The 56136-nt window shown below is 69.1% G+C and carries 55 protein-coding genes and 1 pseudogene (1 of these 56 only partly in view); 31 read left to right on the top strand and 25 right to left on the bottom strand.

What is annotated here, in order from left to right:
* The 8 genes from Q0741_RS02225 to Q0741_RS02190 form a co-directional block, all read left to right on the top strand.
* Window positions 1–543, top strand: partial view of a glycosyltransferase family 2 protein gene (locus Q0741_RS02225; protein WP_298231565.1) — the 3' portion only. The gene continues 486 nt to the left of window position 1, outside the view; the window shows 543 of its 1029 coding nt (coding positions 487–1029); its start codon lies beyond the left edge, outside the window; its stop codon occupies window positions 541–543.
* Between the two features lie 13 nt (window positions 544–556).
* Window positions 557–1273, top strand: coding sequence for a class I SAM-dependent methyltransferase (locus tag Q0741_RS02220; RefSeq protein ID WP_298231564.1), 717 nt, complete (start codon window positions 557–559; stop codon window positions 1271–1273).
* 13 nt (window positions 1274–1286) lie between these two features.
* Window positions 1287–2444: a DegT/DnrJ/EryC1/StrS aminotransferase family protein gene (locus Q0741_RS02215; RefSeq protein WP_298231563.1), complete on the top strand. Its 1158-nt coding sequence runs from the start codon at window positions 1287–1289 to the stop codon at window positions 2442–2444.
* Window positions 2445–2495: 51 nt separating this feature from the next.
* The gene (locus Q0741_RS02210; RefSeq protein ID WP_298231562.1) at window positions 2496–2705 is read left to right on the top strand and encodes a hypothetical protein; all 210 of its coding nucleotides are present in this window, start codon (window positions 2496–2498) and stop codon (window positions 2703–2705) included.
* On the top strand, window positions 2702–2947 hold the full coding sequence (locus Q0741_RS02205) for a type II toxin-antitoxin system HicA family toxin (RefSeq protein WP_298231561.1): 246 nt from the start codon (window positions 2702–2704) through the stop codon (window positions 2945–2947). Before Q0741_RS02210 ends, Q0741_RS02205 begins: the two co-directional genes overlap by 4 nt.
* A gap of 50 nt (window positions 2948–2997) precedes the next feature.
* Entirely contained in the window at window positions 2998–3588 is a 591-nt protein-coding gene (locus Q0741_RS02200; RefSeq protein ID WP_298231560.1) for a sugar transferase, read from the top strand.
* Entirely contained in the window at window positions 3585–5456 is a 1872-nt protein-coding gene (locus tag Q0741_RS02195) for a nucleoside-diphosphate sugar epimerase/dehydratase (RefSeq protein ID WP_298231559.1), read from the top strand. The genes Q0741_RS02200 and Q0741_RS02195 overlap by 4 nt, the downstream gene beginning before the upstream one ends.
* Before the next feature lie 315 nt (window positions 5457–5771).
* Window positions 5772–7139, top strand: a complete 1368-nt coding sequence (locus Q0741_RS02190) for a lipopolysaccharide biosynthesis protein (RefSeq protein WP_298231558.1) — start codon at window positions 5772–5774, stop codon at window positions 7137–7139.
* 4 nt (window positions 7140–7143) lie between these two features.
* Here the strand turns inward: Q0741_RS02190 and Q0741_RS02185 are convergent, their stop codons facing one another.
* The 21 genes from Q0741_RS02185 to Q0741_RS02085 form a co-directional block, all read right to left on the bottom strand.
* Window positions 7144–8001 (bottom strand): glycosyltransferase, encoded by an 858-nt coding sequence (locus tag Q0741_RS02185; RefSeq protein ID WP_298231557.1) that lies wholly within the window; start codon window positions 7999–8001, stop codon window positions 7144–7146.
* A 20-nt stretch (window positions 8002–8021) separates the two neighbouring features.
* Complete coding sequence (locus Q0741_RS02180; RefSeq protein WP_298231556.1) at window positions 8022–8882, bottom strand: hypothetical protein; 861 nt, start codon at window positions 8880–8882, stop codon at window positions 8022–8024.
* 75 nt (window positions 8883–8957) lie between these two features.
* Window positions 8958–10133, bottom strand: a complete 1176-nt coding sequence (locus tag Q0741_RS02175) for a hypothetical protein (protein ID WP_298231555.1) — start codon at window positions 10131–10133, stop codon at window positions 8958–8960.
* Window positions 10134–10135: 2 nt separating this feature from the next.
* Window positions 10136–12010 carry a glycosyltransferase gene (locus tag Q0741_RS02170; RefSeq protein WP_298231554.1) on the bottom strand — a complete coding sequence of 625 codons (1875 nt, stop codon included), beginning with the start codon at window positions 12008–12010 and terminating at the stop codon, window positions 10136–10138.
* A gap of 27 nt (window positions 12011–12037) precedes the next feature.
* Window positions 12038–13054 carry a glycosyltransferase gene (locus Q0741_RS02165; RefSeq protein ID WP_298231553.1) on the bottom strand — a complete coding sequence of 339 codons (1017 nt, stop codon included), beginning with the start codon at window positions 13052–13054 and terminating at the stop codon, window positions 12038–12040.
* Window positions 13051–14592: a hypothetical protein gene (locus Q0741_RS02160; protein ID WP_298231552.1), complete on the bottom strand. Its 1542-nt coding sequence runs from the start codon at window positions 14590–14592 to the stop codon at window positions 13051–13053. Before Q0741_RS02160 ends, Q0741_RS02165 begins: the two co-directional genes overlap by 4 nt.
* 25 nt (window positions 14593–14617) lie before the next feature.
* Window positions 14618–15448, bottom strand: coding sequence for an NAD(P)-dependent oxidoreductase (locus Q0741_RS02155; protein WP_298231551.1), 831 nt, complete (start codon window positions 15446–15448; stop codon window positions 14618–14620).
* Window positions 15449–15451: 3 nt separating this feature from the next.
* The gene (locus Q0741_RS02150) at window positions 15452–16006 is read right to left on the bottom strand and encodes a dTDP-4-dehydrorhamnose 3,5-epimerase family protein (protein ID WP_298231550.1); all 555 of its coding nucleotides are present in this window, start codon (window positions 16004–16006) and stop codon (window positions 15452–15454) included.
* A 4-nt stretch (window positions 16007–16010) separates the two neighbouring features.
* Entirely contained in the window at window positions 16011–17333 is a 1323-nt protein-coding gene (gene rfbH, locus Q0741_RS02145; RefSeq protein ID WP_298231549.1) for a lipopolysaccharide biosynthesis protein RfbH, read from the bottom strand.
* Window positions 17330–18412: a CDP-glucose 4,6-dehydratase gene (gene rfbG, locus Q0741_RS02140; protein WP_298231548.1), complete on the bottom strand. Its 1083-nt coding sequence runs from the start codon at window positions 18410–18412 to the stop codon at window positions 17330–17332. The genes rfbH and rfbG overlap by 4 nt, the downstream gene beginning before the upstream one ends.
* Before the next feature lie 2 nt (window positions 18413–18414).
* Window positions 18415–19188, bottom strand: a complete 774-nt coding sequence (gene rfbF / locus Q0741_RS02135) for a glucose-1-phosphate cytidylyltransferase (RefSeq protein WP_298231547.1) — start codon at window positions 19186–19188, stop codon at window positions 18415–18417.
* Window positions 19189–19211: 23 nt separating this feature from the next.
* A complete protein-coding gene (locus tag Q0741_RS02130) occupies window positions 19212–20210 on the bottom strand; it encodes a 2Fe-2S iron-sulfur cluster-binding protein (protein WP_298231546.1) in 999 nt (332 codons plus the stop codon).
* Between the two features lie 34 nt (window positions 20211–20244).
* A complete protein-coding gene (gmd, locus tag Q0741_RS02125; RefSeq protein WP_298231545.1) occupies window positions 20245–21366 on the bottom strand; it encodes a GDP-mannose 4,6-dehydratase in 1122 nt (373 codons plus the stop codon).
* A gap of 19 nt (window positions 21367–21385) precedes the next feature.
* A complete protein-coding gene (locus tag Q0741_RS02120) occupies window positions 21386–22312 on the bottom strand; it encodes a GDP-L-fucose synthase (RefSeq protein ID WP_298231544.1) in 927 nt (308 codons plus the stop codon).
* A gap of 8 nt (window positions 22313–22320) precedes the next feature.
* Window positions 22321–23751, bottom strand: a complete 1431-nt coding sequence (locus Q0741_RS02115) for a mannose-1-phosphate guanylyltransferase/mannose-6-phosphate isomerase (protein ID WP_298231543.1) — start codon at window positions 23749–23751, stop codon at window positions 22321–22323.
* 85 nt (window positions 23752–23836) lie between these two features.
* A complete protein-coding gene (rfbC, locus tag Q0741_RS02110; RefSeq protein ID WP_298231542.1) occupies window positions 23837–24388 on the bottom strand; it encodes a dTDP-4-dehydrorhamnose 3,5-epimerase in 552 nt (183 codons plus the stop codon).
* 13 nt (window positions 24389–24401) lie between these two features.
* Window positions 24402–25298: a glucose-1-phosphate thymidylyltransferase RfbA gene (gene rfbA / locus Q0741_RS02105; RefSeq protein WP_298231541.1), complete on the bottom strand. Its 897-nt coding sequence runs from the start codon at window positions 25296–25298 to the stop codon at window positions 24402–24404.
* 22 nt (window positions 25299–25320) lie between these two features.
* Window positions 25321–26217 carry a dTDP-4-dehydrorhamnose reductase gene (gene rfbD, locus Q0741_RS02100; protein ID WP_298231540.1) on the bottom strand — a complete coding sequence of 299 codons (897 nt, stop codon included), beginning with the start codon at window positions 26215–26217 and terminating at the stop codon, window positions 25321–25323.
* Window positions 26218–26230: 13 nt separating this feature from the next.
* Window positions 26231–27292, bottom strand: coding sequence for a dTDP-glucose 4,6-dehydratase (gene rfbB / locus Q0741_RS02095; protein WP_298231539.1), 1062 nt, complete (start codon window positions 27290–27292; stop codon window positions 26231–26233).
* A gap of 36 nt (window positions 27293–27328) precedes the next feature.
* Window positions 27329–28492 (bottom strand): Wzz/FepE/Etk N-terminal domain-containing protein, encoded by a 1164-nt coding sequence (locus tag Q0741_RS02090; RefSeq protein ID WP_298231538.1) that lies wholly within the window; start codon window positions 28490–28492, stop codon window positions 27329–27331.
* Window positions 28493–28510: 18 nt separating this feature from the next.
* On the bottom strand, window positions 28511–30412 hold the full coding sequence (locus Q0741_RS02085) for an SLBB domain-containing protein (RefSeq protein WP_298231537.1): 1902 nt from the start codon (window positions 30410–30412) through the stop codon (window positions 28511–28513).
* Window positions 30413–30697: 285 nt separating this feature from the next.
* Here Q0741_RS02085 and Q0741_RS02080 point away from each other — a divergent pair, with 285 nt between their 5' ends.
* Window positions 30698–31882 carry a glycosyltransferase gene (locus Q0741_RS02080; protein WP_298231536.1) on the top strand — a complete coding sequence of 395 codons (1185 nt, stop codon included), beginning with the start codon at window positions 30698–30700 and terminating at the stop codon, window positions 31880–31882.
* A gap of 73 nt (window positions 31883–31955) precedes the next feature.
* The gene (locus tag Q0741_RS02075) at window positions 31956–33296 is read left to right on the top strand and encodes a DEAD/DEAH box helicase (RefSeq protein WP_298231535.1); all 1341 of its coding nucleotides are present in this window, start codon (window positions 31956–31958) and stop codon (window positions 33294–33296) included.
* A 24-nt stretch (window positions 33297–33320) separates the two neighbouring features.
* Here Q0741_RS02075 and Q0741_RS02070 read toward each other — a convergent pair whose 3' ends face one another.
* The 3 genes from Q0741_RS02070 to Q0741_RS02060 are packed head-to-tail and all read right to left on the bottom strand — an operon-like array spanning window position 33321 to window position 36010.
* The gene (locus tag Q0741_RS02070) at window positions 33321–34082 is read right to left on the bottom strand and encodes an SAM-dependent methyltransferase (RefSeq protein WP_298231534.1); all 762 of its coding nucleotides are present in this window, start codon (window positions 34080–34082) and stop codon (window positions 33321–33323) included.
* Window positions 34073–35383 (bottom strand): capsule assembly Wzi family protein, encoded by a 1311-nt coding sequence (locus tag Q0741_RS02065; protein WP_298231533.1) that lies wholly within the window; start codon window positions 35381–35383, stop codon window positions 34073–34075. Before Q0741_RS02065 ends, Q0741_RS02070 begins: the two co-directional genes overlap by 10 nt.
* A gap of 21 nt (window positions 35384–35404) precedes the next feature.
* Window positions 35405–36010 carry a Maf family nucleotide pyrophosphatase gene (locus tag Q0741_RS02060; RefSeq protein WP_298231532.1) on the bottom strand — a complete coding sequence of 202 codons (606 nt, stop codon included), beginning with the start codon at window positions 36008–36010 and terminating at the stop codon, window positions 35405–35407.
* Between Q0741_RS02060 and Q0741_RS02055 the strand changes: the two genes are divergently transcribed.
* From Q0741_RS02055 to nagZ, 21 genes are all read left to right on the top strand, one after another.
* The gene (locus tag Q0741_RS02055) at window positions 35982–36638 is read left to right on the top strand and encodes a YceD family protein (protein WP_298231531.1); all 657 of its coding nucleotides are present in this window, start codon (window positions 35982–35984) and stop codon (window positions 36636–36638) included. The two genes, Q0741_RS02060 and Q0741_RS02055, sit on opposite strands and share 29 nt — an antisense overlap.
* A gap of 285 nt (window positions 36639–36923) precedes the next feature.
* Complete coding sequence (gene rpmF, locus Q0741_RS02050) at window positions 36924–37106, top strand: 50S ribosomal protein L32 (RefSeq protein WP_298231530.1); 183 nt, start codon at window positions 36924–36926, stop codon at window positions 37104–37106.
* Window positions 37107–37306: 200 nt separating this feature from the next.
* Window positions 37307–38362, top strand: a complete 1056-nt coding sequence (gene plsX, locus Q0741_RS02045; RefSeq protein ID WP_298231621.1) for a phosphate acyltransferase PlsX — start codon at window positions 37307–37309, stop codon at window positions 38360–38362.
* Window positions 38359–39348: a beta-ketoacyl-ACP synthase III gene (locus Q0741_RS02040; protein WP_298231529.1), complete on the top strand. Its 990-nt coding sequence runs from the start codon at window positions 38359–38361 to the stop codon at window positions 39346–39348. The genes plsX and Q0741_RS02040 overlap by 4 nt, the downstream gene beginning before the upstream one ends.
* Before the next feature lie 38 nt (window positions 39349–39386).
* Window positions 39387–40325: an ACP S-malonyltransferase gene (gene fabD, locus Q0741_RS02035; RefSeq protein WP_298231528.1), complete on the top strand. Its 939-nt coding sequence runs from the start codon at window positions 39387–39389 to the stop codon at window positions 40323–40325.
* Window positions 40322–41071 (top strand): 3-oxoacyl-ACP reductase FabG, encoded by a 750-nt coding sequence (gene fabG, locus Q0741_RS02030; RefSeq protein ID WP_298231527.1) that lies wholly within the window; start codon window positions 40322–40324, stop codon window positions 41069–41071. The genes fabD and fabG overlap by 4 nt, the downstream gene beginning before the upstream one ends.
* A 96-nt stretch (window positions 41072–41167) precedes the next feature.
* Window positions 41168–41407, top strand: a complete 240-nt coding sequence (acpP, locus tag Q0741_RS02025; protein WP_028996342.1) for an acyl carrier protein — start codon at window positions 41168–41170, stop codon at window positions 41405–41407.
* Between the two features lie 7 nt (window positions 41408–41414).
* Window positions 41415–42659 (top strand): beta-ketoacyl-ACP synthase II, encoded by a 1245-nt coding sequence (gene fabF / locus Q0741_RS02020; protein ID WP_298231526.1) that lies wholly within the window; start codon window positions 41415–41417, stop codon window positions 42657–42659.
* Window positions 42660–42784: 125 nt separating this feature from the next.
* Window positions 42785–43159: a hypothetical protein gene (locus Q0741_RS02015; protein ID WP_298231525.1), complete on the top strand. Its 375-nt coding sequence runs from the start codon at window positions 42785–42787 to the stop codon at window positions 43157–43159.
* 4 nt (window positions 43160–43163) lie between these two features.
* On the top strand, window positions 43164–43769 hold the full coding sequence (gene rpoE / locus Q0741_RS02010) for an RNA polymerase sigma factor RpoE (protein ID WP_298231524.1): 606 nt from the start codon (window positions 43164–43166) through the stop codon (window positions 43767–43769).
* Window positions 43770–43810: 41 nt separating this feature from the next.
* A complete protein-coding gene (locus Q0741_RS02005; RefSeq protein ID WP_298231523.1) occupies window positions 43811–44434 on the top strand; it encodes an RseA family anti-sigma factor in 624 nt (207 codons plus the stop codon).
* Window positions 44435–44465: 31 nt separating this feature from the next.
* Window positions 44466–45428: a MucB/RseB C-terminal domain-containing protein gene (locus Q0741_RS02000; protein WP_298231522.1), complete on the top strand. Its 963-nt coding sequence runs from the start codon at window positions 44466–44468 to the stop codon at window positions 45426–45428.
* 141 nt (window positions 45429–45569) lie between these two features.
* Window positions 45570–46967 carry a DegQ family serine endoprotease gene (locus Q0741_RS01995; protein ID WP_298231620.1) on the top strand — a complete coding sequence of 466 codons (1398 nt, stop codon included), beginning with the start codon at window positions 45570–45572 and terminating at the stop codon, window positions 46965–46967.
* A gap of 507 nt (window positions 46968–47474) precedes the next feature.
* Window positions 47475–49283: a translation elongation factor 4 gene (gene lepA / locus Q0741_RS01990; RefSeq protein WP_298231521.1), complete on the top strand. Its 1809-nt coding sequence runs from the start codon at window positions 47475–47477 to the stop codon at window positions 49281–49283.
* 8 nt (window positions 49284–49291) lie between these two features.
* Entirely contained in the window at window positions 49292–50257 is a 966-nt protein-coding gene (gene lepB, locus Q0741_RS01985) for a signal peptidase I (RefSeq protein WP_298231520.1), read from the top strand.
* Window positions 50258–50444: 187 nt separating this feature from the next.
* Entirely contained in the window at window positions 50445–51149 is a 705-nt protein-coding gene (rnc, locus tag Q0741_RS01980; protein ID WP_028996336.1) for a ribonuclease III, read from the top strand.
* 189 nt (window positions 51150–51338) lie between these two features.
* Window positions 51339–52259, top strand: coding sequence for a GTPase Era (era, locus tag Q0741_RS01975; RefSeq protein ID WP_298231619.1), 921 nt, complete (start codon window positions 51339–51341; stop codon window positions 52257–52259).
* 156 nt (window positions 52260–52415) lie between these two features.
* The gene (recO, locus tag Q0741_RS01970; RefSeq protein WP_298231519.1) at window positions 52416–53225 is read left to right on the top strand and encodes a DNA repair protein RecO; all 810 of its coding nucleotides are present in this window, start codon (window positions 52416–52418) and stop codon (window positions 53223–53225) included.
* Entirely contained in the window at window positions 53188–53991 is an 804-nt protein-coding gene (locus Q0741_RS01965; protein WP_298231518.1) for a pyridoxine 5'-phosphate synthase, read from the top strand. The genes recO and Q0741_RS01965 overlap by 38 nt, the downstream gene beginning before the upstream one ends.
* Complete coding sequence (acpS, locus tag Q0741_RS01960) at window positions 53988–54398, top strand: holo-ACP synthase (protein WP_298231517.1); 411 nt, start codon at window positions 53988–53990, stop codon at window positions 54396–54398. The genes Q0741_RS01965 and acpS overlap by 4 nt, the downstream gene beginning before the upstream one ends.
* Window positions 54395–55459, top strand: a complete 1065-nt coding sequence (gene nagZ, locus Q0741_RS01955; RefSeq protein ID WP_298231516.1) for a beta-N-acetylhexosaminidase — start codon at window positions 54395–54397, stop codon at window positions 55457–55459. The genes acpS and nagZ overlap by 4 nt, the downstream gene beginning before the upstream one ends.
* 211 nt (window positions 55460–55670) lie before the next feature.
* Here nagZ and Q0741_RS01950 read toward each other — a convergent pair.
* Window positions 55671–56136 (bottom strand): annotated as a pseudogene (locus tag Q0741_RS01950) (ribonuclease E/G); the annotation flags it as partial.

The following is a 56136-nucleotide window of genomic DNA, read 5'->3' as shown; positions in this document are numbered from 1 at the left end:
GACACCGTGTACCTGGGCGCGTGGCGGCGCGAGGCCTTCGAGCGCTTCGGCGGCTTCGACGAAGGGCTGGTGCGCAACCAGGACGACGAGCACAACCTGCGCATCACGCTGGGCGGCGGGCGGGTGTGGCAGAGCGCGCGCATCCGCTCGGTGTACCGGCCGCGCGGCTCGGTGCGGGCGCTGTTCCGGCAGTGGCTGCAGTACGGCTACTGGAAGCCCTTCGTGATGAAGAAGCACGGCCAGCCCGCGGCGCTGCGCCAGCTGGTGCCGGGCGTGTTCGTGGGCGGGCAGCTGCTGCTGACGCTGGCCGCGCTGCTGGGCGCGCCCTGGGCGCTGCCGCTGGCCTGGTTCACGGCCTATGGCGCGGCGCTGGGCGCGCTGTCGCTGCTGGTGGCGGCCGACGGGCACTGGGCGCTGCTGCCGCGGCTGCCGGTGGTGATCGCGGCGCACCACGTGGGCTACGGCATCGGCACGCTGCTGGGCTGGTGGGACGTGCTGCGCCACGGGCGCGGGCGCGAGCGGTTCAGCCGGCTGACGCGGTGAATCCAAGCCGGCCATGAGTTCCACCCCTGACCACGACGAACCCGCCGCCGTGCGCGAGCGCTACGCGCGCCGCGCCGGCCTGGCAGACCGCTACCACCCGCTGCGCGTGGAGGTGCTGCTGGCGCGACAGCAGCGCGAGCGCGCGCTGTGCGCGCTGCTACGCGGGCACGCGGGCTTCGACCTGGCCGCGCTGCGCCTCACCGAAGTGGGCTGCGGCCACGGCGACAACCTGCTGGAGCTGCTGCGGCTAGGCTTCGCCCCCGCGCACCTCACCGGCATCGAGCTGCTGGCCGAGCGTCAGGCCGCGGCGCGCGAGCGGCTGCCCGCCGCCACCCGGGTGCTGCTGGGCGACGCGGCGGTGGCTGATGTCGCCCCCGGCAGCCAGGACCTGGTGCTGCAGAGCACCGTCTTCTCCTCGCTGCTGGATGACGCCTTCCAGCAGCGCCTGGCCGATGCCATGTGGCGCTGGCTGCGCCCGGGCGGCGCGGTGCTCTGGTACGACTTCGCCTTCGACAACCCCGGCAACCGCGACGTGCGCGGCGTGCCGCTGGCGCGCGTGCGCGCGCTGTTCCCGCATGGGCGCCTGACGGCACGCCGCGTCACGCTGGCGCCGCCGCTGGCGCGCGCCGCCGTGCGCGTGCACCCGGCGCTGCACCGGCTGCTCGATGCGCTGCCCTGGCTGCGCACGCACCGGCTTTGCTGGATCGCCAAGCCCGACCCCAAGAACTGAGAGACCCCTGGCCGTGAGCAAGCCCTTCCTACCCTTTGCCCTGCCTGAAATCGGCGACGAGGAAATCGCCGAGGTGGTGGACACCCTGAAGTCCGGCTGGATCACCACCGGCCCCAAGGCGCGCCGCTTCGAGCAGGCCTTCACCGAGTTCCTGGGCGACGACTCGCTGCAGAGCATCGCCGTGAACTCCGCCACCGCCGGGTTGCACCTGGCGCTGGAGGCGCTGGGCATCGGCCCGGGCGACGAGGTCATCACCACCACGCACACCTTCACCGCCACCGCCGAGGTGGTGCGCTACCTCGGCGCGGACGTGAAGCTGGTGGACATCGATCCGGTCACGCTCAACATCGACCCGGCCGCTATCGAGGCCGCCATCACGCCGCGCACCAAGGCGCTGCTGCCGGTGCACTACGCGGGGCTGGCGGCGGACATGCCGGCAATCCTGGACATCGCCCGGCGCCACGGCCTGAAGGTGGTGGAGGACGCCGCGCATGCCTTGCCGACCACCAGCGCCGGCCGGCTCGTGGGCACGCTGGAGAGCGACGCCACGGTGTTCAGCTTCTATGCGAATAAAACCATGACCACGGGCGAGGGCGGCATGCTGGTGACGCGCGACCCCGAGCTGGCCAGGCGCGCGCGCGTGATGCGGCTGCACGGCATGAGCCGCGACGCCTTCGACCGCTTCACGGCCAAGGTGCCGAGCTGGTACTACGAGATCGTCGCCCCCGGCTTCAAGTACAACCTGACCGACATCGCCGCGGCGCTGGGGCTGCACCAGCTGGGGCGCGCGCCTGGGTTCCAGCAGCGGCGCGCACAGATCGCGGCGCAGTACGACGCGGCCTTTGCCGGGCTGCCGCTGATCACGCCGCCCAAGCCGCTGCCGGGCGACACGCACGCCTGGCACCTCTACGTGCTGCGGCTGGCGGACGATCTGCCCATCGCGCGCGATGCCTTCATCGAGGCGCTGTTCGCCGCCGGCATCGGCTGCAGCGTGCACTACATCCCGCTGCACCTGCACCCGTACTGGCGCGAGCGCTACGGGCTGCGCGCCGAGGACTTCCCGCACAGCCAGCGCGCCTACGAGCGCATGCTGAGCCTGCCGATCTACACGCGCATGAGCGACGCGGACGTGCAGCGGGTGGTCGAGGCGGTGCGCGGCGCGCTGGACTGAGGGCCGCGCACGCGCGACGACAATTCCGGCATGGCTGAACGCGAGGCAAGCATGCAGACCGAAATCCTGTTCACGGTGGAAGAGGCCCCCGAGGGCGGCTACGTGGCGCGCGCCCTGGGCCAGGGCATCTTCGTGCAGGCCGACACGCTGCCGGAGCTGCGCGAGCAGGTTCGCGATGCCGTGTCCTGCCACTTCGAGTCTGGGGACAAGCCGCGGCTGATCCGGCTGCATTTCGTGCGTGACGAAGTGCTGGCGGCATGACGAGGCTGCCGCGTGACATCACCGGGGTGCAGTTGGCCAAGGCGCTGGCCCGCGTGGGCTATGCCGTCACGCGCCAGAGCGGCAGCCACATCCGGCTGACGTTGAGCGAGGTGCCCGAGCACCACGTGACCATCCCGGCGCACCAGCCGCTCAAGCTCGGCACGCTGGCGGGCATCCTTAGCGAGGTGTGCGGCAGGCTTCAGTTGGACAGGGACGAGTTGCTGCAGCGGCTTGGTTTGTGATGCCCGTGCAGTCGTCTGCGAGCGTGGGCCGGGTGGGTTCGATTCTGGAAATGGGCAAGCGTCTCTTTGATCTGGTCATCGCCGCGGCGGCGTTGCTGCTGCTGTCTCCGCTGCTGCTCTGCATCGCGCTGTGGATCCGGCTCGATTCGCCCGGCCCGGCGCTGTTCCGGCAGGAGCGGGTCGGGCGGCATGGCAAGCCCTTTCGCATCCACAAGTTCCGCACCATGCGCACCGACGCCGCGGGATTGCCGCTGACGGTGGGGCAGGACGCGCGCATCACCCGCGCCGGGCACTGGCTGCGCTCGCGCCGATTCGACGAGCTGCCGCAGCTCATCGACGTGCTCAAGGGCGACATGAGCCTGGTCGGCCCGCGCCCGGAAGTGCCGCGCTACGTGCGGCACTACCCGCCGGCGCTGCGCGAGGCGGTGCTGTCGGTGCGCCCGGGCATCACCGACCCGGCCTCGCTGGCGCACCTGGACGAGGGCGCGCTGCTGGCGCAGGCCGCCGACCCCGAGCGCGCCTACGTCGAGCAGGTGCTGCCCGCGAAACTGGCGCAGCAGGTGGCCTACGCGGGCAGCGCCACGCTGGCGTCGGACCTGCGCATCCTGCTGCGCACGCTGCGGCTGCTGGCTTCGCGATGAACGGCGCGCACTTCTGGAGCCGCCTCGACCGGCTGCTGGCGCGGCTGCGCACGCGCCGCGAGGCCCTGTCCATGGTGCTGGACGGCGTGGTCATCGCGCTGGCCTGGAATTTCACGTACCTCTTCCGCCTGGGCTTCGAGCGCTGGTGGAGCGCGCGGCCGGGCTACGACCCCTGGGTGATGGCCGGCGTGATCGCGGCCTACCTGGTGGTGTTCGCGCTCATGGGCATCCCGCGCGGGATGTGGCGCTTCGTGGGCGTGCGCGAGCTGCGCCGGCTGGGCACGGCCTGCTTCGCCGCCGGCGCGCTTTGCGCCGTGGCGGTGCTCATGGCGCACCTGCACGCGGTGCCGCGCGCGGTGCTGGCGCTGCATCCGCTGATGAGCCTGCTGGGCGTGTGCGGCGTGCGCATCGCCTACCGCATGCTCTACGAGAACGCGCGCCAGCACGGCGACAACGGGACGCCGCGGCGCGCGCTGGTGCTGGGCGCGGGCGAGGCGGCGCGGATGCTGTTGGCCGGCATCCACCGCCAGGGCTGGCGCGTGCTGGGGCTGCTGGACGACGACCCGGCCAAGCTCGGCGCGCGCATCGGCGGGGTGCAGGTGCTGGGCACGCTGGCCGACGTGGGGCGCGAGGACATCCGCGGCGACGCCACGCACGTCATCGTCGCCATGCCCGGCGCGCCCGACACGGCGCGCCGGCGCGCGCTGGAACTGGCCGCCGCCACCGGGCTGCACGTGCTTACCGTGCCCTCGGTGGACGAGCTGCGCCAGGGCCTCAGCGCGGTGGACCGGCTGCGCAACGTCGAGGCCGAGGATTTATTGGGCCGCGACCCCGTGGTGCTGGACGAGGCGGGCATCGCCGAGACCCTCAACGGCAAGACCGTGCTGATCACGGGCGCGGGCGGCTCCATCGGCAGCGAGCTATGCCGCCAAGTCGCGCGCTACGGCCCGGCGCGGCTGGTGCTCTACGAGCTGGGCGAGTTCAACCTCTACAGCATCGAGCAGGAGCTCTCCGACCGCTTCGCGCACCTGCCGCTGGTGCGGCTGGTGGGCGACGTGAAGGATCTGCAGCACCTGCGCGCCACCTGCGCGCGCTGGCGGCCGCAGGTGCTGTTCCATGCCGCCGCGTTCAAGCACGTGCCGCTGATGGAGGAGGACAACGCCGGCGCCGCGCTGCGCAACAACACGCTGGGCACGTACCACGCGGCGCTGGCGGCGGCCGAGGCCGGGGCCGAGCGATTCGTGCTCATCAGCACCGACAAGGCGGTGAACCCGACCAACGTCATGGGCGCGACCAAGCGCGCGGCGGAGCTGGTGGTCAGCGCCATGGCGGCGCAGCACCCGCGCACGCGCTTCATGGCCGTGCGCTTCGGCAACGTGCTGGGCTCCAGCGGCAGCGTGATCCCGAAGTTCAAGGAGCAGATCGCGCGCGGCGGGCCGGTGACGGTGACGCACCCGGACATCATTCGCTACTTCATGACCATTCCCGAGGCGGCGCGGCTGGTGCTGCAGGCCGCCGCCATCGGCGACAGCGGCCAGGTGCTGGTGCTGGACATGGGCGAGCCCGTGCGCATCGTGGACCTGGCGCGGCAGCTCATCCGCCTGGCGGGCATGACGCCCGACGAAGTGCCGATCGTCTTCAGCGGCCTGCGCCCGGGCGAGAAGCTGTTCGAGGAGCTGCTGGCCGACAACGACACCACGCTGCCCACGCGCTTCGAGCGGCTGCGCATCGCGCGGCTCAACGACGAGGGCGCGCGCGAGCGCGTGGGGCCGTGGCTGCAACGCTGCGAGGCCGCGGCGCGCGAGGGCGACGCGGCGGTGCGCGAATGCCTGCGCGAGCTGGTGCCGGAGTTCAGGTCGGGCGGCTGAGCGAGGCGGCCCGGCCGCCGCCCTGAGGCGCGCCGCGGCTGTCATCCCCCGAGGCGGATGTTTCCCCCCAAGGGGGGAGGGCTCCCCCCGGGTCCATAGATGCGGGCGCATCCAGGTGCGCAGGAGGCCTTCCAGAATGGCCGACTCCACCCCCGGTGCCGCGTGTCCGCTCCCGCGATCCCGCGCGCCTCCGCTGCTTTGCCTATCGCGGTGCCGCATGCCTGAACTGCCGACGCTCCCGGACGCCTTCTCCCCGCGACGCAATCCCTCCGGAGGGGGGACCATCGGCCTGCCCGAAGGCTTCTGCGCCAAGCGTTGACCCCCGCTCCCGCCGTGCAGGCCAACACGCTGCTGTCGGGTGCCGCCGTCTACCTGGTGGCCAATGTCGTCAACGCCGCCATTCCTTTCGCGCTGCTGCCGCTGCTCACGCGCGTGCTGGGGCCCGAGGGCTACGGTGAGGTAGCGATGTTCCAGACCCTGCTGTGCGCGCTGGAGTCCATGGTGGGGCTGAGCGTGGCGGGGGCGGCGGGGCGCAAGTACTACGACGGCGACGGGGCTTGCGCGCAGCGCGAGCTCGCAAGCTTCATCGGCGCCTGCCTGCAATTGGTGCTGTGTTCCAGCGTGCTGATGCTGGGCCTGATCCAGCTGCTGCGCGAGCCGCTGGCGGCGGCGCTGGGGCTGCGGCCGCAGTGGATGTCCTGGGCGGTGTTCGCCTGCGCGTGCTCGGCGGTCATGGGCATCCGGCTGGGCCAGTGGCAAGTGCGCCACCAGGCGCGGTGCTTCGGGGCGCTGCAGGTCTCGCAGGGGCTGCTCAACATGGCGCTGTCGCTGCTGCTGGTGGTGGGGCTGGAGCAGGGCGCGGAAGGGCGCGTCGCGGCGCAGGTGGGAGTGACCGGGCTGTTCGCGCTGCTGGCGCTGGCGCTGCTGCGCCGCGACGCGCTGCTGCGGCTGCTGGTGTGGCGGCCGGACCACCTCAAGGACGCGCTGGCCTTTGGGCTGCCGCTGGTGCCGCATTTCTCCGGCCTCTTCCTGCTCAACGCGGTGGACCGCGTCGTCATCCACACCGAGCTGGGTTTGGCCGCGGCGGGCGTCTACATGGTGGCGGTGCAGGTGGCCAACGGCATGAGCCTGGTGTTCGACGCGATCAACAAGGCCTACGGACCGTGGCTGTTCGAGCGTCTGCGGCGCAACGACGCCGCGGAGAAGCGGCGCATCGTGCGCCTGACTTACGCCTGGTTTGTGCTGGTACTGCTGGGCGCGGCGCTGGCGCTGGAGCTGGGGCCGCCGCTGGTGGGCTGGCTCGCGGGGCCGGAGTTCGCACACGCGGGCGCGCTCATCGGTTGGCTGGCGCTGGGGCAGGCCTTCAACGGCATGTACTACATGGTCAACAACTATGTCTTCTATTCCCGGCGCACCGGGGCGCTGGCGCTGGTCACCGTGGCCTCGGGCCTGGTCAACGTCGCGCTGCTGCTGGTGCTGGTCAAGCCGCTGGGGCTACAGGGCGCGGCCATGGCCTTTGGCCTGAGCATGGGGCTGCGCTTCGCGCTGACGTGGTGGGTGGCGCAGCGGCGGTGCCCGATGCCGTGGTTCGGGGTGGGCCTGCTGAGGCAGGCAGGTCAACTGGCAGCGGCGCCGTACAAGATGAGAGCAAACCGGCGCCGTTCAGGCGCGGCACGCAATTGAGGGCTCAGGCGTTGCTGTTTTTCGGAGCCCGGGCCGCCGAGCCATAGGCTTTCTTCGCCAGGGATGCAGGCGCCAGGCGCAGGCCCAGGCGCAGCACTGGAAAGATGAAACGCCATGTCGGCCCGTGCAGCGACCAGATGCCCGCCGCATAGCACTTGAATTCCAGCAGGGCCTTGCCGACACCCCTGCGGCGCCAGAAGTCCGGGTTGATGGTGAATTCCAGCAGCGGCTCGTGGAGGTTGTCGAAAACGAAGCCTTCACGCGCGCAGCGGAACCACATGGCAATGTCTTCATTGCCCCGGTTGACTGGATAACCTCCTACCCGCTGCAGCACGCGCCGCCGGAAACAGACGGTGGGGTGCGCCACCGGTACCCGCTTGCACAATTCCTCTTCCAGATTGTCCGGCGTGCCATTGAAAGCCACCCGGCGCTTCGTCTCGGAATTGCGGATGGTTTCCACGATGTCGCCACCCAGGATGTCCACCTTTGGATGGGATTGCAGATAGTTGATCTGCTTCTGGTAGCGGTCGGGATAGGACCAGTCATCCGCGTCCATGCGGAAAACTAGCGATTCGTCCTCCAGCACCTTGATCAGCTCATTGAGCGCGGCCGCCAGACCGACATTGTGCGGCAGTCGGCAAATCCGGTGAATACGGGATTCCCAGCGCTGGATGGTTTCATCGAGAGACTGTGGTATGGGGCCGTCAATGGCCAGGTAGATCCTATTTTCCACGGCCTGCGAAAACCGCTGCTGCCATACAGACTGCAATGCGCGTTCGGTAGCCTGAGGATCATCCCGCCCGTAAACTGACATGATGGTTGCCGTTTTTATCGGCATGCCGGCCGGGCTCGTCGTTGTCATGGTGGAGCTTTATGGTGGTGTCAGAGTAGTTTTTGTCCCGCGGCGCCCACACCCTTGACGGACTTGAAAAAATCCACGATGCCGCGCGCCATCCATTTGAAGCGTTCCACGCCCCGATCCAGGATGAAAGGGTAGACTAGCATTTTTGGCAGCAGCAGGATGCCGAAACGGAATTTCGAGTACAGCGGCACGTAATCCAGAGTCAGCAAGCGCAGCGTGTCCCTGAACTGGAAATAATGGCGGTACGGCGCCGGCACGTGGTAGGTCAGGCCCAGGACATGTCGCTGGGCCAAGCCCAGGCGGTGGGGCATCGGTACATGGTCTAGGCGGTAAAGCTTCCAGCCCTTGGCGCGCATGCGCCAGCACCAGTCGAAATCCACGAAATCCAGGAAGAACGCTTCCGAGAAACTGTCCGCCGGGCCTAGGTTTTCCAGCGAGAACAGCATGCCCGAGGTGGCCAGGCAGGTGACTTCCTGGGGACGGGCCGGCGACTCTACGGTGTCCGGTCCAGGCGCGGCCTGCACCGTGTCGTCCAGCAGCCTGGGACCGGTGCAGATCCGGGTGGAATTGAATTGCGTGAATTCCTGCTTCAGCTTGTCGATGAAAGACGCTGGCGGCGTGCTGTCCTGGTCGAACAAAATGGCTGCATTGCAGCCCAGTTCCCGGGCCTTTTCGATGCCCAGGTTCAGCGCGCGGCCCAGGCCCTTGTTGACGCCATCCTGCAGCAGCGTCAGATCCGAGGCATCTTCGAAAACGTGGCTGCCCGGCGTGTTGTCCACGACAATGGTGGCGTGGCAGCGGGATACGATACCTTCAATGCGGCTTCTGAAACCGGCATCCGGCTTGTAGGTCGTATAAATGGCGGCCAAGCGCAAACTCATGGTGTTGGATCTCTGATAGGGGTGCTGTAGGTCCGTGGCAGACACTTTTGATTGGGGCCCGGCGACGAAAATGGTCTACGGAGCAGGTGGCGTAGTGCGCGCGGGAAACAAATGCACCAGCAGCATGGTCATGACGATCTGGTTGGTGTCCAGGATATAAGGGTTGGTGATGCCGGACAGCATGTACAACCAGAAAATCGAGCGGCCTTCCATATTGAGCCGGCGCCGCACGCACCATGCCACGGTCAGCATGTACAGCAGCATGCCAAGGATGCCGATCTGGTAGGTGACGTAGAGTGCCTGAAGCTCGATGTAGAGAAATTCGGAATAGTTTCTTTCCTTGCCGTCCGGGAAACGGGCACCCAGGCCCGCGCCGAACACCAGGGATGCCGGAGAATTCTCGAAGCTTCTCTGGGCCGCATCCACCTGGTCGAAGCGCACCCCCATGGAGGAATCGGAGCCCTCGAACTTGCGGTCGATGATCTCCTGCGCGTCACCCGAAAAAATGATGGCCGAGACCGCCATGAGTGGTATCAGCAGGAATAGCAGCAGCCACTGGCGTGCCAGGAGGCTGCGGTAGCGCAGGGCCAGGGCCAGCGCTGCGACGATGAAATAGGTCAGGTTGCCGGCGGCGACAAGGCCGAGTGCCGAAACGAGCAGTCCCGCCTTGTGGAAGAAGCGCTTCTTCCTTTCCCACAGGCAAACCATGAACAGCAGCGGAATCAGCGCATTGCCGATGACCTGCACGCGGTAATAGATGCCGTCGAAGGAGTAGACGTCGCCCCAAGCGTTTTCGATGGCCATTTCCCGCACGGTGCCGGCCACCAGCGGGTCCTGCATCACGCCCAGCCCCACCGAAAGGGCGGTGATCAGCACGCACTGCAGCGCCACCGGCGCAAGGGCCCAAGGCTGGGAGATGGTGCGCGGCCGCACGTTGAAGGCCAGGATCGTGGCTAGCAGGACGATGAAGAAGCGCATGGCGTCCGCCACGTCGCGGCCCGCCAGCGCGCTGCCGATTACGGACGCCGAACCGTAGGCCAGCAGCGGCATCAGGGCCAGCATGGTTGTGCTGCGGCCCAGCGTCAGCACCAGGATCAGCAGCGCCCAGGGCGCGACCAGCCCTCCCAGCCCGGGCAGCTGCGAGTGCCGCGTCAGCAGCAGCGTGGCCACGCCCAGCGCCAGCGAAATGCCCCACGCCACGTGCGGCCGGCGCGCGGGGCGGTCAAGCTCCAGGGCCAGGGCTTTGCTCATGTTCATGCCAGCCAGTAGACGAAGGCGTGGTCCGGGCGGATGCCGTGGCGCAGCAGGTACGCCAGGCGACTCACCGGATTGCCGTGCTCCGCGCGCAGCGCCTGCCGGCAGGCCACCGTGTTGGTCGAGGCCACCGGGCGCGCCAGCAGCTCGTTGAGCATGGCCACCCGGGTCTGGCGCGCCGTGCGCGCCTGCGCCACGAAGCGGTCCAGGGCCTTGATGCGGCGGAGCACGCGCTGCCCCAGCGAGGCCTGGGTGCCGGCCCCGAGCTGGTTGCGGCCGTGCTGGCGGTAGAGCATCAGCGGCTCCTCGATCGCCACCGCACGGCCCGCGAACTTCGCCACCAGGCCGACCCAGTAGTCATGCATCGGGGCGCAAGGCGGCACCGGGAAGGCGGCCTGGAGCAGGGCGCGGTTGCCCAGCATGGTGCAGCCCGCCACCATGTTGAGCACGGGCAGCCCGCGCAGGTCCACGGCGTAGCGGCGGCCGCGGATCATGTTCCAGAAGGACGGTGCCAGCGGCTCCAGCGCCTCGTTCGTGACCGTCATGTCGCAGTAGGCCAGGGCCGGTACGCCGGCATCGGCCTGAAGGCCCTGCAGGGCGCGGACGCCGGCTTCGAGCTTGCGCGGCAGCCAGACGTCATCCTGGTCGCAGAAGCCGAACAGCGGCGTGTCCACGTGCTGCGCCAGGGTGTTGAGGCACTTCACGGTGCCCAGGTTGCCGAGCCCGTCCTCGATGATCCTGAACCGGTCGGGATGGCGCGCCTGGTAGCGCTGCACGATGGCCATGGAGCCGTCGCTCGACCCGTCGTCCCGCACCAGGCAGATCCAGTCGGCATGGGTTTGCGCCAGCAGCGAGTCCAGCTGGGCGGCGAGAAAGCGCTCGCCGTTGTAGACGGGCAGCAGCAGGGTCACGGTGGTCATGGTGTCGTCCTGGCGCTGCGAGGCCGCCTGGGAGTGCTGCCGCGGCGGCCGGGCGGCGGCGTCGTCCAGGCGGCCCAGCGCCCATTGCCGGGCCAGCCGGCCCGCGGCCGGGTTGGCGCGGGAGATGCGCTGCAGGTGGCGCAGCAACCGGTAGGGGTAGGCCAGGCGCGCGGTCCAGGGCAGCACCTCCAGCAGTGCCCGCTCCGAAGCCAGCACGCTGAGCAGGCGCCACGCCGGCATGGCGCCCACGTCGACCACGGACAGCTCGTGCTGCAGCGTCGCGTCGGCCACGCGCACCGTGCCTCGCCGGGCATGGAGGCCGGCGAAGATCCAGTGGTCCACGCCGTCCAGCCACAAGTGCGCCGGGATCGGTCCCAGGGCTTCGAAGGCCGCCACGTCGAGCAGGCTGCCCGAGGCCACGGCGGTGACGCGGCTGCCCGGGGGCGGCTCGGCGTCCAGGGGCAGGGCCCGGATGATGCCCAGGTCGCTGATGAGTGCCGGCGAGATGGGCTGCTCGCCATGCCGCACGCGCGGCACGACTGCGGCCGGCGTGTCCGGGGCCTGCCCTATCGCCCGCGCCATGGCGTCCAGCAGGGTGCCGGGCAGGCGCGTGTCGTGGTCCAGCAGCAGCAGCCACTGGCAGCCCTGCTGGCGTGCCAGCGCTGCCGCCTGCATGAACGCCGCGCGCGTGCCGCCGTTGCCGGCGTCGTGCCGGTAGGTGAGGCCTGGCGTGCCCGCCAGCCCGGACGAGCTCGGCTGCGGCGAGTTGTCGTAAACCAGCACGTGGCGCAGGGCCAGGCCCGCTGCAGCCGGCTCGGCCAGCCAGGCGCACAGGGTCTCCCAGGCCAGCGCCTGGCGGGGCGTGCGCCCGTAGATCACGACGACCGCGAGCACGCTCTGCGCCGGGGCGCCGCGCGTGGGCGCCGCGGTGGTCGATGGGGAATGTGGAGTCATGGGTCCTGGAGCGGCTTGGGCGGCGCGCTAGCACGGCGACTGCCACAGCCGCTTGAATCGGCGCACCGCCTGGCCCACGAAGGGCGGCTTCACCAGGTGGGCCGTCATCAGCAGGACCGTGGGCAGGCACTGCGGCGAGCGGAAGTACCGGTGCAGGGACAGGAAGCGGCGCACGCGCCCCAGCGGGCGCTGCTTGAGCTCCGCGATGTCGCGGATCAAGAACATGGCCGAGCGCGCGTTCATCTTCTGCACCAGCGTCAGCAGCCGTGCCGCCACCCGGGCCTCGCCGCGCGCGCGGCACGCCTCGGCGCAATAGCGAGCCAGGGTCTCGTTGTTGTCGAGCCAGGTTTCGATGTGCGACTGCGAGGTCAGCCGGCCCGGATGCACCCGGTATTGCGCCACGACCTCGGGCACGAAGCCCACGTGGCCGTGCCGCAGGGCCGCCGCTATCCAGGCCCGCGCGTCGCATGACAGCGTCAGGCCCGCGTACGAGTAGCCTCCGGCGGCGCGCAGGTCCGCGGTACGCAGCAGGATCGTGCAGGGGTAGGTGGGGCGCCGGCTCAGGAAGAATCCCTGGATGGTCTCGCTGGCGGGTTCCAGCGTCGGTGCTAGGGCGCCGTGGCTCAGGAGCTCGCCCTGCGGTCCGATGATGTCGGCCCGTCCGTAGACCATGCCCAGCGGCTCGTTCCCGGCGCCTTCGAACACCGCCACCATGCGGGCGACGGCCTCGGGTTCGAGCAGGTCGTCGTCAGAGAGCAGCAGGAAGTAGCTGCCCTGGGCCCGGGCCAGGCAGGCATCCCAGTTCCCCATCATGCCCAGGTTGGTGGACTGGCTCAGCATCACCAGGCGCGGGTCGCGCTGCTGCCGCAGCCACTCGGCGGTGTCGTCCGTGGAGGCGTTGTCCGAGACCACGACCTCGATGTGCGGGTAGGTCTGGGCCAGGCTGCTGGCCACGGCGGCTTCCAGGTACGCGCGGCGGTTGTAGGTCGGGATGGCGATCGTGACCTTGGGCAGGCTGCTGCGGGAGGCGGTGCCGGCGCTCATGGGTGCACCTCCGGCGTGCGGCGGCGTCCGGGCAGCAGCCGCTGCGCGACGTGCCGCCGCTCCTCGGCCGTGCAGACCAGCACGAAGGTCATGACCACGCCGAACGGCGGCAGCAGGGCCACGGCCAGCAGCAGCGAGGCGGCGTCGCTCCAGTGCGCGGTGGCATGGCGCAGGGCGGCGGACGCTCCCAGGCACGCGGCCAGCAGCAGCAGCAGCGGCCCCGCCACCTCGCGGGCGTAGCGGCGCCAGGACACGCCCAGGTCGCCCAGGGTCACGTAAGGCACGTACCAGTTGTTGGTCAGGATCTGGGCCAGGAACACGGCCAGCGCGACGCCCCAGAGGCCCAGGTGCGGCGCCAGGAAGTAGGCCAGCGCCAGGTTGATCGCGCCGGCCAGCAGCGCGGCCGTGACGAAGAAGCGCCGCCCGGTGGCCATGGAGCCCGTGGCCAGGGCCACGTGGTGCACTTCCAGGATGAGCATGGCCAGCAACGTCCAGGCCACCGCGTGGCCCGCGAAGACACTCTTGCCCAGCCACAGCCCAATCACCGGCTCGATGTAGAACGCCAGCAGCGCGCCGGCCACCGCCATGACGGCCACCGCGTACTTCACGCTGGCGAACAGCAGCGACTTGAAGGCCTTCGCGTCGCCGCCGGCGTGCGCCCGGGACAGGAAGGGCGAGGAGCTGGTGACGATCAGCAGCGCCAGCGTCATCAGCAGGTTCAGCATCTTCGACACTGCCTCGTACGGGCCGACGGCGGCCGTGCCGATGCGCATCGACACCATCAGCGTGCCGGTCTGCAGGATCAGCACGCCGCCCAGCGACGTGGTGGCCCAGCGCAGGCTCGGCCCGGCAATGCGCCGCATCAGCGTGGCGCTGGGCCGTCCGCCGCTGAACAGGCCCGCATGGCGGCGCCGGATGTACAGCACGGCGATGACGCGGGCGATCACCCCCTGCACCAGCCAGCCGATGGACAGCCCCACCAGCCCCTGTCCGGCCAGCAGCAGCCCGGCGCTGAGCGTGAAGCCCACCAGCAGCGATGCCATGCGGCAGCCGCGCTCGACAGCCACGTCGCCCATGCCGAAGAGTATCGAGAAGGCCGCCCCGCCGAACAGGTTGAGCGCCGCGCCCGCCGAGAAGATCGCCCAGGCCGTGCCCACCATTGCGCGCTGGTCGGCGGTCACCAGCGTCGGGATGAACCACAGCCCCACCCCGGCCGCCAGCACCAGGACCAGGAGCATCAGCACCAGGAAGATGGCCAGGCAGGTGGCCCCGATGTCGGCCAGCCGGCGCTGCCGCTCCTGCGGCGTCAGCGCCGGATCGCCCAGGGCGAAGCTGATCTCCCGCGCCAGCGTCGGGCCCGTGCCTAGGTCCAGCAGCAGCGAGTAGCCGCCCAGGGTGATGAACAGCAGCCACACGCCCACGAGCTCTGCGGGCAGGTGCTGGAACACCAGGCGCAGCAGCACCAGCGAGCTCACGGCCGAAGCCGCAGTGAGTCCGCCACCGCTGAGGATGCCGTTGAGGATTCGTCGTGCAGCCATGGTGCGTGCCGTCAGCCGGGCCGCCTTACAGCTCGGGCACCAGGCGCATGAGCTCGTTGTGGCGGTACGGCACCGCGCCCAGCCGCAACTCGCCCGTGGCGCCCCAGTGCGACCACCAGTGGCGCGCGAACTCGGCCAGACTCTGCGCCCGGCCGCTGGCGACGTGCGAGATCCGGGCCACGCCGGGCTCCACGCCTTCGAAGTCCAGCGCGCGCACGAAGGCCGCGGCCACGTCCCCAACCTCGATGAAGTCACGCACCTGGTCGCCCGCGGTCATTGGGAAGTCGCGCCCGGCCTGCGCGGCCGCGCGCAGCGAGGGCCACAGCCGCGTCGCCGGCTCGCCTTCGCCGTAGACCTGGAAGATGCGCAGCCAGTGCATGCGCAGCCCGTGCTCGGCGGCGAAGGCCGTCAGCGCCACCGCCGCGGCGGCCTTGGACGCCGGGTACGACAGCGTGGGCTCCAACGGTGCCGTCACGGGGATGCGCTCGTGGCGCGCCGCCGAGCGGCCGTACTCGAAGCACGAGCCCGCGCACAGGTAGCGCGCGATGCCGGCCTGGCGTGCTTGCTCCAGCAGCGCGGCGCTGGCCTGCACGTTCCAGTACAGGCAGCGCTCCAGCGTGTCGTAGGGCGGGTTGGGCGTGTGCGAGGCCAAGTGCACGACCACATCGCAGCCTGCGAGCTCGGCGCTGAAGTCCCCGTCCAGCGCCCGGTCCACCCACTGCGGCTCGCGCTCCAGCGCGACGCGCGGCCGGCTGCCCGGGCGGCGCTGCGCCACCAGGGTGTGGCCGGCCGCATGGGCCTGGTTGACGAAATGGGAGCCGACGAACCCGGTGCCGCCGGTCAGGAAGATCTTCATGGCTCAGAAGGGAGAGTCGAAGTCGGCCAGCGCCGGATGGCCCTGGTCGCGCGCCGAGAGGATCGGCGCGTCGCAGCCCCAGTCGTGGCCGAAGCTGTCGAAGCGCACGCCCGCGTCGTGCGAGGGCGCGTGCTCGGTGCTGGTCTTGTAGACCATCAGGCTGCCGTCGCACAGCGACACGAAGCCGTGCGCGATGCCCTTCGGGATGAACAGCAGCCGCGGCGTGTCGGCATCGAGCCGCACCGCCACGCTGCGCCCGTAGCCCGGGCCCTTGCGCAGGTCCAGCAGCACGTCCTGCACCGCGCCCGCGGCACAGTAGACCAGCTTGACGTGGTCGTGCGGGGGCAACTGGAAGTGCATGCCGCGCACCACGTCCTTGTTCGACAGCGAGTAGAACTCCTCGCGGAAGTCGAAGGCCGGGCCGTCGGCGCCGGCGCGCGCCAGCACGGCGTCGAACACCGAGCGCGCGTAGGTCTTGACGAAGCTGCCGCGCGCATCCTCGAAGCGCTTGAGGCTCAGCAGCCAGGTCCCGGGCAGGACTTCCTGGTCGAACTGCATGGCCTCAGAACCCGATACCGAAGAACTCTTCGAGCTTCTGCACGATGTAGTCCAGGTGCTCCGTCGTCAGGCCCGGGAAGGTGCCCAGCCAGAAGGTCTGGTTCATCACGACGTCGGTGTTGGTGAGCTCGCCGCTGACGCGGTAGTTGCGCCCGACCATGTAGGGCTGGCGGGTGAGGTTGCCCGCGAACAGCAGCCGCGTGCCGATCTTGTGCTGGTCCAGGTAGCTCAGCAGGTCCACGCGCTTGACGCCCGCGCTCTCCTTGAGGATCAGCGGGAAGCCGAACCACGAGGGGTCGGACTTCGGGGTGGCCTCGGGCAGGTGCAGGAACTGCTCGCAGGACTGCAGCCGCTCCTTCAGGTACTTGAAGTTGGCCCGGCGCGCGGCGATGAACTCTTCGAGCCGGTCCATCTGCGCCAGCGCGCAGGCGGCCTGCATGTCGGAGATCTTGAGGTTGTAGCCCAGGTGCGAGTAGATGTACTTGTGGTCGTAGCCCTGGGGCAGCTCGCCGAGCTTCCAGCAGAAGCGCTTGTTGCAGGTGTTGTCCTTGCCGGGCGGGCAGTAGCAGTCGCGGCCCCAGTCGCGGAAGGACTCGGCGATGAGCTTCAACTCGGCGTTGTTGGTGAACACCGCGCCACCTTCGCCCATGGTGATGTGGTGCGCGGGATAGAAGCTCAGCGTGCCGATGTCGCCAAAGGTGCCCACGAGGCGGCCGTCGTAGGTGGCGCCCAGCGCGTCGCAGCAGTCCTCCACCAGCCACAGCCCGTGCTTCCTGCACAGCGCCGTGACGACGTCGAGGTTGAAGGGGTTGCCCAGCGAGTGGGCCAGCATGATGGCCTTGGTCTTGGGGCCGATGGCCGCCTCGATCTTGCTGGCGTCGATGTTGTGCGTGGCCAGGTCCACGTCCACGAACACCGGCACGGCGCCGAACTGCAGGATCGGGTTGACGGTGGTGGGAAAGCCCGCAGCCACGCCGATGACCTCGTCGCCGGGCTTGATTGCGCGCTCGCCCAGGCGCGGCGAGGTCAGCGCCGAGAACGCCACCAGGTTGGCCGAGGAGCCGGAGTTGACGGTGATGCAGTGCTTGACGCCCAGGAACTGCGCGAGCCTTTGCTCGAAGGCGGCGTTGAAGCGCCCGGTGGTGAGCCAGCCGTCGAGCGAGGCCTCGACCATGAGCTGCAGCTCGCGCGCGCCGATGACCTTGCCCGACACGGGCACCGGCGACTCGCCGGGCACGAAGGGCTTGGGGGCCAGCGCCAGCTCGGCGTATTGCTGCACCAGCTCGGCGATCTGGCCGCGCAGGGATTCGGGGGTTTTCGCGTTCATGCTGCTTGTTCCGTGTTCGTGTACTGCTCGATCTGCGCCAGGCACAGCGCGCGCACGTCCTCGCGCGCGAGCCAGGCCTGGTGCCAGGCCGTGATGTTTTCCAGCGCCGTGCCCAGGTCCCAGCGCGGGCGCCAGCCCAGGCGCGCCTTGGCCTTGGCGATGTCGAGCTTGAGGTAATTGGCCTCGTGCGGATGCTCGCCGCCGTCGAGCTGCCAGCGCGCGCCGTCGCCCCAGCGCTGCACCATCTGCTCGACGATCCATTGCACGGGCCGGGCGTCGTCGTCCTGCGGGCCGAAGTTCCAGCCCTCGGCGAAGGCCGCGCCGTGCTCGCACAGCCGCTGCGCCAGCAGCAGGTAGCCCGACAGCGGCTCCAGCACGTGCTGCCAGGGACGTGTGGAATGCGGGTTGCGGATCACCACCGCGTCGCCGCGCTCGAAGGCGCGCAGGATGTCCGGCACCAGCCGGTCCGCGGCCCAGTCGCCACCGCCGATGACGTTGCCCGCGCGCGCCGAGGCCAGCGCGATGCCCGCCTTGTCGAAGAAGGAGCGCCGGTAGGCCGAGGTGACCAGCTCCGAGCAGCCCTTGGAGTTGCTGTACGGGTCGAAGCCGCCCATGGGCTCGTCCTCGCGGTAGCCCCACACCCACTCGCGGTTCTCGTAGCACTTGTCGGTGGTGACGTTGACCACCGCGCGCACGCTGCCGCACTGGCGCGCCGCCTCCAGCACGTGCACCGTGCCCATCACGTTGGTGGCGTAGGTGGCCACCGGCTCGCTGTAGGACAGCCGCACCAGCGGCTGCGCCGCCATGTGGATGACGACCTCGGGCTGGAACGCGGCCATGCAGGCGCGCACCGTCTCGTAGTCGCGGATGTCGCCGATGGTGCTGGCCATGCCCTGCGCCACGCCGGCTTCCTGGAACAGGCTGGGCGTGGTGGGGGGCTCCAGCGCCAGGCCCTGAGGCTCGGCGCCCAGCGACTGCAGCCACAGGCTCAGCCAACTGCCCTTGAAGCCGGTGTGGCCGGTGAGCAGCACGCGGCGACCGCGCCAGAAGGCGGTGTCGATGAGGTTGCGCTGCGCCATGCTCAGTCCCACATCTTCCAGGGCGCACGGCCCTTGGCCCACAGGTCTTCGAGCAGGTGCTTGTCGCGCAGCGTGTCCATGGGCTGCCAGAAGCCGTGGTGCTCGTAGGCCATGAGCTCGCCGTCGGCGGCCAGCTGCATCAGCGGCTCCTGCTCCCAGATCGTGGCGTCGTCCTTGATGTAAGGCAGCACCTTGGGCGAAAGCACGAAGAAGCCGCCGTTGATCATCGCGCCGTCGCCCTTGGGCTTTTCCTGGAAGCTGCGCACCTGGCCGCCCTGGATGTCCAGCGCGCCGAAGCGGCCGGGCGGGAAGGTCGCGGTGACGGTGGCGGCTTTGCCGTGACTGCGGTGGAAGTCGATGGTGGCGCTGATGTCGATGTCGCCCACGCCGTCGCCGTAGGTGAAGCAGAAGGCCTCTTCGTCGCGCACGTAGCGCGCCACGCGCTGCAGCCGCCCGCCCGTCATCGAGTCGTCGCCCGTGTCCACCAGCGTCACGTTCCAGGGCTCGGCGCGCTTGTGGTGCACCTCCATGCGGTTGGAACGCATGTCGAAGGTCACGTCCGACATGTGCAGGAAGTAGTTGGCGAAGTACTCCTTGATGACGTAGCCCTTGTAGCCGCAGCAGATCACGAAGTCGTTGACGCCGTGGTGCGCGTACATCTTCAGGATGTGCCACAGGATCGGCTTGCCGCCGATCTCCACCATGGGCTTCGGGCGCGTGGTGGTTTCCTCGCTCAGGCGGGTACCCAGGCCACCGGCCAGGATGACTGCTTTCATTTCCGGAAATCCTCAGTTGTTTCTCAGGCGGGCGCGGAGCAGACGAAGGCGTCCGAGTGGAAGCGCTGCGCGGGCAGCCCGGCGGCCAGCAGCGCCTCGCGCGCGCCGTGGATCATGGCGTCCGAGCCGCAGGCGTACACCAGCGTGCGCGGCAGCTCGGGCGCATCGGCCAGCAGCGCCTGCTGCACGTGGCCGCGCGTGCCGCTCCAGCCGTCGCCCGCGCGCGAGAGCACGGGCACGAAGCGGCAGGCCTGGGCCGCCGCGCCTTCGGGACGCCAGTACAGGTCCTGCTCGGTCCGGCCGCCCCAGTAGACCGTGACCGAGGCCGGCTGCTCGGCCGCCGGCAGCGACTGCAGGGCTTCGAGCATGGCCTTCACCGGTGCAATGCCGGTGCCGGTGGCCAGGAACACCAGGTGCATGCCGGCCGTGCCGCGCAGGAAGAAGGTGCCCAGCGGCCCGTGCAGTCGCAGCAGGTCGTTGGCCTTGGCGGCGCCGAACCAGTAGCTGCTCAGCGCGCCCCCGGGCACTTCGCGGATGTGCAGCTCCAGCAGCTTGTCCGCTGCCGGCGCGTTGGCCACCGAGTAGCTGCGCCGCACGCCACCCGGGCCGATGAGATCGACGTACTGCCCGGGCTGGAAGCCGAAGTCGGCCGCCGGCGGCAGCCGCAGCATGACCTTGAGCACGTCCGGCGCCAGCCGCTGTAGCGCCTGGATGCGGCAGGGCCAGGTGCGTGCTGGGTACAGCTTCACGCCGCCGAGGTCCTGCACGTCCAGCAGCACGTCGGAGGTGGCGCTGCGCACGCAGCTCAGGATCCAGCCGGCCGCGCGCTCGGCCTCGCTCAGGCCGGTCTCGGGATGCAGCGCCGTGGTCGAGCCGCTGCGCACCTGCGCCTTGCAACTGCTGCAGCGCCCGGTGCGGCAGCTGTACTCCAGCGCCACCTCGGCCCGCAGCGCCGCGTCCAGCAGCGATTCGCCGTCTTGCGCGGCAAACTCCTTGCCGCTGGGTAGAGTGATCGAAGGCACGGTGGTTCAAGGGCGCCACGGCGGGCGCCGCGCATTACTCGTGATAGTCGTAGGCCTGGAAGCCGGCCAGCTTGACCAGGCTGTCGCGCTTGGCCGCGTCGTAGTCGCTGTGCACCATCTCGCGCACCAGTTCCTCGAAGGTGGTGGTGGGTTCCCAGCCCAGCTTTTGCTTGGCCTTGCTCGGGTCGCCCAGCAGCGTTTCCACTTCGGTGGGGCGGAAGTAGCGCGGGTCCACCTTGACGATCACGTCGCCGGGCTTGACCTTGGCCTGGGTGCCGCTGACGGCCGCGACGATGCCCACTTCCTGCTCGCCCTCGCCCTCGAAGCGCAGCGTGACGCCCAGCTCCGCGGCGGCGCGCTGCACGAACTCGCGCACGCTGTACTGCACGCCCGTGGCGATGACGAAGTCCTCGGGCTGCTGCTGCTGCAGCATCAGCCACTGCATCTGCACGTAGTCGCGCGCGTGGCCCCAGTCGCGCAGCGCCGAGAGGTTGCCCAGGTACAGGCAGTCCTGCAGCCCCAGCGCGATGCGCGCGATGGCGCGCGTGATCTTGCGCGTGACGAAGGTCTCGCCGCGGACCGGGCTCTCGTGGTTGAAGAGGATGCCGTTGCAGGCGTAAAGCCCATAGGCCTCGCGGTAGTTCACCGTGATCCAGTAGGCGTAGAGCTTGGCCACCGCGTAGGGGCTGCGCGGGTAGAAGGGGGTGCTCTCCTTCTGCGGCACCTCCTGCACCAGGCCGTAGAGCTCGGAGGTGCTGGCCTGGTAGAAGCGCGTCTTCTTCTCCAGCCCCAGGATGCGGATGGCTTCCAGCAGCCGCAGCGTGCCGATGCCGTCGGCGTTGGCCGTGTACTCCGGCGTCTCGAAGCTCACCGCCACGTGGCTCATGGCCGCGAGGTTGTAGATCTCGTCAGGCTGCACCTGCTGCACGATGCGGATCAGGTTGGTGCTGTCCGTGAGGTCGCCGTAGTGCAGCTTGAAGCGCGGGTCCTTCTCGTGCGGGTCCTGGTAGAGGTGGTCGATGCGGTCGGTGTTGAACAGGCTGGCGCGGCGCTTGATGCCGTGCACCTCGTAGCCCTTGGACAGCAGCAGCTCGGCCAGGTAGGCACCGTCCTGGCCCGTCACGCCGGTGATGAGGGCGACCTTCTTGTCGGACATGTCAGACCTTTCGTGTGTGTCAGTGCTTGAACGGCGCGGCCTCGTAGGCCAGGCGGATGCCGTCTTCCAGCGGCGTGCGTGCGCGCCAGCCCAGCGCCGCCAGGCGGCTGACGTCCAGCAGCTTGCGCGGCGTGCCGTCGGGCTTGGTGGCGTCGAAGACGATGCGGCCCTCGAAGCCCACCACGCGCATGACGGTCTCGGCCAGCTCGCGGATGGTCACGTCCTGGCCGGTGCCGATGTTCACCAGCTCGCCGTCCCAGCCGCGCTCCATCAGGTGCACGCACGCATCGGCCAGGTCGTCCACGTACAGGAACTCGCGCCGCGGCGTGCCGCTGCCCCAGACCACGTACTCCGTGTCGCCGCGCAGCTTGGCCTCGTGGGCCTTGCGCAGGAGCGCGGGTAGCACGTGGCTGTTGGCCAGGTCGTAGTTGTCGTTGGGGCCGTAGAGGTTCGTGGGCATCACGCTCACGTACTGGCGCCCGTGCTGGCGGTTGTAGCTCTCGCACAGCTTGATGCCGGCGATCTTGGCGATGGCGTAGGGCTCGTTGGTGGGCTCCAGCGGCCCGGTGAGCAGGTACTCCTCGCGGATGGGCTGCGGGCAGTCGCGCGGGTAGATGCAGCTCGAGCCCAGGAACATCAGCCGCTGCACGCCCGCCAAGTGCGCACCGTGGATCAGATTGGCCTCGATCACCAGGTTCTGGTAGATGAAGTCCGCGCGCTGCAGGTTGTTGGCCTGGATGCCGCCGACCTTGGCCGCGGCGATGAAGAGGTAGTCGGGCTTCTCGCGCGCCAGGTACTCGTGCACCGCGCGCTGGTCCAGCAGGTCCAGCTCCGCGCGCGAGGCGGTGAGCACGTTGGCGTAGCCGCCGGCCTGCAGCCGCCGCACCAGCGCGCTGCCCACCATGCCGCGGTGGCCCGCCACGAAAATCTTGGCTTGCTTGTCCATGGGGCGTCTCAGCTGCGGCCGTAGGTGTCCTCGAAACGGACGATGTCGTCCTCGCCCAGGTACGAGCCCGACTGCACCTCGATGAGCTCCAGCGGCAGCCGCCCCGGGTTGCGCAGCCGGTGCTTCTCGCCCAGCGGGATGTAGGTGCTCTGGTTCTCGGTGAGCAGCATCACCTTGTCGCCGCAGCTCACCTCGGCCGTGCCGCTGACCACGATCCAGTGCTCGGCGCGGTGGTGGTGCATCTGCAGGCTCAGGCTCGCACCGGGCTTGACCATGATGCGTTTGACCTGGAAGCGCGCGCCGGCGTCGATGCTGTCGTACCAGCCCCAGGGCCGGTGCACCTTGCGGTGCGCGGTGTGCTCGTCGCGCTGCTGCCCGTCGAGCCGGCTCACGATCTTCTTGACGTCCTGGCTGCGGTCGCGCCGGCTCACCAGCACCGCGTCGGGCGTCTCCACCACCACCACGTCCTCCAGCCCCACCACGCCCACGAGGCGGCTGGTGGCGTGCACCAGCGTGTTGCGGCTGCCTTCGAGCAGCGCGTCGCCCACGACGGCGTTGCCCTGCGCGTCCTTGTCGGCCACCTGCCACACCGCATCCCAGGCGCCCAGGTCGTTCCAGCCCGCGGCCAGCGGCACCATGCACAGCCCGATGCCGCTGCCGGGGCAGCGCTCCATCACGGCGTAGTCCACCGACTCCGAGGGCACCGCGGCGAACTGCTCGCGGCCCGGGCGCACGAAGCGCTGGTCGATTTGGCGCTCGGCGAAGGCCGCGCGCGTGGCCGCGGCGATGTCGGGGCGGAAGCGCTCCAGCGCCTTCATCCAGCTCGAGGCGCGCAGCACGAACATGCCGCTGTTCCAGTAGTAGCCGCCGGCCTCCAGGTAGCGCTGCGCGGTGGCGGCATCGGGCTTCTCGACGAACTGCGCTACGGCCTCGCCATCGGTGCGGATGTAACCGTAGCCGGTCTCGGGCCGGTCGGGCGTGATGCCCAGGATGACGATGCTGCCGTCGGCAGCGCGGCGCACGGCCTGCTGCACGGCGGTGGTGAAGGCCGCGGCGTCGGTGACGGTCTGGTCTGCGGGCGTGACCACCAGCACCGGATCAGCGCCGTCCTCCAGGGCCTGCAGCGCCGCCAGCGTCAGCGCCGGCGCGGTGTTGCGGCCCAGGGGCTCCAGCAGCACCGCCGCCGGCTCGCAGCGCAGCTCGCGCAGCTGCTCCAGCACCAGGAAGCGGTGCTCCTCATTGCCCACCACCAGCGGCGGCGTGAGCGTGATGTCCGCGCCGGCCAGGCTCTGCAGCCTCAGCACGGACTGCTGGAACAGGCTCTGGTTGCCCGACAGCACCAAGAACTGCTTCGGGTAGCCCGCGCGCGACAGCGGCCACAGCCGCGTGCCGCTGCCACCGGCCATCACGACGGGCTGCACGGGAATCGAGGAAGTCATGACGTGTTGCTTTCTGAGGTAAGCCGGGGGCCGCTGCCGCAGCTGAACCGGGCAGAGCGGTACTGCTCGGTTCGGAGCCGCGACGTCAGTCGAAGTGCGCAGCCTCGGCCAGCAGCGGTGCCTGGGCGTCCTTGGGGGAGAGCAGCGGCGGCCGTCCGTCCAGGGGCCACTGAACGCCCACCGCCGGGTCATCCCAGCGCACGGCGCCTTCGGCCTGCGGCGCGTAGTAGTTGGTGGTCTTGTAGAGGAAATCGGCGCTGTCGCTGGTGACGAGGAAGCCGTGCGCGAAGCCCGCCGGGATCCAGAACTGGCGGTGGTTGGTGCCCGAGAGCTCCACGCCCACCCAGCGCCCGAAGGTGGGGCTGCCGCGGCGCACGTCCACCGCCACGTCGAACACGCTGCCCTGCGTCACGCGCACCAGCTTGCCCTGCGCGTGCGGCGGCAGCTGGAAATGCAGCCCGCGCAGTACGCCGCGCGCCGAGCGCGAGTGGTTGTCCTGCACGAACTCGACGTGGCGGCCCACCGCCTCGTCGAACGCGCGCTGGTTGAAGCTTTCCAGGAAGAAGCCACGCTCGTCGCCGAAGACTTTGGGCTCCAGGATCAGTACGCCCTCCAGCGCGGTCTTGATGATGTTCATGTGATGCTTCGAGTCAGAAGGTCGCGTCGCGCAGAACCTTCATCAGGTACTGCCCGTAGCCGTTCTTGAGCATGGGCTGCGCCAGGCGCTCCAGCTGCCCGTCGTCGATCCAGCCCGCGCGCCAGGCGATCTCCTCGGGGCAGGCGACCTTGAGGCCCTGGCGCTTTTCCAGCGTCGCGATGAATTGCCCGGCTTCGAGCAGGCTGTCGTGGGTGCCGGTGTCTAGCCAGGCGTAGCCGCGGCCCATGATCTCCACGTTGAGCTGGCCGCGGTGCAGGTAGGCGGCGTTGACGTCGGTGATCTCCAGTTCGCCGCGCGCGCTGGGACGGATGCCTGCGGCGATGTCGCACACCTGATCGTCGAAGAAGTACAGCCCCGTGACGGCGTAGTTGCTCTTGGGCGCATTGGGCTTTTCCTCGATGCTCAGCGCGCGGCGCTGCGCATCGAACTCCACCACGCCGTAGCGCTCGGGGTCGTTGACGTGATAGGCGAAGACCGTGGCGCCCTGCGTGCGCTGCGAGGCGTCCTGCAGCAGGCGGAAGAAGTCGTGGCCGTAGAAGATGTTGTCGCCCAGCACCAGCGCGCTGGGCGCGCTGCCCACGAAGTCGCGGCCCAAGACGAAGGCCTGCGCCAGCCCGTCGGGGCTGGGCTGCACGCAGTACTGCAGCGAGATGCCCCACTGGCTGCCGTCACCCAGCAGCGACTGGAAGCGCGGCACGTCCTGCGGTGTGCTGATGAGCAGGATCTCGCGCATCCCGGCGAGCATGAGCGTGCTCAGCGGGTAATAGACCATGGGCTTGTCGTACACCGGCAGCAGCTGCTTGCTGATGGACAGCGTGGCCGGGTGCAGCCGGGTGCCGGAGCCGCCGGCCAGGATGATTCCCTTGCGCTGGATCGGGGTCGTCGTCATGTCTTGTCCTCCCTCCCGTGGTTTATCGAGCGTAAGCCTCGTGCAGCATGCGCAGCACGCCGTCCTGCCAGGGAGGCAGGTTGAGCCCGAATGCTTCCTGCAGCTTGCGCGTGCGCAGCCGCGAGTTCAGCGGCCGGCGCGCCGGCGTGGGGTATTCACAGCTCGGGATGGCCGTGATGGCCTGCGGCGCAACCTTGACCGGTAGCCCCTGCGCGCGCGCCCATTCGATGACGAAGCGCGCATAGCCATGCCAGCTGGTCTCGCCCGCCGCCACCGCGTGGTAGGTGCCGGCCAGCGCCGGTGCGGCCAGGGCCGCGCGCAGCGCGTGCGCGCTCACATCGGCCAGCAGCTCCGCGCCGGTGGGGGCGCCGATCTGGTCATCGATGACGCTCAGCGCCTCGCGCTCGGCGGCCAGGCGCAGCATGGTGCGGATGAAGTTGCCGCCACGCGCGGCGTAGACCCAACTCGTGCGCAGGATCAGGTGGCGGCAGCCACTGGCGCGGATGGCTTCCTCGCCTTCGAGCTTCGTGCGGCCGTAGACGCTCAGCGGCGCCGTGGGTGCGTCCTCGCCACGCGGCTCCTGGCCCGAGCCGTCGAAGACGTAGTCGGTGCCGTAGTGCACCAGCCACGCGCCCAACGCCGCCGCCTCGCGTGCGAGCACGGCCGGCGCCTGCGCGTTGACGGCCCGTGCCACTTCGGGCTCGCTCTCGGCCTTGTCCACCGCCGTGTAGGCCGCGGCATTGACGATCACGTCCGGGCGCAGCGCGCGCACCGTGCCGGTCAGCGTGTCCGGGCGGCTGAAGTCCGCGGCCAGCGTGCCGCCGTCGCGCCCCAGCGCCACCAGTTCGCCCAGGGGCGCGAGCGCGCGCTGCAGCTCCCAGCCCAGCTGACCGTTCTTGCCCAGTAGCAGGATCCTCATGCCCGGCACTCCCTCAGCGCGCGGCGTAGTTGGTGGCGAGCCAGTCGCGGTAGGCACCGCTTTGCACCTCGGCCACCCAGTCGGCATGGTCCAGGTACCACTGCACCGTCTTGCGGATGCCGCTGTCGAAGGTCTCGGCCGGGCGCCAGCCCAGCTCGCGCTCGAGCTTGCGCGCATCGATGGCATAGCGGCGGTCGTGGCCGGGGCGGTCGGTCACGTGCGTGATCAGCCGTGCGTAGGGGCCGGCCGGGTCGGGGCGCAGTTCGTCGAGCAGCGCGCACACCTTGTGCACGATGTCGATGTTGGCCTGCTCGTTCCAGCCACCGATGTTGTAGGTCTGCCCCACGCGGCCTTCGGCGAGCACGGCGCGGATGCCCGAGCAGTGGTCCTTCACGTACAGCCAGTCCCGGACCTGGCGCCCGTCGCCGTACACCGGCAGCGGCTTGCCCGCCAGGGCGTTGACGATCATCAGCGGGATGAGCTTCTCGGGGAAGTGATAAGGGCCGTAGTTGTTGGAGCAGTTGGTGGTGAGCACCGGCAGGCCGTAGGTGTGGTGCCAGGCGCGCACGAGGTGGTCGCTGGCGGCCTTGCTGGCCGAGTACGGGCTGTTGGGCTCGTAAGGGTGCTCCTCGGTGAAGGCCGGCGCGTCGGGGGCGAGGCTGCCGTAGACCTCGTCGGTGGAGACGTGCAGGAAGCGCCAGGCCGCCTTGTCCTCGCCCTGCAGCGTGTTCCAGTGGGCGCGCGCGGCTTCCAGCAGCGTGAAGGTGCCCTCGACGTTGGTGCGCATGAAGGCGCCGGGGCCGTGGATGCTGCGGTCCACGTGGCTCTCGGCGGCGAAGTGCACCACCGCGCGCGGCCGGTGCTCGGCCAGCAGCCGATCCACCAGCGCGCGGTCGCAGATGTCGCCCTGCACGAAGACGTGGCGCGCATCGCCCTGCAGCGAAGCCAGGTTGCGCAGGTTGCCCGCGTAGGTGAGGGCGTCGAGGTTCACGACCGGTTCGCCGACCTGCGCGATCCAGTCCAGCACGAAGTTGCTGCCGATGAAGCCGGCGCCGCCGGTAACGAGGATGGTCATGTCGATCTGGTGGTGGGCAACGAACGGAAGAAAAGCTCAGGAGCGACGCAGCGCCGAACGCAACTGCGTCAGCTTCTCGGCGTTTTGCGGCTCGGCGGCGGAGCGGCGCCAGAAATGCCGCGCGATGACAAAGCTCGCCAGCAGCAGCAGCGTGGCCAGCGTGGTGGCCACGGCCGTGAGGGCACGCTTGGGCTTGCTCTTCTTCTCCGGCTGCAGTGCGGGGTCCACGACCTGGATCAGTGCACCCTCGCGCGCCTCGTCCACGCGGGCGGCCTCGTACTGGCGTGCGAAGAGCTCGAACAGCGTCTCCTGGTACTTGAACTCGCGGTACTTGCTCACGTAATCAGCGCCGTTGGCGCCGCCGGCGTCGGTGCTGCGCTCAGCCTGTGCCAGCTGCGCGCGCAGGGCGCCCAGCGTCGCTTGGGCCTGCTGGACCTCGGGCGCGTTGTCGGCCAAGCTGCGCCGTAGCGCTTGCAGGCGCACCTCGGTAGCAGTGGCCTCGGCGCGCAGCCGTGCATAGCTTTCAGCAGCACTCTTGGGCTCGGACTTGATCACGCCCTCCGTGATGCCGCTGGCTTGCAACGCCTGTTGCGCACTGGTGAGCCGGTCGCGGGTCTGCTGGAGCTGGCCTTCAAAAAAGACGCGCCGCTGCTGCGCCTCCGACAGCGCCAGTCCGCCGCTGATACGGCGCAGTTCCTCCACATGGGCATTGGCTAACTCGGCGGCCCGCTGCGGGCTGGTGTCGTCGACTTCGACGGTCAGCAGGCCGTCCTTCTTGCCGACATTGATGCGCACGTTGTTGGCCAAGTGCTTTCGGGCGTCTTCCCGGTACTTGGCCTCGTACACGTCCATCAGCTTGAACTGGTCGATGAGCCGGTCGGTGACGGTGTTGCTCTGCATCAAGGCCACGTACTGCTCGGCCGGGCTCTTGAGGCCCCCGCCCAGGCCGGCCAGTCCCGAGAGCGTTCCCAGGCTGGCCAGCGCGGAGGACGCGACGCTTTGCTGCTGCTGTGGCGGTAGCAGCGTGGTGCGGGCGGTGTAGGTCGGCGCGATGATGAAGGTGATGCCCAGCGCCGTCAGCCCAGCCAGCAGCGGCCCGGCAATGAGCAGGCGCAGGTTCTCTGCCAACGGTAGGGCCAGGTCCAGCAGCCCCAGGCCCTGTTCCTCGTCGTCCGCATCGAGCGCGGGGTCGGCCAGCATGTCGTGTCGCATAGCGGATCAGTTGTTGCGGATGGTCTGCAGAGCCGCCGCGCCAAGACCGAACTGGTAAAGGATCTGCGTCCAGTCCTTCACGGACTGGATGAAGGTGGTCTTGTTCTGTTCCTCAGGCACGAAGATGGTGTCGCCCGCCTCGGCACGCAGGCTCTCCAGCGAGCGGCTGCCGCCGAACCAGCCGCTGTCCTGCAGCGCGCTGACCACGCTGCCGTTGGCGCGCACCACGAACGCACTGCTGCGGTCGGCACCGCGCGTGGGGCCACCGGCCAGGCGCAGGTAGTCGCTGATCGAACGGCCGTCGCTCCAGAGGTAGCTGCCGGCATTGAACACGCTGCCGAACACGCCCACCGAGGTGCCGCGCGGCGGGATGTAGATCCGGTCGCCGTCTTCCAGCGTCAAATCCGGCAGCGTGCTGTTACCAGGGTCCATCTGCAGCACCACGCGCCCCGTGGGCTTGACCGCACGCAGCCGCTCCACCAGTCGGGCGGTGGAGGCCAAGCGCGCCGTCTGTGCCGCCGCCTCGTCGGCGTTGCTGGTGCGCTGCGTGGTATTGGCCCGGGCAAGCTCGGTTTCCATGTCACGCAGCGCGCGCTCGTAATTTTCCTGTTGCGTGCGGCGCACGCTCTCGCGGCTGAACTCGGTGCCAAAGACATAGGCTGAGGGGCTCAGGCCGCCGGCCACGCGCAGCGCGTCGCCGACAGAGCTGTTGGGCGGCAATACGTACTCGCCCGGGCGCACCACCTCGCCTTCCACGCGCACGCGCTTGTTCTGCTGCTGCACCGACAGCTGCGAATTGACGGCGCTGAAGGCGCGCAGCACATCGCCATGGCTAAGCGTCTGCCGAGCACCCTGCGGCAGCGGCATTTCGGCGATGCGCTCGCCGGTGCGCTGTTGCAGCCGCTCTACGGCCAGGCGGCTGCGGTCGGCCACGGCCGTGAAGCCGCCGGCCATGTCCAGCACGTCCTGCACGGTCTCGCCGGGCTTGAGCTCGAAGATGGCAGGGCGGTTGACGCTGCCGATCACGGCCACCTGCGAACCCACGGCGCCGACATGGATCACGTCCTCGGGCTGCACCAGGGTATCGGCGCTGCGGTCACCGCGCAGCAGGAAGTCGTAGAGGTCGTAGCGGGCCACCACCTGGCGCCCGCGCAGCAGCGTAATGTCGCGGAAGCTGCCCGCGGCCGACGGGCCGCCGGCGCGCAGCAGCGAGCTCAGGATGCTGGAAAGGCTGCTGACGCTGTAGGCACCGGGCCGCCCCACGAAGCCCGTGACGTACACGCGCACGCCGCGCAGCTGGCCCAGCGACACGCTCAGATCGAAATTGCGGAATACCTGCCCCACACGGCGGCGCAACACATCGGGCAGCTCGGCATAGCGCACCCCAGCCACCAGGACCGGCCCCACGCGCGGGATGTTGATGCGCCCGCTGCGGTCCACCACCACGCGCATGTCCGCGTCTACCGAGCCCCAGAGCGTGACGACGATTTCGTCGCCGCTCTTGATCAGGTAATCCGGCGGCACCTGAGGGGTGTAGTCCACGCTGCCGGGGTCATCGACGCGCGTCATCAACTCGGCGCCGAAACGGCGAATGGCGGACGTCTCGATTGCCGCAGGCAGGTTTTCGTCCTCCAGCGAGCGGCCGTCCATGCCTGTGCGCTCACTGCCGCGGCGCTCGCTGCTGGGACGCTCATTACGTTGCGGCGCCGCAACAAGGCTCTGTACGAACAACTCGAATTCGCCCGGCTGGTAGGCCGGCGCGCCGTCGCGCAGCGCACGCTGCTGCGTCGGATCCTGCAGCGTGCTGGTACTGCTGCGCAGCTCGCGCTGGTCGCGCTGCTCTGTGCCTGTCAGTGGCTGGCGCAGCCTGATGGGCCCCCCGTCTGCCGCGCTGCCGGCGTCAGGCACGTTTTGCGCCCAAGAGGGGGCCACTGCGATCCATCCCAGTAGGGCCGCGCCTACGGCCCTACGCAGACGATGAGAAGAGGCAGCAGAGAGCAGTCGGGGAAAAAGTGTCATGGGTCCGAGGACGGGAGCAGCGCAGGGAGCAGAGCACCCCGAAGGCAAGGCAGGAAATTCTGCTGCTCGTGGCAGCGCCGGAGGCGGCGCGGATTCTAGCGGCTGGTCAATGGGGGTCTTTTAGGCACAGGCCTGTTAAGTGTTGCACTGCCGCAAGAACGCATAATTATCGGCATGAGCATGCTGTTGATCACGTTTGCCGTCGCTTTCCTCTTGACCATGGCGGTGATCCGGCTGGCCCATTCTCATGGCCATCTGGTCAATGACCACGAGGCTGGGCCGCAGAAATTCCATGCCCGCTCCGTGCCGCGCGTGGGCGGTCTGGGCATCGTGTGTGCCGTGGCGGTGGGAGCATTGGTTCTGTGGTGGCAAGACCATCGTGTAGGCAGCACTGCGTTGTTACTGCTTGCGTGTGCCCTGCCTGCCTTCGGAGCGGGCATCACCGAAGACATCACCAAGCGCGTGAGCCCGCGCCAGCGGCTGCTGTTCACGGCGGTGTCGGCCGCGCTGGCGGGTTGGCTGCTCGATGCGCTGATCCGGCGCACCGACATCCCGGGTCTGGACTGGATGGTTTCGTTCTGGGGCGGTGCGCTGCTGCTGACGGTGCTGGCGGTGGCGGGAATTGCCAACGCCGTGAACCTGATCGACGGCTTCAACGGCCTGTCGTCGATGTGCGTGCTGATGATGCTGGGCAGCCTGGCCTACGTCGGTTTTGCGGTGAACGACCAACTCGTGGCCGTGATGGCACTGATAGGCATGGGCGCGATACTTGGATTTTTCGTCTGGAACTATCCGGCTGGGCTGGTATTTCTCGGTGACGGTGGCGCCTATTTCCTAGGCTTTTACTTATCTGAGCTGTCTATCCTGCTGTTGGCGCGCAATCCAGAGGTGTCGCCGATGTTCCCGCTGACGTTGGTCATTTACCCGGTATTCGAAACCGTATTTTCGATGTATCGGCGTAAGTGGCTGCAGGGGCGGCCGGTAGGTATGCCTGACGGCGTACACCTACACAGCCTGATCTACCGCCGGCTGCTGCGCTGGGCTGCGGGCGAGCGCACCGCGCGCGAGCTCACCCGGCGCAATTCCATGACTGCACCTTACCTGTGGCTGCTGTGCAGCCTTTCGGTCGTGCCGGCGATGCTGTGGTGGGACAACACCGTCATGCTGGGCGGCTGCATCGTGCTTTTCGGCGTGAGCTACGTCACGCTGTACTGGCGCATCGTGCGCTTCAGGGCTCCGCGCTGGATGGTCTTGCGCCGTTCCCGCGGGCGTGCCCGTGCCGCAGCGGAGATAATTGCGCGACATGATGGATCCCACACCAACCGCGGCACCGGCTGCCGCACCCAGCGCCCCCAGTGAGGCGGCGCGCTTCGACACCCTTCCGCTCGACCCTAAGCTGCTTCGTGCCGTAGCCGACCAAGGCTACGCGACGATGACGCCGATCCAGGCCAAGGCCATTCCGGTGGTGCTGGATGGCCGTGACGTGATGGGCGCGGCCCAGACCGGCACCGGCAAGACCGCCGCCTTCTCCATTCCTTTGCTGCAGCGCATGCTGCGCCACGAGAACAGCAGCATGTCGCCCGCCCGCCACCCGGTGCGCGCGCTGGTGCTGGCGCCCACGCGGGAGCTCGCCGACCAGGTTGCCAACAACGTCAAGGCCTACTCGCGCCACACCAAGCTGCGTGCGGCCGTGGTCTTCGGCGGCATGGACATGAAGCCCCAGACTGCCGAACTCAAGGCCGGCGTCGAGGTGCTCATCGCCACGCCCGGGCGCCTGCTGGACCACATCGAGGCCAGGAATGCGGTGCTTAACCAAGTTGAGTACGTGGTGCTCGACGAGGCCGACCGCATGCTCGACATCGGTTTCCTGCCCGACCTGCAGCGCATCCTGAGCTACCTGCCCAAGACACGCCAGACGCTGCTGTTCTCCGCCACCTTCTCGCCCGAGATCAAGCGCTTGGCCGAAAGCTACTTGCAGGACCCGGTGCTGGTGGAGGTGGCGCGGCCCAACGCCACGGCTTCTACCGTGGAGCAGCGCTTCTACAGTGTGGATGCCGACGACAAACGCCGCGCCGTGCTCAAGCTGCTGCGTGAGCGCGAGATCCGGCAGGCCATCGTCTTCGTCAACTCCAAGCTCGGCTGCGCGCGGCTGGCGCGCGCTTTCGAGCGCGATGGGCTGCGCACCAATGCGCTGCACGGCGACAAGTCGCAGGATGAGCGCCTGAAGGCGCTGGAAGCCTTCAAGCGCGGCGAGGTGGATGTGCTGGTGTGCACCGACGTGGCCGCACGCGGCCTGGACATCGCCGACCTGCCCGCCGTCTTCAACTTCGACGTGCCCTTCAACGCCGAGGACTACGTGCACCGCATCGGCCGCACGGGCCGTGCCGGCGCTTCGGGCCTGGCCATGACCCTGGTGGCGCGCGAGGACGCGCGGCTGGTGGCCGAGGTTGAGAAGCTCATCAAGAAGAAGATCGAGCTGGAGCCGCTGGAGCTCGACGAAGACCGCTGGCGCCGTCCGCGCCGGCCCGTGTCGGCCGAGGAGCGGCCGGAGCCGCGCCGTGCGGAACGCAGCGCCCCGGCGCCGCGCCGTGGCGCGACCGCCTCCGCGGACCCCTTCTTCGACCGTCCCTACGAGCCCAGCGTCACGTCCGGCACGCCGGCGTGGGAGCAGGGCGCGCCTTCGGTGCAGCCCGGTGCCTCGCTGCACCTCAAGCCGCGCAAGAAGATCGCCGCGCTCTTCGGCGCCAAGAAGAGCGAAGCGTCGGCCGCCTGAAATCGCCGCTCGGGGGCGGCGGCTTCAGGCCTGGAACACGAACACCGTCGGCACGTCGTTGGGCAGCGGGCGCGGCTGCGCGCGCCAGCGCGCCACGGTGTCGCTGCGTGTCCACTCGGCCTGCAGCGTCAGGCCGCAGCTCACCGACAGCCGCGTGGACGGCTGCAGCGTCGTCACCAGCGCGCTGAGCATGGGCTCGTTGCGGTAGGGCGTCTCGATCAGCAGTTGCGCCTGCGCGGCGCGACGCGACAGCGCTTCGAGCTCGCGGATGCGCGTGGCGCGCTCGGCGGCGTCCACCGGCAGGTAGCCGTTGAAGGCGAAGCTCTGGCCGTTGAGGCCGCTGGCCGCCAGTGCCAGCAGCAGCGCGCTGGGCCCGGACAGCGGGCGCACGGGGATGTCCAGCGCATGCGCCGTGGCCACCAGCGCCGCGCCCGGATCCGCCACGGCCGGCATGCCGGCTTCGGACATCAGGCCGATGTCGTGTCCCTGCAGGGCCGGTTGCAGCAGCGGCCGCAGGTCCGGCGCCGGCTGCGCCTGCCGGCCTTTGGGCGGGCGCGGCAGCTCGACCATGTGCAGCTGCTGCAGCGGCGCGGCCAGTGGCGCCACGGCGCCCACGCGCTTGAGCACAGCGCGCGCCGTGCGGGCGTTTTCCACCACCCAGTGCTGCAGCCCGGCTGCCGCTTCCAGCGCGCCTTGCGGCAGCGTCTGTCGGATGTCGGAGGCCGTGTCCGTGCCGCCGAAATCCAGCGGGCACGGCACGAGCAGCAGGCGGCCCTTCATCGCCATGCGTACTGCCACCACAGCTGCGCCGCGCTGTCGCGCCCGCCGCCATCGCGCCCGCTCCACAGGCTCAGCCCCAGGGTCTGGTCGCTGCGTGCTCGCCAAGCCAGGGCGGCGTTGACGCCGCTGATGGAGCCGGCTGCCAGCCGCGGCGCCGTTGCCTCGGCGCGGCCGTCGTACGCCACCAGCTCGCCGCTGAGGCTGCCCATGTCCAGCACGGCCCCCACGCTGGTGAGCCTGGTGTCGCCGCCAGTGGGGTGGCCCAGCGGTCGCCTTTCCTGGGTGTAGCCCTGGCGATAGATGTGGTGGCGGTAGGCCACGCCCGGCTCGCCGCCTGCCACTGAATTGGCATGCTCCACGAACAGCCGCAGATCGGCGGGACCGAAGCGCGCCGCCCATTCCAGGCCTGCCAGCTTCATGTTCTTGGAGGGCAGGTAGCCGGCCTCGTCTTCGCCCACGACCTGGCCATACAGCGCGATCTGCTGGTTGTTGCTGAAGGCGTGGTGCCAGCGGAAGTCGATGCCCCCGAGCTGGTTGCCCGGTTCGTCGCTGGTTCCGCCTTGATTGTCCCGGCCCGCCAGTCCGCGCCAGAAAGAACTGAAGCTTTGGTCGCGTCCGCGGCCGCCCCACTGCAAGGCGCGTGAGAAGCCCAGTTGCAGGGAAGGCAGGGGCTGGATCTGCAGGCGCGTACCGATGAGGTAGGGCCGCGCGGGTTGGGTGTGGCCGCTCAGGCGGCCGATGAAGAAGTCTGCGTTCCACGGGCCCAGCCAGGCCAGCCAGGGCGTTTCGAATGCCATGGTGGACGTCTTGCGCCACCCCACGGCTGCCACGGCCGGTGCGGCGGCGTCCAGGATCAGGCTGCCCGTCCAGGACGGGCCCCAGTGGCGCCGCTGCACCGAGGCGTAGGCTTCCCCCGGTCCGGCCGGGAGGGCCAGCTCCGTCCCTTCCAACGTCCAGTGGCGCGCTGCTTCGTCGCTGCCCAGCAGTCCCAGCCGCACGGTCAGGCCCTCACGGCCATCCGCAATCGTGTGTGCCAGGCGCAGGCCGCTGCCGTCCGAGCCCAGGGGGGACGCCAGCAACTGCGGCAACCTGTCGGTGGAGTTGCCGCCGGCCAGCAGGATTCCGTCTGGCATGGGCGGCAGCGCTTCGGTGACGCCGGGCCGTGCGTCAACGTCAGCAGCCAGGAGCTGCCGATGCCGGGCCAGCGCCTGATCCAGCGACAGGCCGGCTTGCGCGGGCAGCGTGGCGGCGCAGGCCAGCAGCGCCAAGGCACTGTGGAAGAAGGGGGCGTGAGATGGATGGGGCATGCAGGCCAAAACGGGCCGTCTTCACGGCCTGGGAAGGTCAGGGGTGGAGAGAGGGTCGATGCCGGCCTCGCGTAGCAGCCGGCAAGTGCGCATGAGGGGGAGGCCTACCAGCGCGGTGGGGTCGTCCGAGTCTATGCGTTCCAGCAGCGCCACCCCGAGGCTCTCGCTCTTGGCGCTACCCGCGCAGTCGAAAGGCTGGTCCAGGCTCAGGTAGCGCTCGATTTCCGCATCGGATAAGGAGCGGAAGGTTACTGCCACCGGGGCCAGCAGCGAGCGCGCGAAGCCGTGGTCGCGTCGTACCACTGCCACGGCTGTCTGGAACACCACCTGCTGACCGCTCATGTGACGCAACTGCTGTTTGGCGCGCTCGAAGCCGCCAGGCTTGCCGATGGGGTGTCCATGCAAGTCGGCCACCTGGTCCGAGCCGATCACAACCGCCTCGGGATGCTGCATGGCCACGGCTTGTGCCTTGGCCAGCGCCAGGCGCAGCGCCAGCGCGGCTGGGGCCTCGTCCGGCAGCGGGCTTTCATCGGTGTGTGGAGCTTCGACTGCGAAGGGCAGGCGCAAGCGCTGCAGCAGCTCGCGCCGGTAGCGCGACGTGGAGGCCAGGATCAGGGGCGGATTCATCGGGCGGATTGTCCCATCCGGCCCGGAAGGGACTGTTCGCCCTCGTAAACTGCCCGAGATGAAAGCCCGTCCCTACGATCCCCTGCGCCTGGACCTTGAAAACTTCACCGCTGACGGCGCCACGCTACAGGGCCGCTGGCCGTTGGCTGGCTTCGAACGGTTGCTAGACGGCTGGCCCGCCGACGCGCCACCAGCCGAAGGCGAGGTGGAGTGGTCCGCCGTAGGTGAAATGCGCAAGCCCGGGGCGTTGGAGCCTGAGCGATGGGTGCATCTGGAAGCCCATACGCAGGTTTGGCGCGAGTGCCAGCGCTGCTTGCAGCCGGTGATGATGCCGCTGTCGCTACAGCGCAGCCTGCGCTTCGTGCGCAGTGAGGAGGAGGCGGCGCGGCTGGATGCGGAAAGTGAGGACGACGTGCTGGTGCTTGAGCGCGCCTTCGACCTGCGCTTGCTGGTGGAGGATGAATTGCTGCTTGCGCTGCCGCTGGTGCCTCGCCACGAGCAGTGTCCGCAGCCGCTGCGCGCCCCTGCTCAACCCAAGGAGGAAACGGTGCCCGAGCGTGAGAATCCTTTTGCCGCGCTGGCGCGCTTGCGCCACCGCCCGGACGGGCAGGGCGGCGAAGACGCCTGATTTGACCGTCCGCAAAGACCGGCTCTTGGGCTCGGACAGCGCAGCTGCTATACTTATCGGCTTCGTTCAATGGTGCCCCATGGCGCTGCCCGTTGGTTGGGTGGCGTGAATCGGAAGGCGGGGAGATTCGAAAAAGGGCGTTGTGCTGGCCGTTTCAGGTCTTGTGCAGGGTTCGTTTTCGGTCAGTCATCCGTTTCGTGTTGCGTGGGGCCGTCTCTGCATTCGGGTCCGGTGCTTTTCCGGCCGGCGCAGGTTCTGCTCGGCAAGAGCGCAGGAGAATCCAACATGGCCGTTCAGCAAAACAAGAAGTCCCCTTCCAAGCGTGGCATGCACCGCTCGCACAACGCCCTGACCCAACCGGGCACGGCGGTCGAGCCCACCACCGGCGAAGTGCATCTGCGCCACCACATCAGCCCCACCGGTTTCTACCGTGGGCGCAAGGTGCTCGCCACCAAGTCCGACGCCTGAGCCTGAAGCGCGTGGCCGGTTGATTCGGCCGCTGCATCGGTTCCGCTTGCTGTTTGCCCGGCTGGTGCGTCCAGTGCTGCCGGGCATTCCCATGCCCGTTGGCATCGCGCTTGCCGCCTTTGGCGGGATCGCTTCCAAGCATACAGGCGCCGTTTCTGGATCCTCTCGTGTCCCCATCGTCTCATGCCGCACTCGACCGGGTGCGTCTGGCCGTCGATTGCATGGGCGGCGACCACGGACCTGCCGTCACGCTGCCGGCCTGCCAAGCTTTCCTGCGCAGCCACGCGGATGCTGAGTTGCTGCTCGTGGGCACTGAGCAGGCGCTGGCCCCTGCTCGGGACTGGGAGCGCTGCACGCTTGTGACCGCTACCGAGGTTGTCACCATGGATGACACGGTCGAGGTGGCGCTGCGGCGCAAGAAGGATTCGTCCATGCGCGTGGCCATCTCGCTGCTCAAGGTGGTCGAGGGACAAGACGCGCGTGCCGACGCCTGCGTGTCCGCCGGCAACACCGGCGCGCTCATGGCTGTGGCGCGCTACGTGCTCAAGACGTTACAGGGCATCGACCGTCCGGCTATCGCCACCGTGTTGCCCAACCGCCGCGACGGCTACACGACCGTGCTCGACCTAGGCGCTAACGTGGACTGCACCGCGGAGCACTTGCTGCAGTTTGCCGTCATGGGCAGCGCGCTGGTGTCGGCGGTGGAAGGCAAGCAAGAGCCCACGGTGGGGCTGCTCAACATCGGCGAGGAAGCCATCAAGGGCAGCGACACCATCAAGCAGGCCGCTGAGCTGCTGCGCGCGGCGGCTGCCGCAGGCCAGCTCAACTTCTACGGCAACGTCGAAGGCAACGACATCTTCAAGGGCACCACCGACCTCGTCGTGTGCGACGGTTTCGTGGGCAACGTGGTGCTCAAGGCTTCCGAAGGCCTGGCAGCGATGCTGGCGGAGTTCATCCGCCAGGAGTTCACGCGCAACGCCTTCACGCGGCTGGCGGCGCTGGCGGCGCTGCCGGTGCTCAATCATTTCAAGGCGCGGGTGGATCACCGGCGCTACAACGGCGCAGCGTTGCTGGGGTTGCGCGGGCTGGTGTTCAAGAGCCATGGCTCGGCCGATGCCTTCGCCTTCGAGAACGCCCTGGCGCGCGCTTATGATGCCGCCCGCAACCGGCTGCTGGACCGGGTTCACGACCGCATCCTCGGCACGCTGCAGGCCGCAACCGCGGTCGCGCCGAGCCCGGCGGTTCACGCTGCATGACTTCCAACGCCTCCCGCTACTCCCGCATTGCCGGCACCGGCAGTGTGCTGCCGCCGCGGCGGCTCACCAATGACGACTTGGTGCGCCAACTCGCCGAGCACGGCATCGAGACCTCCGACGACTGGATCGTCGAGCGCACTGGCATCCGCGCGCGCCACTTCGTGGACCCTGGCGTCAATGCCAGCGACCTCGCCGCGCAGGCCGCGCGCCATGCGCTCGAAGCCGCCGGGCTGGAGCCCACGCAGATTGACCTCGTCATCGTCGCGACGTCCACGCCGGACATGGTCTTCCCCTCGGTGGCCTGCCTAGTGCAGCGCAAGCTCGGCATCCACGGCGGCGCGGCCTTCGATGTGCAGGCCGTGTGTTCGGGTTTCGTCTACGGCCTGTCCATTGCCGACGCGATGATCCGCGCCGGCAGCGCCACGCGGGCGCTGGTGATCGGCGCCGAGCTGTTCTCGCGCATCCTGGACTTCAACGACCGCACCACCTGCGTGCTGTTCGGCGACGGCGCCGGTGCCGTGGTGCTGGAGGCCAGCGAGCGCCCCGGCATCCTGGCCAGCGAGTTGCACGCCGACGGGCGCCATGCCGACATTCTGTGCACGCCGGGCACGGTCGCGGGCGGCCAGGTGATCGGCGACCCGCTGCTCAAGATGGACGGTCAGGCTGTATTCAAGCTCGCGGTGAGCGTGCTGGCCGAGGTGGCGCACTCCGTGCTGGCCAAGGCCGGCCGGGTCGAAGCCGACATCGACTGGCTCATCCCGCACCAAGCCAACATCCGCATCATGCACAGCACGGCCCGCAAGTTGAAGTTGCCGGCCGACAAGGTCATCGTCACCGTGGACCAGCACGGCAATACCTCGGCCGCCTCCATTCCGCTGGCGTTGGATGCCGGCGTGCGCGACGGCCGCATCCGGCGTGGCGACACGCTCATGCTCGAAGGCGTGGGCGGCGGCTTCACGTGGGGCGCGGTGTTGATCGACTTCTGAGCCGCGCCAGCTTTTCCGTACTCACTTCGCTTTTCGTGATGACTTCGTTCGCTTTCGTGTTTCCCGGCCAGGGCTCGCAGGCCGTAGGCATGCTCGACGCCTGGGGCGACCACCCGGCCGTGCGCGGCACCCTCGAAGAGGCTTCTCAGGCCCTGGGCGAGGATGTCACCCGCCTGATCCACGAAGGGCCCAAGTCCGAGCTCGACCTCACCACCAACACGCAGCCCGTCATGCTCACTGCCGGCATCGCCTGCTGGCGCGCCTGGCTGGCCGAGGGCGGCGCTCAGCCGCAGGCGCTGGCCGGTCATTCGCTGGGCGAGTACACGGCGCTGGTTGCCGCCGGGGCACTGACGCTAGCCGATGCGCTGCCGCTGGTGCGGCTGCGCGCGCAAGCGATGCAGGAAGCCGTGCCCGTAGGCACCGGCGCCATGGCGGCCATCCTGGGCCTGGACGCGCAGGCGGTGCGCGAAGGCTGCGCCGAGGCCGCTGCGGCCAGCGGCGAAGTGGTGGAGGCCGTCAACTTCAACGATCCCAAGCAGACCGTGATCGCCGGCTCCAAGGCCGGCGTGGAAAAGGGCTGCGAGGTGCTCAAGGTCAAGGGGGCCAAGCGCGCGCTGCCGCTGCCGGTGTCCGCGCCGTTCCACTCCAGCCTGATGAAGCCCGCGGCCGAGCGGCTGCGCGAGAAGCTGGCCACCGTGGCGCTGGCCGTGCCGGCGATCCCCGTGGTCAACAACATCGACGTGGCCAGCCCCGTGGAGCCCGAGGCCATCCGCGACGCGCTCTACCGTCAGGCTTTCGGCCCGGTGCGCTGGGTGGAAGTGGTGCAGGCCCTCAAGGGCCGCGGCATCACGCACGTGATCGAGTGTGGCCCGGGCAAGGTACTCGCAGGCATGGTCAAGCGCATAGACGCCGAGCTGCAGGGTGCGGCGCTGTTCGATCCGGCCACGCTGGCCGAGGTGAAAGGATTCCTGGCATGAGCGCACCGGCCCTCAATGAACAAGTCGCCCTGGTCACGGGTGCCTCGCGCGGCATCGGCCGTGCCATCGCGCTGGCGCTGGCGCAGTCGGGCATGAAGGTCATTGGCACTGCCACAACCGAGTCCGGCGCCCAGGCCATTTCCGAGACGCTGTCGGCTTTCCCCGGCTGCCGCGGCATTGCGCTGGACGTTAATGACGCCGCCGGCGCGGACGCTGCGATCGAGGCCCTCGTCAAGGCCGAGGGCGCCCTGCACGTGCTGGTGAACAACGCCGGCATCACGCGCGACCAGTTGGCCATGCGCATGAAAGACGCCGACTGGGATGCCGTACTCGACACAAACCTCAAGGCGGTGTTCCGCCTGAGCCGCGCTGTGATGCGCCCGATGATGAAGCAGCGCTACGGCCGCATCGTCAACATCACCTCGGTGGTGGGCGCTTCGGGTAACCCGGGGCAGGCCAATTACGCCGCGGCCAAGGCCGGCGTGGCGGGCATGACGCGCGCGCTGGCGCGCGAGCTCGGCAGCCGCGGCGTGACGGTGAACTGCGTGGCCCCGGGCTTCATCGCCACCGACATGACCGAAGTGCTGCCCGAGGCGCAGAAAGCCGCGCTGCTGCAGCAGATCCCGCTGGGCCGCCTGGGGCAGCCACAGGAGATTGCCGATGCCGTTTGTTTCCTGGCCTCGCCGCAGGCGGGGTACATCACCGGTACCGAGCTGCACGTCAACGGCGGCATGTTCATGCACTGAATAGCACCGAGTGGGCCCGCCGGGGCGTCAAGGGGGCCGCCCCCCTCGGACGCGTAGAATCCGGGCCGTTTGAGCAATCCCCTCTTGGAGGAGTCAATGAGCGATATCGAAGTACGTGTCAAGAAAATCATTGCCGAGCAGCTCGGCGTGCCCGAACCCGACGTCACCAACGAGAAGGCCTTCGTGGCCGATCTGGGCGCGGACTCGCTCGACACGGTGGAACTGGTGATGGCTCTGGAAGACGAGTTCGGCATCGAGATTCCGGACGAAGAGGCTGAGAAGATCACCACGGTGCAACTGGCGATCGACTACGCCAGCAAGAACTACAAGGGCTGAACGGAGCATGAGCCGACGTCGCGTCGTCATCACCGGGCTGGGGCTGATCAGCCCGGTCGGCAACTCGGTGGCCGAAGGCTGGGCCAACCTCATCGCCGGCCGTTCGGGCATCGACCACATCACGAAGTTCGACGCGTCGGCGCTGTCCTGCCGCTTCGCAGGCGAAGTGCGCGGCTTCAATGTGGAGGACTACATCCCCGGCAAAGAAGCGCGCCACATGGACACCTTCATCCATTACGGGATGGCGGCGTCGATCCAGGCCGTGAAGGATGCCGGGCTGCCCACGGGTGAGGAACTCAACGAGGAGAGCGCCGAGCGCATTGGCGTGATGGTGGGTTCGGGCATCGGCGGGCTGCCGATGATCGAGCAGACGCACCAAGACTATCGGGAACGCGGCGCACGGCGCATCTCTCCGTTCTTCGTGCCGGCCTCGATCATCAACATGATCTCGGGTCACGTGTCGATCCAATTCGGGTTCACGGGGCCCAACTTGGCCATCGTCACCGCTTGCACCACCGGGCTGCACTGCATTGGCGAGGCCGCGCGCCTGATCGAGTACGGTGATGTTGATGTGATGGTGGCCGGCGGTGCCGAGAGCACCGTGTCGCCCCTGGGCGTGGGTGGCTTCGCCGCGGCGCGCGCGCTGTCCACCCGTAACGACGACCCCAAGACGGCCTCGCGCCCCTGGGACAAGGACCGCGACGGCTTCGTGCTGGGCGAGGGCGCGGGCGTGCTGGTGCTGGAAGAGTACGAACATGCCAAGAAGCGTGGCGCCAAGATCTATGCCGAGCTCTCGGGCTTTGGCATGGGTGCCGATGCCTTCCATATGACGGCCCCCAACGTCGATGGCCCCAAGCGCTCGATGAAAGCCGCGCTGCGCAACGCCGGCATCAACCCCGATGACGTGCAGTACCTCAACGCGCACGGCACCTCGACGCCGCTGGGTGACCAGAACGAGACCAACGCCATCAAGCTGGCCTTCGGCGACCACGCGAAGAAGCTGGTTGTGAACTCGACCAAGTCGATGACTGGCCACCTGCTCGGCGGCGCCGGCGGCGTGGAGTCGGTGTTCACCGTGCTGGCGCTGCACAACCAGATCTCGCCACCGACCATCAACATCTTCAACCAGGACCCGGAGTGCGACCTGGACTATTGCGCCAATGAGGCGCGGTCGATGAAGATCGATGTGGCAGTGAAGAACAACTTCGGCTTTGGAGGCACCAACGGTACGCTGGTGTTCCGCCGCGCCTGATCAGCGTTGCCCGATTCTCGAGCGGCATGCGCACGGCCCCGGCCGTTCACCTGTCCCTGGAGGCCGACACGTCCTGGCGTGTCGGCCTTTGCCTTTTGGGCGCCGCGGCGACGGCCTCGCCACTGATGTGGCTTGCCCTGTGGCTACAGGCGCCCCCGCTGGCCGCCCTGGGCGCCGCGGTGGTCGTGGCACTGCTCATGGCGGGGCTGCTGTGGCGCCGCAGCGGCGTCGCGGCCTGTGCACTGACCTGGGACGGTGCACAGTGGTGGCTGCTTGCCCGCGGCGAGAGCGCGCCGCGCGCGGGTCGGGTGCAGCTGATGATCGATCTGGGCGCCTGGCTGCTGCTGCGCTTCCGGGCTGTACAGGGAGACGCGCGCGGGCACTGGCTGGCGCTATCGCAGGCGCGCCACTGCCCGCACTGGCACGCGCTGCGCTGCGCGCTGTACGCGCACGGCGCTGCCGCGAATGCCGCGGCCGGCGTGCCAGGGCAGGACGCCTGAAGCCATGAGCGCCGAAGCCGACGCCCTGCTGATCGAGCGCGTCAAGCGCGGAGACCAGCGCGCCTTCGAATTGCTGGTGATCAAGTACCAGCGCCGCGTGGAGCGGCTCATCAGCCGCATGGTGCGAGACACCGACTTGGTGGCCGACATCGCGCAGGAAACCTTCATCCGTGCCTACCGCGCGCTGCCGCAGTTCCGTGGCGAGAGCGCCTTCTACACCTGGCTCTACCGCATCGCGGTCAACACAGCCAAGAAGGCGCTGGTGGAGCTCAAGCGCGATCCGCTGGTGCCCGAGGCGGCTTACGCGCCGGTGGACGACGGGGAGGAAACTTCCCGCGTCGAGAACGAACTAAGCGACGGCGAGACCCCGGAAGCGGTGCTGGCCAGTAAGGAAGTGGCCGCCACGCTCAACGCCGCGATCGATGCCCTGTCGGAAGACCTGCGCCAGGCCATTACGCTGCGCGAGATCGAGGGGCTGAGCTACGAAGAAATCGCTGAAGTGATGAACTGCCCCATCGGCACCGTGCGTTCGCGCATCTTCCGCGCGCGCGAAGCCATTGCGCAGCGCCTGCGCCCCTTGCTGGGCACGCGCGGCGACGAACGCTGGTAGGGCCCCATACCGAGTGCGCGAGTGCAGCCATGGAGTTCCAGATGCCCGATGACCGACACGACCCATCGCAACCCGAGCAGGCGCTGTCGGCGCTCATGGATGGCGAGCTCGATGCCGCTGCCGCGGCACGGCTGGCCGAGGACTGCCGCCACGACGTGCGGCTGCGCGCCACCTGGCACAGCTACCACCTCATCGGCGACGTGATGCGCTCGCAGGACTTGGCGCCACCGCCCGGACATGACGCGGCCTTCGTGCTGCGGCTGCGCGAGCGTCTGGCGGCAGAGCCGGTGCTGCTGACGCCGACGGTCCTGCCCGAGCGCCGCCGCCGGCTTCCGCGCCGCGCCTGGGCCGCCTCGGCCGTGGCCGTGGGTGTCATGGCGGTGGGTGGCGTGCTGGTGCTCACGCGGTTGCAGCCGCTGGAGCCCGACCAAACCGCCGCGGTGCTGGCCCAGGCGCCGCAGACCGTGCCGCAGCCCCTGGTCGGCCCCGCCAGGGTGGCGGAGCAGGAACCGGCGCCGGCCGCCGTGGCACAAGCCGACGACCGGCTGCTGCGCGATGCACGGCTGGACCGCTACCTCGTTGCCCACAAGCAGTGGGGCAGCAGCTTTGCTATGCCGGTGCCGGTAGCGGCGCACGTCCCGGTGGCCGCTGCTGCCGGGCGCTGAGGCGGCCGCGACGATGCACAGGCGCAGGTTTGTGCACGCGGTGCTGCCGGCGCTAGCCGCCGTCGCCGCGCCGTCCCTGATCGCGGCGCCGGCCGACGGCACGGCTTGGCTGCTGCGGCTGCGCGAGGCGGCGCAGCATCGCAACTTCCAGGGCACGCTGGTGCACAGTGTCGGTGGCACGGCCAGCAGTTCGCGCGTGGCGCATTACGGCGAGAATGGCCACCAGTACGAGCGCATGGAGATGCTCGACGGCCAGATGCGGCGCGTGTTCCGCCACGACGACGAAGTACTGACGCTGTGGCCCGAGCGCCGGCTGGCGGTGTTCGAGCAGCGCGAGCCCGGCGCGGCGATGCCGGTGCTACTGCGCGCGCGGCCCGATGAGCAGGTGTTCGAGCGCTACGAACTGCGCCCGCAGGGCACGGACCGCATTGCCGGCCACGAGGCGCAGGTGTTCCTGCTGCACCCGCGCGACGGGCTGCGCTTCGCCCAGCGGCTGTGGATGGAGCCGCACACCGCGTTGCTGCTGCGCGTGGACCTGCTGGCCGCGGACGGGCGCGTGCTGGAAAGCGCCGCCTTTAGCGAGCTCACGCTGGGCGTGCGACCGCAGCCCGAAACGGTGCTGCGCCCCATGCGCAAGCTAGACGGCTACCGCGTGCTGCGCCCGGTGCAACTGCGCACGCGGCTCGATACGGAAGGCTGGAGCGCACCGGAAGTGCCGGGTTTTGAGTTGCTGAGTTGCTTCAAGCGCGTGCTCGACGAGGGCGAGGGAGGCCGCAACGGTGAGACCCTGCAAGTGGTGTACGCCGATGGACTCACGCACGTGTCACTGTTCATTGAACCCTACCGCGGCGAGCACCACCGCCCGATGCAGACCGCCATCGGCGCCACCCACACCCTGATGCAGCGCCAGGGCTCATGGTGGGTGACGGCGGTCGGCGAGGTGCCCATGGCTACGCTGCAAAAGTTTGCGGCCGGCTTGGCGCGCCGGCCCTGAACACCCTCCCGCAGGTAAAAGCACTTCAACAGACAAGGGAACTTCATGCGAGTCGATGGCGTATTACAGGGCCGACGGGCCCATCGTGCCGTGCTGTCCGCCCTGACGGCAGTCAGTCTGGGCGTGGCGCTGGGCTTGCCGGTGCACGCACAGCAGGGGCCGGCGCAGGCCCCGGCCCAGGCGCAGGTGCTGCCGGACTTCACCGAACTGGTGGACCGGGTCGGGCCGGCGGTGGTTAACATCCGCACCCTGGAGCGTGGGCGTGCCAGCCGCGGCACGCCGGAAATGGACGAAAGCCTGGAAGAGTTCTTCCGGCGCTTCGGCATCCCGCTGCCCGGACGGCCCGACCCGCGGCGTGGCCCGCCCGGTGGTGGCAGTGACGAACCGCAGCAGCGCGGTGTGGGCTCGGGCTTCATCCTCAGCGCCGACGGCTTCGTCATGACCAACGCGCACGTGGTGGAAGGGGCCGACGAGGTCATTGTCACCCTTGCCGACAAGCGCGAGCTCAAGGCGCGCATCGTCGGTGCCGACACCCGTACCGACGTGGCGGTGGTCAAGATCGAGGCCACGGGGCTGCCCTTCGTGCGCATTGGGGACGTGGGCCGGCTGCGCGTGGGCGAGTGGGTGGTAGCCATCGGCTCGCCCTTCGGCCTGGACAACACCGTGACCGCCGGCATCGTCAGCGCCAAGCAGCGCGACACGGGCGACTACCTGCCTTTCATCCAGACCGACGTTGCCATTAACCCTGGCAACTCCGGCGGGCCGCTGCTGAACATGCGCGGCGAGGTGGTCGGGATCAACTCGCAGATCTACAGCCGCTCCGGCGGCTTCATGGGCATTTCCTTCGCCATTCCTATCGACGAGGCCATGCGCGTGGCCGACCAGCTGCGCACCAACGGCCGCGTGGTGCGCGGACGCATCGGGGTGCAGATTGCGCCGGTGACCAAGGAAGTGGCGGAGTCCATCGGCTTGGGCAAGCCCATCGGCGCACTGGTGCAGGGCGTGGAGGCGGGCGGTCCGGCGGAGAAGGCGGGCATCGAGCCCGGTGACATCATCACCAGGGTGGACGGCAAGACAGTGGAGCGCTCGGGCGAACTGCCGCGCGTCATCGGCGGTACCAGGCCCGGCACGCGCACTACGCTGCAGGTGTTCCGCCGCGGCAGCTACCGCGACCTGGCGGTGACGGTGGCGGAGATCGAGCCCGAGAAGCCGCGCCGTGTCGCCCAGGCCGAGAGCGCCCCGCGCGCTGGCGCCACCACGCCCATCGGGCTGTCGGTGTCGGATCTCAGCGACGCACAGCGCCGCGAGCTCAAAGTGCGAGGCGGCGTGCGCGTGGAGTCGGCGGAGGGCGCGGCGGCACGCGCCGGGCTGCGTGAGGGCGACGTGATCCTGACGGTGGACAACACCGAGGTCACCAACGCGCGCCAGTTCACGGGCTTGGTGGAGAAGGCGGACCGCTCCAAGCCGCTCACTGTGCTGGTGCGCCGCGGCGAGCAGACCAACTACCTGATCATCCGACCCAGCGGCAACAGCCGCTGAGCTGTCCGTTTGCCGACGAGCAAGACCCGGCGTCCCACTGGGGCGCCAGGTTTTTTCACGAAGCGCAATCGGCCGGCGCGGCAGTGGGCCTTTCGCTGGCCACTCCGAAACGGCACGGTGTGGGATTCCCCTCACGCCGGGTTGGAATGTTGCACTGCGTTAGCCGCAGTCCCTCCTGTGCATATCAGGCTGTGGTCCTGAGGCAGCGCAAGGGTTGCCAGCTTGTGCATAAACTGTTGAAAACTTCCGGTGTCGCGCTTCGGAAGACCTGTTGCGATGCCCGTTTGTGGCTGGTCGGCGGGGGGCTTTTGGCTACAATGAAAGCCCAACAAGCAGTTGCCATACGTTTTGTTGGAAGGCGCGTCACCGTTTCGACGTGCCTTTTTTTTGACCCCGACAGGCTGCCGCGCGGTGGCGTGTCGCTGGGCCGATCCGCAGGGTTCCGTGCAGGCAGCGCGGCCTGCGCCCGACGCCGCCCGCGGCCTCGGCCCCTCGCTTTCCGTTCGCATGGACCACATCCGCAATTTCTCCATCATTGCCCACATCGACCACGGCAAGAGCACGCTGGCCGACCGCCTCATCCAGCGCTGCGGCGGCTTGAGCGATCGCGAGATGGAGGCCCAGGTGCTCGACTCGATGGACATCGAGCGCGAGCGCGGCATCACGATCAAGGCGCAGACCGCGGCGCTGCAGTACAAGGCGCGCGACGGCAAGACCTACAACCTCAACCTCATCGACACGCCGGGGCACGTGGACTTCTCCTATGAAGTCAGCCGTTCGCTCTCGGCCTGCGAAGGCGCGTTGCTGGTGGTGGACGCCAGCCAGGGCGTGGAGGCGCAGACGGTGGCCAACTGCTACACCGCGCTGGACCTGGGTGTCGAGGTCATCCCGGTGCTCAACAAGATGGACCTGCCCCAAGCTGATCCCGATCGCGCCAAGGAGGAGATCGAGGACGTCATCGGCATCGACGCCAGCGACGCGATTCCCTGCTCGGCCAAGACCGGTCTGGGCATCGACGACATCCTGGAGGCGGTGGTCACGCGCATGCCGCCGCCCAAGGGCAATGCCGAAGGTCCGCCGCGGGCGATGATCATCGACGCCTGGTTCGATAACTACGTGGGCGTGGTGATGCTGGTTCGCGTGGTGGACGGCCAGATCGGCAAGGGCGAGCGCATCCGCCTGATGGCCACCAACGCCGTCTATGGCATCGAGCACCTGGGCGTGTTCACGCCCAAGAGCGAGAACCGCGACGCGCTCAAGGCCGGCGAGGTGGGCTTCGTGATCTGCGGCATCAAGGAGCTGGCTGCGGCCAAGGTGGGCGACACCATCACGCTGGAAAAGAAGCTGCCTAACAACGCCGGCCCGGCCACCGAGCCGCTGCCGGGTTTCAAGGAGATCCAGCCGCAGGTGTTCGCGGGCCTGTATCCCAGCGAGGCCAGCGAGTATGACCAACTGCGCGACGCGTTGGAGAAGCTCAAGCTCAACGACAGCTCGCTGCGCTACGAGCCTGAGGTGTCGCAGGCGCTGGGCTTTGGCTTCCGCTGCGGTTTCCTGGGCTTGCTGCACATGGAGATCGTGCAGGAGCGCCTGGAGCGCGAGTTCGACCAAGACCTGGTGACCACCGCGCCCAGCGTGGTGTACGAGGTGGAGCTCAACGACGGCGAGGTGATCGAGGTCGAGAACCCCAGCAAGATGCCGGACCTGGGGCGTATCCGCGAAATTCGCGAACCCATCGTCACAGTGCACCTGTACATGCCGCAGGACTACGTGGGCCCGGTGATGACGCTGGCCAACCAGAAGCGTGGCGTGCAGCTCAACATGGCCTACCACGGCCGCCAGGTGATGCTCACCTACGAGCTGCCGCTGGCGGAGATCGTGCTGGACTTCTTCGACAAGCTGAAGTCGGTGTCGCGCGGCTACGCTTCCATGGACTACGAGTTCAAGGAGTACCGCGCCGCCGACGTGGTGAAGGTGGACATCCTCATCAACGGCGACCGGGTGGACCCGCTGGCGATGATCGTGCACCGTTCGCAGAGCCAGTACCGCGGCCGCGCCGTGGCGGCCAAGATGCGCGAGCAGATCCCGCGCCAGATGTACGACGTGGCGATCCAGGCCGCCATCGGCGCCAACATCATCGCCCGCGAGAACATCAAGGCGTTGCGCAAGAACGTGCTGGCAAAATGCTACGGCGGTGACATCACCCGCAAGCGCAAGCTGCTGGAAAAGCAGAAGGCCGGCAAGAAACGCATGAAGCAGATCGGTACCGTCGAGGTGCCGCAGGAAGCGTTCCTGGCCATCCTCCAGGTGGACGACTGACACAACGAATGAGCTCTCTCACCGCGGTTCTGTATGGGGCCCTGATCGTCTATCTCGGCGGCTGGTTCATGGGCTACTGGATGGGCAACTTCGCCCTGCTGCTGTTCATCCTCACGCTGGTGACGATGGTGTACTGGCTGGCCGAGCGGCTGCGCTTCCGCCCCGCGCGCGAGGCCGCCGCGGCGCAACTGGAGGCGCAGGCCGCCTCGCGCCGCGCCGAACTGGCCAAGATGGGCATCGAGAAGGTGGACGGCGACGTCGCCGAGGCGCGGCGCAAGGTGCTGGCGCAACCTTGGTGGCTGGACTGGACGGCCGGGCTCTTCCCGGTGATCGTGGCCGTGTTCCTGCTACGCAGCTTCCTGTTCGAGCCCTTCAAGATCCCTTCGGGCTCCATGATCCCGACGCTGCTGGTGGGCGACCTGATCCTGGTGAACAAGTTTCACTACGGCATCCGGCTGCCGGTGGTGAACACCAAGGTCGTGAGCAACAACGATCCCGCGCGCGGCGACGTGATCGTCTTCCGCTACCCCGTGGACCCGCGCGTGGACTACATCAAGCGCGTGGTGGGACTGCCCGGCGACGAGGTGAGCTACCTCAACAAGCGGCTCACCATCAACGGCCAGCCCGTGCCGGTGTCGCAGCTGCCCGATTTCTACGACGAGGACAGCCTGCGCTACCAGCAGCAGTTCAGCGAGAAGCTGGGTCAGCAGGATCACCGCATCCTCATCGACAAGGACCGTCCTGCCTTCATCCCCGGCAACCATGCCTTTCCCAACAGCTCGGCCTGCCGCTACAGCGCCGAAGGGGTGAGCTGCAAGGTGCCTGAGGGCCATTACTTCGTGATGGGCGACAACCGCGACAACTCGCAGGACTCGCGCTACTGGGGCTTCGTGCCGGACCAGAACATCGTCGGCAAGGCCTTCTTCGTGTGGATGAATTTCGGCAACCTCAGCCGCGTCGGCCGCTTCCATTGAAGCCGCCGGGCACCCTCGGGCCGCGGCCTTCCAGGCGCGGCCTTGACGGCGCCTGTCCCGCCGAAGCGGCCGCCCGGCTGCGCCGGCGCGGGCTCCCGCTCCTCACGTTCATGGCCCCGGTGTACCTGCCCATCAAGTACCACGACCGCTGCCGTTGAAGGCGCGCCACTTGCCCGCACATCACGACATGGACCATCGAATCGAAGCACTCCAGCAACGCCTGGGATACCGCTTCGCGCAGCCGCGGCTGCTGCAGCGTGCGCTCACGCACCGCAGCTTCGGCGCCGATCACAACGAACGGCTCGAATTCCTCGGCGATGCCGTGCTGAGCATCACCATCTCCGCCATGCTCTACGAGCGCTTCAGCGGCTCGGACGAGGGCGACCTCACCCGTGTGCGCGCGCACCTCGTGCGCGAGGACAGCCTGCACCGTGTGGCGCTGCAGTTGGGCCTGCCGGAGGTGCTGCGGCTGTCCGAAGGTGAAGCCCGCGGCGGCGGCGCGCAGCGCCCCTCGATCCTGGCCGACGCGCTGGAGGCCATCCTGGGTGCGGCTTTCCTCGACGGCGGCTTCGAGCCCGCGCAGGCGCTGGTGCGCCGCCTCTTCGGCGAGGTCATCGCCTCCACCGAGATGGACGGCTGGAGCAAGGACCCCAAGACCGAACTCCAGGAATGGCTGCAGGCGCGGCGCCTGGCCGTGCCGGTCTACCGCATCGTCGCCACGCGCGGCCAAGCCCATGCCCAGACCTTCGAGGTCGAGTGCGCGGTACCGGCCCTGGGCCTGGCCGAGCCGGGCGAGGGCCGTTCGCGCCGCATGGCCGAGCAGGATGCCGCGCGGCGGCTGCTCGAAAACCTCAAGTCCAGCGACCGCCCCGGCGGGCCGCTGCGCTCCTGAATCACCGTGAATTCCAAATCCCACCCCCCCGCGCCGGCCGCTGACGCCGCCGACGCCCCCGCCGTGCCCGCCCAAGAGGCCGCCACGCCCGAAGCCGAAGACTTCGCCGCCGACCCCGACGCCAGCGGCGCGGTGGAGGAGGGCGCCGACACCGGCGCCGAGGACGACGAGGAGGAAGAGCGCGAAGGCGTGGACCTGGACGCCGCCTTCGGCAAGCCCGCTGCCGTCGCGGGCCAGCGCTGCGGCCTGGTGGCCATCGTCGGCCGGCCCAACGTGGGCAAGAGCACGCTGCTCAACGCGCTGGTGGGACAGAAGGTCAGCATCACCTCGCGCAAGGCGCAGACCACGCGCCACCGCATCACCGGCATCCGCACCGAGGGCAACGCCCAGTTCGTGTTCGTGGACACGCCGGGCTTCCAGACCAAGCACAGCACCGCGCTCAACCGCAACCTCAACCGCACCGTGCAGGGCGTGCTCTCCGACGTGGACGTGGTGCTGTTCCTGGTGGAGGCCGGCCGCTTCGGACTGGACGACGCCAAGGTGCTGGCGCTGCTGCCGCAGGACAAGCCGGTGCTGCTCATCGCCAACAAGCTCGATGCCGTGCAGCGCCGCAACGACATGCTGCCCTGGCTCAAGTCCATGCAGGAGCGCCGGGACTTCGCCGAGTTCGTGCCGCTGTCGGCGCGCAAGGACGCGGACGTGAAACGGCTGATGGACATCGTGCGGCCCTACCTGCCCGAGCAGCCCTGGTTCTACGAGGAGGACGCGCTCACCGACCGCAGCGACCGCTTCCTGGCCAGCGAGCTGATCCGCGAAAAGCTCTTCCGCCTCACCGGCGACGAGCTGCCCTACAGCTGCACGGTGGTGATCGACAAGTTCCAGGAAGAGGGCAACCTGCGCCGCATCGCCGCCACCATCGTCGTGGAGCGCGAGGCGCACAAGGGCATGGTCATCGGCGACAAGGGCGAGGTGCTCAAGCGCATCGGCAGCGAGGCGCGCCAGGAGCTGGAGCGGCTCATGGACGCCAAGGTCTTCCTGGAGCTGTGGGTCAAGGTGCGCTCGGGCTGGGCCGACAGCGAGGAGCACCTGCGTTCCTACGGCTACGAGTGACCCGAAACAATGAAGTCCTGGGACTTCTGACCCGTTCGCCCTGAGGTATCGAAGGGCGAATCCGCAAGGCTGCGATGGCGGCACCCCGGCCGGGGCCGCTCATCCTTCGATACCTCAGGACGAACGGAAAGACGTTCGGGACTGCGTGGAATCCGTATGAAGGGCAAGGCGCCACCCCAGGCAGCCTACGTGCTGCACCGCTGGGACTGGAGCGAATCCAGCCTGGTACTGGACCTGTTCACGCGCGAACACGGCCGCGTGGCGGTGGTGGCCAAGGGCGCCAAGCGCCCGTATTCGCAGCTGCGCCCGGTGCTGCTGCCCTTCCAGCGCCTGAACGTGCACCTGGGCCGCAGCGCCGAGGCCGAGGTGCAACTGCTGCGCGGCGCCGATTGGGCCGGCGGCGCGCCTATGCTCACCGGCGACGCGCTGTTCTCGGGCTTCTATCTCAACGAGCTGCTGATGAAGCTGCTCGCGCGCCAGGACCCGCATCCCGCGCTCTTCGACGCCTACGCCGCCACGCTGCCGGCGCTGTCCGGTGGCAACGAGCTGCGCGCGCAAGCGGGACTGCGCGCCTTCGAGCTGATGCTGCTGCGCAGCACCGGGCTGTTGCCCGATCTGGCCCACGTCACGCTGCGGCTGGAGGCCACCGAGCCGCGCGCACGCTACGCGCTGCGCGCCGAGTCCGGGCTGGTGGACGCCGCCGGCGCCGAGGCGGCGCTCTCCGGTCAAATCTGGACCACGCTGCAGACCGCGCTGGACGCTGGCGACCTGGGTGCGCTGCAAGCGGCCTGCCTGCTGTCGCTGCAGCCGCTGCGTGGGCAGTTGCGCACGCTGCTTCACTATCATCTGGGCTCCCCGCTGCTGCGCACCCGCGAGGTGATGCGCGACCTGCAGCGCCTCATCGACGTTCCCCCGCCTCCCCCGCCTGATGAACCCTCTCGTGGCTCCCGAATCCCGGCCGCGTGACGCGCGCACCGCGTTGTCGGTCAACCTCAACAAGGTCGCGCTGCTGCGCAACACGCGCTACCTGGGCATTCCCAGCGTCATACGCGCGGCGGAGCAGGTGCTGCAAGCCGGCGCGCAGGGCATTACCGTGCACCCGCGCCCGGACGAGCGCCACATCCGTGCCGAGGACGTGCACGCGCTGGCCGAGTTCCTCAAGGCCTGGCCGCAGGTCGAATACAACATCGAGGGCAACCCCTTCCACAACCTCGTCGGCTTCATCGAGGCCGTGCGCCCGCACCAGGCTACCTTCGTCCCCGACAACGTCGAGCAGTTCACCTCCGACCACGGCTGGAACCTGCCGGCGGACCTGGAGCGGCTGGTGCCCGTGATCCAGCAGGTCAAGGCGCTGGGCGTGCGCGTGAGCCTGTTCATGGACCCGGTGCCCAAGGCCATGGCCTTCGCCGCGCAGGCCGGCGCCGACCGTGTCGAGCTCTACACCGAGGGCTACGCGCGGGCGTATGGCACGCCGGATGAGGACGCAGTGCTGGCGCAGTACGCGCGCGCCGCCGAGGCCGCGCTGGCCGCGGGCCTGGGCGTCAACGCCGGGCACGACCTCAACCGCAACAACCTCACGCGCTTCCTGCGCGAGGTGCCAGGGGTGGCGGAGGTGTCCATCGGCCACGCACTGATCGCCGATGCGCTGGAGCTGGGCTACACCGAGACCGTGCGCGACTACCAACGCTGCATCCAGCGCGCCTTCGCGCCCGCGGGCGGCGGCGCACGGTGATCGTCGGCATCGGCACCGACGTCTGCGACGTGCGGCGCATCGCCGCCACGCTCGGACGCCGCAGCGACCGCTTCCCGCAGCGCGTGCTCGGTCCTGGCGAGCAGCAGGTGTTCGCCGCGCGGCGCGCCCGGGCCGAGTCGCGCGGCATCGCCTACCTGGCCACGCGCTTCTCGGCCAAGGAGGCCTTCTCCAAGGCCATTGGCCTGGGCATGCACATGCCCATGCGCTGGCGCGACTGCGAAATCCTCAACCACCCCAGTGGCCAGCCCTACATCCGGCTGCACGGCGCGCTGAAGGCCTGGTTCGAGGCACAAGGCTGGCAGGCGCATGTGACCCTCAGCGACGAGACCGACTACGCCGTGAGCTTCGTCGTGGTCGAGAAGCAACCTCAGCAGGACATCGAATGACTTCTTCGCAGCACGCCCCGGTGGTGCTCGACATCGCCGGCCTGGCGCTGGACGACGACGACCGCCGCCGCATCGCGCACCCGCTCACCGGCGGTCTGATCCTGTTCGCCCGCAACTGGGAGAGCCGGCGCCAGCTCACCGAGCTCACGGCCGAGATCAAGAGCCTGCGCCCGGACCTGCTGATCTGCGTGGACCACGAGGGCGGCCGCGTCCAGCGCTTCCGCACCGACGGATTCACGCACCTGCCGCCGATGGCGCGGTTGGGCGAACTGTGGATGCGCGACGCGATGGCCGCCACCGAGGCCGCCACCGCCGCCGGCTACGTGCTGGCCTCGGAGCTGCGCGCCTGCGGCGTGGACTTCAGCTTCACACCGGTGCTGGACCTGGACCATGGCCAAAGTGCCGTTATCGGCGACCGCGCGTTCCACCGCGATGCGCGCGTGGCCACGCTGCTGGCCAAGAGCCTGATGCACGGGCTTCTGCTGGCGGGCATGCAGTCCTGCGGCAAGCATTTCCCCGGGCACGGCTTCACCAAGGCCGACTCGCACGTGGACGTGCCGGTGGACCGGCGCTCGCTCAAGGCCATCCTGGCCGACGACGCCAAGCCCTACGAGTGGTTGTCCACCAGTCTGGCCTCGGTGATGCCCGCGCACGTGATCTACCCGAAGGTGGACGCGCGCCCGGCGGGTTTCTCCGCCAAGTGGCTGCAGGACATCCTGCGCGGCCGCCTGGGCTTCACCGGCGCCGTGTTCAGCGACGACCTGAGCATGGAAGGCGCTCGGCGCCTGGATGGGGCGGTGGTCAGCTACCCCGCCGCCGCTGTGGCGGCGCTGACCGCGGGTTGCGACCTGGTGCTGCTGTGCAACCAGTCCCTGGACGGCGGCGCGGCGGTCGATGAGCTGCTCGACGGCCTGCAGGCCGCCCTGGGGCGTGGCGAGTGGCAGCTCGACCCCGACAGCGAGGCGCGCCGCGTGGCGCTGCTGCCGCAGGGGGCGCCGGTGCCGTGGGACGACCTGATGCACCAGCCGGTGTACCAGCGGGCGCTGGAGCGGCTGCCCTGAGCCTCGGGGCAGCCCGGCCGCCAAGCCCTCGCGTGGCAGCGGCCGGATGGCTCAAGCCGTTCCGGTTTCGTCGCGTGTCCTAAGTGGGTGTCTCCGGCATCGATCCGGAAGGAGCCTGACGTACTCCATGCCTGGGCGGCGGCGCCCGGGCGGGCGCCGCGTCACGCGTTCAGCGGCTGGGCGCTGATGCCGGCCCGCGCCGCGCCGCGGGTCACTGCGTTTCGAGCTCGAAGGGCAGGCGGACCTGGGTCAGGTCCTTGCGTGTCTCCACCAGCACCAGCGGACCCTCGTCCACCAGCACCACGGGCTTGATCACGCGCGGCACGTGCACCGGCTTGGGCTCGGCGGCGATGGCCTCCTGGGCCGCGCGCACCTTCTCCTCGTCGGAGAGCACCCAATGCAGGCCGGCCGACTCGGCCAGTGCCCGCAGCTCGTCCAGCGGCAGCTCGAAGCGCTGCACCACCGGAGCGGCCGGCTCGGTGGCGGTGGCAGGGGCCTGCTCGGCCACCGGCTCGGGCTGGGCTTCCAGGGCCGGCACGGTGGCTTCGGCTTGCGGTGCTTCCTCGGCCACGGCGCCTGCCAGCGGCAGCGGTGCTACCTCGCCGGCATCGGCGCTCGCGGACGCGGCGCCCTCGGCCACGGCCTCGGCGGCCGGCTCGCGCTCGCGGCGCGGACGG

The sequence above is a fragment of the uncultured Azohydromonas sp. genome (assembly GCF_937926365.1).
Classification (GTDB): Bacteria; Pseudomonadota; Gammaproteobacteria; order Burkholderiales; family Burkholderiaceae_C; genus Azohydromonas.
Note: the sequence above shows the minus strand (reverse complement) of the source record. Positions and strands in the feature narration are given on the sequence as shown.

Bases quoted from the DNA above. Each gene is read 5' to 3' on its own strand.
- Q0741_RS02220 (WP_298231564.1), top strand. From the start codon at position 557: ATGAGTTCCACCCCTGACCACGACGAACCCGCCGCCGTGCGCGAGCGC.
- Q0741_RS02210 (WP_298231562.1), top strand. From the start codon at position 2,496: ATGCAGACCGAAATCCTGTTCACGGTGGAAGAGGCCCCCGAGGGCGGC.
- Q0741_RS02205 (WP_298231561.1), top strand. From the start codon at position 2,702: ATGACGAGGCTGCCGCGTGACATCACCGGGGTGCAGTTGGCCAAGGCG.
- Q0741_RS02200 (WP_298231560.1), top strand. From the start codon at position 2,998: ATGGGCAAGCGTCTCTTTGATCTGGTCATCGCCGCGGCGGCGTTGCTG.
- Q0741_RS02195 (WP_298231559.1), top strand. From the start codon at position 3,585: ATGAACGGCGCGCACTTCTGGAGCCGCCTCGACCGGCTGCTGGCGCGG.
- Q0741_RS02185 (WP_298231557.1), bottom strand. From the start codon at position 8,001: ATGACAACGACGAGCCCGGCCGGCATGCCGATAAAAACGGCAACCATC.
- Q0741_RS02180 (WP_298231556.1), bottom strand. From the start codon at position 8,882: ATGAGTTTGCGCTTGGCCGCCATTTATACGACCTACAAGCCGGATGCC.
- Q0741_RS02175 (WP_298231555.1), bottom strand. From the start codon at position 10,133: ATGAGCAAAGCCCTGGCCCTGGAGCTTGACCGCCCCGCGCGCCGGCCG.
- Q0741_RS02170 (WP_298231554.1), bottom strand. From the start codon at position 12,010: ATGACTCCACATTCCCCATCGACCACCGCGGCGCCCACGCGCGGCGCC.
- Q0741_RS02165 (WP_298231553.1), bottom strand. From the start codon at position 13,054: ATGAGCGCCGGCACCGCCTCCCGCAGCAGCCTGCCCAAGGTCACGATC.
- Q0741_RS02160 (WP_298231552.1), bottom strand. From the start codon at position 14,592: ATGGCTGCACGACGAATCCTCAACGGCATCCTCAGCGGTGGCGGACTC.
- Q0741_RS02155 (WP_298231551.1), bottom strand. From the start codon at position 15,448: ATGAAGATCTTCCTGACCGGCGGCACCGGGTTCGTCGGCTCCCATTTC.
- Q0741_RS02150 (WP_298231550.1), bottom strand. From the start codon at position 16,006: ATGCAGTTCGACCAGGAAGTCCTGCCCGGGACCTGGCTGCTGAGCCTC.
- rfbH (WP_298231549.1), bottom strand. From the start codon at position 17,333: ATGAACGCGAAAACCCCCGAATCCCTGCGCGGCCAGATCGCCGAGCTG.
- rfbG (WP_298231548.1), bottom strand. From the start codon at position 18,412: ATGGCGCAGCGCAACCTCATCGACACCGCCTTCTGGCGCGGTCGCCGC.
- rfbF (WP_298231547.1), bottom strand. From the start codon at position 19,188: ATGAAAGCAGTCATCCTGGCCGGTGGCCTGGGTACCCGCCTGAGCGAG.
- gmd (WP_298231545.1), bottom strand. From the start codon at position 21,366: ATGTCCGACAAGAAGGTCGCCCTCATCACCGGCGTGACGGGCCAGGAC.
- Q0741_RS02120 (WP_298231544.1), bottom strand. From the start codon at position 22,312: ATGGACAAGCAAGCCAAGATTTTCGTGGCGGGCCACCGCGGCATGGTG.
- Q0741_RS02115 (WP_298231543.1), bottom strand. From the start codon at position 23,751: ATGACTTCCTCGATTCCCGTGCAGCCCGTCGTGATGGCCGGTGGCAGC.
- rfbC (WP_298231542.1), bottom strand. From the start codon at position 24,388: ATGAACATCATCAAGACCGCGCTGGAGGGCGTACTGATCCTGGAGCCC.
- rfbA (WP_298231541.1), bottom strand. From the start codon at position 25,298: ATGACGACGACCCCGATCCAGCGCAAGGGAATCATCCTGGCCGGCGGC.
- rfbD (WP_298231540.1), bottom strand. From the start codon at position 26,217: ATGAGGATCCTGCTACTGGGCAAGAACGGTCAGCTGGGCTGGGAGCTG.
- rfbB (WP_298231539.1), bottom strand. From the start codon at position 27,292: ATGACCATCCTCGTTACCGGCGGCGCCGGCTTCATCGGCAGCAACTTC.
- Q0741_RS02090 (WP_298231538.1), bottom strand. From the start codon at position 28,492: ATGCTGGCCGACCCCGCGCTCGATGCGGACGACGAGGAACAGGGCCTG.
- Q0741_RS02080 (WP_298231536.1), top strand. From the start codon at position 30,698: ATGAGCATGCTGTTGATCACGTTTGCCGTCGCTTTCCTCTTGACCATG.
- Q0741_RS02075 (WP_298231535.1), top strand. From the start codon at position 31,956: ATGACGCCGATCCAGGCCAAGGCCATTCCGGTGGTGCTGGATGGCCGT.
- Q0741_RS02070 (WP_298231534.1), bottom strand. From the start codon at position 34,082: ATGGCGATGAAGGGCCGCCTGCTGCTCGTGCCGTGCCCGCTGGATTTC.
- Q0741_RS02065 (WP_298231533.1), bottom strand. From the start codon at position 35,383: ATGCCCCATCCATCTCACGCCCCCTTCTTCCACAGTGCCTTGGCGCTG.
- Q0741_RS02060 (WP_298231532.1), bottom strand. From the start codon at position 36,010: ATGAATCCGCCCCTGATCCTGGCCTCCACGTCGCGCTACCGGCGCGAG.
- rpmF (WP_298231530.1), top strand. From the start codon at position 36,924: ATGGCCGTTCAGCAAAACAAGAAGTCCCCTTCCAAGCGTGGCATGCAC.
- Q0741_RS02040 (WP_298231529.1), top strand. From the start codon at position 38,359: ATGACTTCCAACGCCTCCCGCTACTCCCGCATTGCCGGCACCGGCAGT.
- fabD (WP_298231528.1), top strand. From the start codon at position 39,387: ATGACTTCGTTCGCTTTCGTGTTTCCCGGCCAGGGCTCGCAGGCCGTA.
- fabG (WP_298231527.1), top strand. From the start codon at position 40,322: ATGAGCGCACCGGCCCTCAATGAACAAGTCGCCCTGGTCACGGGTGCC.
- acpP (WP_028996342.1), top strand. From the start codon at position 41,168: ATGAGCGATATCGAAGTACGTGTCAAGAAAATCATTGCCGAGCAGCTC.
- fabF (WP_298231526.1), top strand. From the start codon at position 41,415: ATGAGCCGACGTCGCGTCGTCATCACCGGGCTGGGGCTGATCAGCCCG.
- Q0741_RS02015 (WP_298231525.1), top strand. From the start codon at position 42,785: ATGTGGCTTGCCCTGTGGCTACAGGCGCCCCCGCTGGCCGCCCTGGGC.
- rpoE (WP_298231524.1), top strand. From the start codon at position 43,164: ATGAGCGCCGAAGCCGACGCCCTGCTGATCGAGCGCGTCAAGCGCGGA.
- Q0741_RS02005 (WP_298231523.1), top strand. From the start codon at position 43,811: ATGCCCGATGACCGACACGACCCATCGCAACCCGAGCAGGCGCTGTCG.
- lepA (WP_298231521.1), top strand. From the start codon at position 47,475: ATGGACCACATCCGCAATTTCTCCATCATTGCCCACATCGACCACGGC.
- lepB (WP_298231520.1), top strand. From the start codon at position 49,292: ATGAGCTCTCTCACCGCGGTTCTGTATGGGGCCCTGATCGTCTATCTC.
- rnc (WP_028996336.1), top strand. From the start codon at position 50,445: ATGGACCATCGAATCGAAGCACTCCAGCAACGCCTGGGATACCGCTTC.
- recO (WP_298231519.1), top strand. From the start codon at position 52,416: ATGAAGGGCAAGGCGCCACCCCAGGCAGCCTACGTGCTGCACCGCTGG.
- Q0741_RS01965 (WP_298231518.1), top strand. From the start codon at position 53,188: ATGAACCCTCTCGTGGCTCCCGAATCCCGGCCGCGTGACGCGCGCACC.
- nagZ (WP_298231516.1), top strand. From the start codon at position 54,395: ATGACTTCTTCGCAGCACGCCCCGGTGGTGCTCGACATCGCCGGCCTG.